Source organism: Natronorubrum halobium, assembly GCF_051351675.1.
GTDB lineage: Archaea > Halobacteriota > Halobacteria > Halobacteriales > Natrialbaceae > Natronorubrum.
Genome location: NZ_CP195595.1, coordinates 56,474 through 114,144 on the forward strand (window position 1 = coordinate 56,474; position 57,671 = coordinate 114,144).

General features: G+C 65.5%; 44 protein-coding genes and 1 pseudogene (2 of these 45 running past the window's edge). 24 read left to right on the forward strand and 21 right to left on the reverse strand.

Features of this window, described 5'->3' with window-relative positions:
• Positions 1 to 356, reverse strand: the beginning of a protein-coding gene (locus ACSFC7_RS00260) for a 5-oxoprolinase subunit B family protein (protein ID WP_436345684.1). The gene continues 547 nt to the left of window position 1, outside the view; the window shows 356 of its 903 coding nt (coding positions 1-356); its start codon is at positions 354 to 356; its stop codon lies off the left edge, out of view.
• A gap of 396 nt (positions 357 to 752) precedes the next feature.
• The gene (locus ACSFC7_RS00265) at positions 753 to 1,811 is read right to left on the reverse strand and encodes a class I SAM-dependent methyltransferase (protein WP_436345685.1); all 1,059 of its coding nucleotides are present in this window, start codon (positions 1,809 to 1,811) and stop codon (positions 753 to 755) included.
• 419 nt (positions 1,812 to 2,230) lie between these two features.
• Here ACSFC7_RS00265 and ACSFC7_RS00270 point away from each other — a divergent pair, with 419 nt between their 5' ends.
• On the forward strand, positions 2,231 to 3,028 hold the full coding sequence (locus tag ACSFC7_RS00270) for a helix-turn-helix transcriptional regulator (RefSeq protein ID WP_436345686.1): 798 nt from the start codon (positions 2,231 to 2,233) through the stop codon (positions 3,026 to 3,028).
• 325 nt (positions 3,029 to 3,353) lie between these two features.
• Here ACSFC7_RS00270 and ACSFC7_RS00275 read toward each other — a convergent pair.
• A pseudogene (locus tag ACSFC7_RS00275) lies at positions 3,354 to 3,461 on the reverse strand (IS5/IS1182 family transposase); the annotation flags it as partial.
• A gap of 190 nt (positions 3,462 to 3,651) precedes the next feature.
• Between ACSFC7_RS00275 and ACSFC7_RS00280 the strand changes: the two are divergent.
• Both ACSFC7_RS00280 and ACSFC7_RS00285 read left to right on the forward strand, forming a co-directional pair.
• Positions 3,652 to 3,897 (forward strand): acetyl-CoA carboxylase, encoded by a 246-nt coding sequence (locus tag ACSFC7_RS00280; RefSeq protein ID WP_436345688.1) that lies wholly within the window; start codon positions 3,652 to 3,654, stop codon positions 3,895 to 3,897.
• A gap of 80 nt (positions 3,898 to 3,977) precedes the next feature.
• Entirely contained in the window at positions 3,978 to 4,280 is a 303-nt protein-coding gene (locus ACSFC7_RS00285; protein ID WP_436345690.1) for a hypothetical protein, read from the forward strand.
• 51 nt (positions 4,281 to 4,331) lie between these two features.
• Here ACSFC7_RS00285 and ACSFC7_RS00290 read toward each other — a convergent pair whose 3' ends face one another.
• From ACSFC7_RS00290 to ACSFC7_RS00305, 4 genes are all read right to left on the reverse strand, one after another.
• Positions 4,332 to 5,204: an FAD binding domain-containing protein gene (locus ACSFC7_RS00290; protein WP_436345692.1), complete on the reverse strand. Its 873-nt coding sequence runs from the start codon at positions 5,202 to 5,204 to the stop codon at positions 4,332 to 4,334.
• Complete coding sequence (locus ACSFC7_RS00295) at positions 5,204 to 7,624, reverse strand: xanthine dehydrogenase family protein molybdopterin-binding subunit (protein ID WP_436345694.1); 2,421 nt, start codon at positions 7,622 to 7,624, stop codon at positions 5,204 to 5,206. The genes ACSFC7_RS00290 and ACSFC7_RS00295 overlap by 1 nt, the downstream gene beginning before the upstream one ends.
• Positions 7,621 to 8,100 (reverse strand): (2Fe-2S)-binding protein, encoded by a 480-nt coding sequence (locus tag ACSFC7_RS00300; protein WP_436345696.1) that lies wholly within the window; start codon positions 8,098 to 8,100, stop codon positions 7,621 to 7,623. The genes ACSFC7_RS00295 and ACSFC7_RS00300 overlap by 4 nt, the downstream gene beginning before the upstream one ends.
• 297 nt (positions 8,101 to 8,397) lie before the next feature.
• Positions 8,398 to 11,058: an efflux RND transporter permease subunit gene (locus ACSFC7_RS00305; protein ID WP_436345697.1), complete on the reverse strand. Its 2,661-nt coding sequence runs from the start codon at positions 11,056 to 11,058 to the stop codon at positions 8,398 to 8,400.
• A gap of 143 nt (positions 11,059 to 11,201) precedes the next feature.
• On the opposite strand from ACSFC7_RS00305, the gene ACSFC7_RS00310 reads away from it, so the two are divergent.
• Entirely contained in the window at positions 11,202 to 11,834 is a 633-nt protein-coding gene (locus ACSFC7_RS00310) for a hypothetical protein (protein WP_436345699.1), read from the forward strand.
• On the opposite strand, the gene ACSFC7_RS00315 is transcribed toward ACSFC7_RS00310, so the two are convergent.
• Positions 11,815 to 12,633, reverse strand: a complete 819-nt coding sequence (locus tag ACSFC7_RS00315) for a sensor domain-containing protein (RefSeq protein WP_436345700.1) — start codon at positions 12,631 to 12,633, stop codon at positions 11,815 to 11,817. The two genes, ACSFC7_RS00310 and ACSFC7_RS00315, sit on opposite strands and share 20 nt — an antisense overlap.
• A gap of 108 nt (positions 12,634 to 12,741) precedes the next feature.
• Positions 12,742 to 13,575, reverse strand: coding sequence for a DUF4097 family beta strand repeat-containing protein (locus ACSFC7_RS00320; RefSeq protein ID WP_436345702.1), 834 nt, complete (start codon positions 13,573 to 13,575; stop codon positions 12,742 to 12,744).
• Positions 13,576 to 13,849: 274 nt separating this feature from the next.
• On the opposite strand from ACSFC7_RS00320, the gene ACSFC7_RS00325 reads away from it, so the two are divergent.
• Complete coding sequence (locus tag ACSFC7_RS00325) at positions 13,850 to 16,786, forward strand: valine--tRNA ligase (RefSeq protein WP_436345704.1); 2,937 nt, start codon at positions 13,850 to 13,852, stop codon at positions 16,784 to 16,786.
• A gap of 289 nt (positions 16,787 to 17,075) precedes the next feature.
• Entirely contained in the window at positions 17,076 to 17,447 is a 372-nt protein-coding gene (locus tag ACSFC7_RS00330; RefSeq protein WP_436345706.1) for a DUF7344 domain-containing protein, read from the forward strand.
• A 16-nt stretch (positions 17,448 to 17,463) separates the two neighbouring features.
• On the opposite strand, the gene ACSFC7_RS00335 is transcribed toward ACSFC7_RS00330, so the two are convergent.
• A complete protein-coding gene (locus ACSFC7_RS00335; protein WP_436345708.1) occupies positions 17,464 to 18,150 on the reverse strand; it encodes a DUF1405 domain-containing protein in 687 nt (228 codons plus the stop codon).
• Between the two features lie 121 nt (positions 18,151 to 18,271).
• The gene (locus ACSFC7_RS00340; RefSeq protein WP_436345710.1) at positions 18,272 to 19,822 is read right to left on the reverse strand and encodes an outer membrane protein assembly factor BamB family protein; all 1,551 of its coding nucleotides are present in this window, start codon (positions 19,820 to 19,822) and stop codon (positions 18,272 to 18,274) included.
• A gap of 120 nt (positions 19,823 to 19,942) precedes the next feature.
• Here ACSFC7_RS00340 and ACSFC7_RS00345 point away from each other — a divergent pair, with 120 nt between their 5' ends.
• The 3 genes from ACSFC7_RS00345 to ACSFC7_RS00355 all read left to right on the forward strand — a co-directional run bounded on the left by ACSFC7_RS00345 (position 19,943) and on the right by ACSFC7_RS00355 (position 22,600).
• Positions 19,943 to 20,716, forward strand: a complete 774-nt coding sequence (locus ACSFC7_RS00345; protein WP_436345712.1) for an acetoacetate decarboxylase family protein — start codon at positions 19,943 to 19,945, stop codon at positions 20,714 to 20,716.
• Between the two features lie 98 nt (positions 20,717 to 20,814).
• Positions 20,815 to 21,726 carry a pyridoxal 5'-phosphate synthase lyase subunit PdxS gene (pdxS, locus tag ACSFC7_RS00350; RefSeq protein ID WP_436345714.1) on the forward strand — a complete coding sequence of 304 codons (912 nt, stop codon included), beginning with the start codon at positions 20,815 to 20,817 and terminating at the stop codon, positions 21,724 to 21,726.
• A gap of 94 nt (positions 21,727 to 21,820) precedes the next feature.
• Entirely contained in the window at positions 21,821 to 22,600 is a 780-nt protein-coding gene (locus tag ACSFC7_RS00355; RefSeq protein ID WP_436345716.1) for a hypothetical protein, read from the forward strand.
• A gap of 7 nt (positions 22,601 to 22,607) precedes the next feature.
• Here the strand turns inward: ACSFC7_RS00355 and ACSFC7_RS00360 are convergent, their stop codons facing one another.
• Both ACSFC7_RS00360 and ACSFC7_RS00365 read right to left on the reverse strand, forming a co-directional pair.
• A complete protein-coding gene (locus tag ACSFC7_RS00360) occupies positions 22,608 to 22,958 on the reverse strand; it encodes a hypothetical protein (protein ID WP_436345718.1) in 351 nt (116 codons plus the stop codon).
• 27 nt (positions 22,959 to 22,985) lie between these two features.
• Positions 22,986 to 23,867 (reverse strand): homoserine kinase, encoded by an 882-nt coding sequence (locus tag ACSFC7_RS00365; protein WP_436345720.1) that lies wholly within the window; start codon positions 23,865 to 23,867, stop codon positions 22,986 to 22,988.
• Positions 23,868 to 24,026: 159 nt separating this feature from the next.
• Between ACSFC7_RS00365 and ACSFC7_RS00370 the strand changes: the two genes are divergently transcribed.
• Positions 24,027 to 25,391, forward strand: a complete 1,365-nt coding sequence (locus ACSFC7_RS00370) for an FAD-dependent oxidoreductase (protein WP_436345722.1) — start codon at positions 24,027 to 24,029, stop codon at positions 25,389 to 25,391.
• Positions 25,392 to 25,503: 112 nt separating this feature from the next.
• Here ACSFC7_RS00370 and ACSFC7_RS00375 read toward each other — a convergent pair whose 3' ends face one another.
• On the reverse strand, positions 25,504 to 28,833 hold the full coding sequence (locus ACSFC7_RS00375; RefSeq protein ID WP_436345724.1) for a methyl-accepting chemotaxis protein: 3,330 nt from the start codon (positions 28,831 to 28,833) through the stop codon (positions 25,504 to 25,506).
• Positions 28,834 to 29,218: 385 nt separating this feature from the next.
• On the opposite strand from ACSFC7_RS00375, the gene ACSFC7_RS00380 reads away from it, so the two are divergent.
• The 3 genes from ACSFC7_RS00380 to ACSFC7_RS00390 all read left to right on the forward strand — a co-directional run bounded on the left by ACSFC7_RS00380 (position 29,219) and on the right by ACSFC7_RS00390 (position 33,636).
• Complete coding sequence (locus tag ACSFC7_RS00380; protein WP_436348038.1) at positions 29,219 to 30,436, forward strand: ABC transporter substrate-binding protein; 1,218 nt, start codon at positions 29,219 to 29,221, stop codon at positions 30,434 to 30,436.
• Between the two features lie 240 nt (positions 30,437 to 30,676).
• Entirely contained in the window at positions 30,677 to 32,053 is a 1,377-nt protein-coding gene (locus ACSFC7_RS00385; RefSeq protein WP_436345726.1) for an ABC transporter substrate-binding protein, read from the forward strand.
• A 233-nt stretch (positions 32,054 to 32,286) separates the two neighbouring features.
• Entirely contained in the window at positions 32,287 to 33,636 is a 1,350-nt protein-coding gene (locus tag ACSFC7_RS00390; RefSeq protein WP_436345727.1) for an ABC transporter substrate-binding protein, read from the forward strand.
• A gap of 184 nt (positions 33,637 to 33,820) precedes the next feature.
• Here the strand turns inward: ACSFC7_RS00390 and ACSFC7_RS00395 are convergent, their stop codons facing one another.
• Positions 33,821 to 35,059, reverse strand: coding sequence for a polysaccharide deacetylase family protein (locus tag ACSFC7_RS00395; RefSeq protein WP_436345729.1), 1,239 nt, complete (start codon positions 35,057 to 35,059; stop codon positions 33,821 to 33,823).
• Positions 35,060 to 35,207: 148 nt separating this feature from the next.
• A complete protein-coding gene (locus ACSFC7_RS00400) occupies positions 35,208 to 35,861 on the reverse strand; it encodes a DUF6149 family protein (protein WP_436345730.1) in 654 nt (217 codons plus the stop codon).
• A 270-nt stretch (positions 35,862 to 36,131) separates the two neighbouring features.
• Here ACSFC7_RS00400 and ACSFC7_RS00405 point away from each other — a divergent pair, with 270 nt between their 5' ends.
• The 4 genes from ACSFC7_RS00405 (at position 36,132) to ACSFC7_RS00420 (ending at position 39,400) form a co-directional block, all read left to right on the forward strand.
• A complete protein-coding gene (locus tag ACSFC7_RS00405) occupies positions 36,132 to 37,370 on the forward strand; it encodes an NAD(P)/FAD-dependent oxidoreductase (RefSeq protein WP_436345732.1) in 1,239 nt (412 codons plus the stop codon).
• A 157-nt stretch (positions 37,371 to 37,527) separates the two neighbouring features.
• On the forward strand, positions 37,528 to 37,755 hold the full coding sequence (locus tag ACSFC7_RS00410) for a hypothetical protein (protein ID WP_436345734.1): 228 nt from the start codon (positions 37,528 to 37,530) through the stop codon (positions 37,753 to 37,755).
• A 596-nt stretch (positions 37,756 to 38,351) separates the two neighbouring features.
• Entirely contained in the window at positions 38,352 to 38,762 is a 411-nt protein-coding gene (locus ACSFC7_RS00415) for a DUF7124 domain-containing protein (protein WP_436345736.1), read from the forward strand.
• 101 nt (positions 38,763 to 38,863) lie between these two features.
• On the forward strand, positions 38,864 to 39,400 hold the full coding sequence (locus ACSFC7_RS00420) for a DUF5815 family protein (protein ID WP_436345738.1): 537 nt from the start codon (positions 38,864 to 38,866) through the stop codon (positions 39,398 to 39,400).
• A 41-nt stretch (positions 39,401 to 39,441) separates the two neighbouring features.
• Here ACSFC7_RS00420 and ACSFC7_RS00425 read toward each other — a convergent pair whose 3' ends face one another.
• Both ACSFC7_RS00425 and ACSFC7_RS00430 read right to left on the reverse strand, forming a co-directional pair.
• Positions 39,442 to 41,895 carry a PAS domain S-box protein gene (locus tag ACSFC7_RS00425; protein ID WP_436345739.1) on the reverse strand — a complete coding sequence of 818 codons (2,454 nt, stop codon included), beginning with the start codon at positions 41,893 to 41,895 and terminating at the stop codon, positions 39,442 to 39,444.
• A 103-nt stretch (positions 41,896 to 41,998) separates the two neighbouring features.
• Positions 41,999 to 44,851, reverse strand: a complete 2,853-nt coding sequence (locus ACSFC7_RS00430; protein WP_436348040.1) for a PAS domain S-box protein — start codon at positions 44,849 to 44,851, stop codon at positions 41,999 to 42,001.
• Positions 44,852 to 45,038: 187 nt separating this feature from the next.
• Between ACSFC7_RS00430 and carB the strand changes: the two genes are divergently transcribed.
• Positions 45,039 to 48,314, forward strand: a complete 3,276-nt coding sequence (carB, locus tag ACSFC7_RS00435) for a carbamoyl-phosphate synthase large subunit (RefSeq protein WP_436345740.1) — start codon at positions 45,039 to 45,041, stop codon at positions 48,312 to 48,314.
• Positions 48,315 to 48,509: 195 nt separating this feature from the next.
• On the opposite strand, the gene ACSFC7_RS00440 is transcribed toward carB, so the two are convergent.
• Complete coding sequence (locus ACSFC7_RS00440; protein WP_436345742.1) at positions 48,510 to 50,168, reverse strand: hypothetical protein; 1,659 nt, start codon at positions 50,166 to 50,168, stop codon at positions 48,510 to 48,512.
• Between the two features lie 206 nt (positions 50,169 to 50,374).
• On the opposite strand from ACSFC7_RS00440, the gene ACSFC7_RS00445 reads away from it, so the two are divergent.
• Positions 50,375 to 51,160, forward strand: coding sequence for an ABC transporter ATP-binding protein (locus ACSFC7_RS00445; RefSeq protein ID WP_436345744.1), 786 nt, complete (start codon positions 50,375 to 50,377; stop codon positions 51,158 to 51,160).
• A 14-nt stretch (positions 51,161 to 51,174) separates the two neighbouring features.
• Here ACSFC7_RS00445 and ACSFC7_RS00450 read toward each other — a convergent pair whose 3' ends face one another.
• Complete coding sequence (locus ACSFC7_RS00450; RefSeq protein ID WP_436345745.1) at positions 51,175 to 52,002, reverse strand: hypothetical protein; 828 nt, start codon at positions 52,000 to 52,002, stop codon at positions 51,175 to 51,177.
• A 184-nt stretch (positions 52,003 to 52,186) separates the two neighbouring features.
• Here ACSFC7_RS00450 and folP point away from each other — a divergent pair, with 184 nt between their 5' ends.
• The 3 genes from folP to ACSFC7_RS00465 all read left to right on the forward strand — a co-directional run bounded on the left by folP (position 52,187) and on the right by ACSFC7_RS00465 (position 56,556).
• Complete coding sequence (gene folP, locus ACSFC7_RS00455) at positions 52,187 to 54,769, forward strand: dihydropteroate synthase (RefSeq protein ID WP_436345747.1); 2,583 nt, start codon at positions 52,187 to 52,189, stop codon at positions 54,767 to 54,769.
• A gap of 126 nt (positions 54,770 to 54,895) precedes the next feature.
• Complete coding sequence (locus ACSFC7_RS00460) at positions 54,896 to 55,714, forward strand: hypothetical protein (RefSeq protein WP_436345749.1); 819 nt, start codon at positions 54,896 to 54,898, stop codon at positions 55,712 to 55,714.
• 71 nt (positions 55,715 to 55,785) lie between these two features.
• Positions 55,786 to 56,556: a class I SAM-dependent methyltransferase gene (locus ACSFC7_RS00465; RefSeq protein WP_436345751.1), complete on the forward strand. Its 771-nt coding sequence runs from the start codon at positions 55,786 to 55,788 to the stop codon at positions 56,554 to 56,556.
• Between the two features lie 22 nt (positions 56,557 to 56,578).
• Here ACSFC7_RS00465 and ACSFC7_RS00470 read toward each other — a convergent pair whose 3' ends face one another.
• Positions 56,579 to 56,848, reverse strand: coding sequence for a hypothetical protein (locus ACSFC7_RS00470; RefSeq protein ID WP_436345753.1), 270 nt, complete (start codon positions 56,846 to 56,848; stop codon positions 56,579 to 56,581).
• Between the two features lie 24 nt (positions 56,849 to 56,872).
• Between ACSFC7_RS00470 and ACSFC7_RS00475 the strand changes: the two genes are divergently transcribed.
• Both ACSFC7_RS00475 and ACSFC7_RS00480 read left to right on the forward strand, forming a co-directional pair.
• On the forward strand, positions 56,873 to 57,010 hold the full coding sequence (locus tag ACSFC7_RS00475; protein ID WP_436345755.1) for a hypothetical protein: 138 nt from the start codon (positions 56,873 to 56,875) through the stop codon (positions 57,008 to 57,010).
• 25 nt (positions 57,011 to 57,035) lie between these two features.
• On the forward strand, positions 57,036 to 57,671 hold the 5' portion of the coding sequence (locus ACSFC7_RS00480; RefSeq protein WP_436345756.1) for an aldo/keto reductase. The gene runs 471 nt beyond the window's last position; the window shows 636 of its 1,107 coding nt (coding positions 1-636); its start codon is at positions 57,036 to 57,038; its stop codon lies beyond the right edge, outside the window.

The window sequence follows — 57,671 nt, forward strand, 5'->3', positions numbered from 1 at the left end:
TCCATCAGCGTGTCGTGGGTCCACGGATCGCCGTAGAAGACGGGAATGTCGAACACCCGCGCCTCCCACTGGTACTCCGAGACGTCGATCTCGTCCTCGAGCGATCGCAACTCGTCGATCAGTTCGTCCGGATGCAACGTGCTCGGATCGAACTGGATCAGATAGGAGGCGTTCGACGGTGCGACCTCGACGAGTCCCTCGAGGCTGTTCCGCCGAATCTCCTGTGTGATCGCCTGCGCTTTGAAGTTCGCATCGAAACTCATTGCTTCGGCGAGTTCGACGAACACCCAATCGTCCCCGCCGTACTCGTATCGTGGAGACGGAAGCTCCTGTCTCGTTATCGTTTGATCACTCATCTCACTGCGTGGGACAACGGTTACCACTGTATAGATACCGGCTGGAGTGGGATGACACACGTAATCCACGGGCTCTGTTGAAATCCTAGTGGGGAGATACGATACCGAGTGAAACAGCCGTTAAGGAGGGATGCGTAGTGAACTCGGGGAGCCGTCGTCTCTCATCGAGTCGGTCGTCGGTACTGGCCGCTCGAAATATAGTAGCCACTGAAAGTCAATGCACACCTGATCGTACGACGGCTGTGCGATCAGTGTGTAAATCGTTTCAGTTGTTACTATAGAGCGGGCAGAGAGCGATACTTGCGCTCGCACGAGTCCGGCAGCCGTCGGACGCTTCGTGGCGAACGGATACTCCGTCTCGCCCGCGCCGGTACCCGTTCGTCTGCTCGTGGTGGTCTACGGTTTGGCTTCGAACACGAGATTCAGGGGCGTCTCGGCCGCCCGGCGCAAGCGGCTGAATCCGCCGTCCGTGACGGCGTCCCGGATACCCGACTCGCCGGCCTGTGCGCCCAGCACGCGCTCTCCCTCCTGATCGAGTGCACACGGCGTGCAGATCAGCGTCGAGATCGAGTAGGCCGCCCGGCCCATCGGATTGAGGTTGTCCTCCACGCGGTCGTTGGCGAACAGTTCGACGATCATCCACGTGCCGTCGTCGGCGAGCGTGTCGCGGACGTGCGCCGCCGCGCCCACCGGATCGCCCATGTCGTGGAAGGCGTCGAACGTGGTGACGAAGTCGTACGCAGCGCCGTCGTACGACTTCGCCGTCGCTACCTCGAAGTCCACGCGGTCGGCGACGCCAGCTTCCTTGGCCCGCCGCCGGGCCGTGGCTATCGACGGCTCGTGGGGGTCGATGCCGACGAACGTCGACTCGGGGTACGCCTCGGCCATCAAGACGGTCGAGGCGCCGTAACCACACCCCACGTCGGCGACGCGCCCGCCCGCTCGAAGCGTCTCGTCGACGCCCTCGAGCGCGGGGATCCAGTCGTCGACGAGGTTCGCCGCGTACTGCGGCCGCCAGGAGTACGCGATGGCGTGGAAGAGGTCGTCGTCGTGCTCGTGCCAGCCCACGCCCTCGCCCGTGCGGAACGCCTCGGCGAGCTGGGGTTCGATCCTGGCCGCCGACAGTGCGACCCCGAAGTTGCCCGCCATGAACGCCGGACTGTTCTCGTCGGCCAGCAGCGCGGCCTGCTCGGGAGTGAGGCTGTAGCGGTCGGTCTCCGGGTCGTAGGTGACGTAGCCGCCGGCGGCCTGTGCGCGCAGCCACTCGCGGACGTACCGTTCCGCGGTGTCGGTTTCCCCGGCCAGTCCGGCCGACGTGAGCGGGCCCGCGTCGGCGAGGGTCTCGTACAGGCCGAGTTCGTCGCCGATAACGACCAGCGGTGCGTGGGCGGTCGCTCCGAAGTCGTTCAGGGCCGTCTGTACGTGTTGGTTCAGTCGTTCTTCGTCGAGTGCCATGATTGGGTGTCGGTGATGGTGTCGGATTGTTGCGTTCTGCTGATCTGTGCCGTCTGTACGGGCGACGGTTCTCCGCTCGTTCGCTCGGGTGCTGGTCGCGATCGTTCGACCACGCCGTTCTCACATCCCCCCACTCGACGCGTCTCGACGACTCCCTCCACGCGGGATGCTGTATCAACCGTCGACTCGTGCTATCGTGATGTTTCGGGGAGTACATCGTTCGCGGCGTCTTCGCTGGTCACGGTGTGAACGATGTGCGCTCCGGAGGTCGCCCGCGATACGAGAGCCGTCAGCGGTTGCTCAAATCAGTCCGTTCGATCTCGAGCCGATCAGCCAACCGTCAGCGGACCGATGGCCGCGGTCTCACAACAACCATTTCCTCCCTCAGGATCGTACTGTGGTACGAGAGACCAATAGGCATGACTACAGCACTCGACGACATCGCGTTTCTCGCGAACTCCGAGAACCGCGTGGCGGTCTTGCGGACGCTCGCGGAGGCGCCGGCGAGTCACGACGAGATTCGCGATCGGATCGGTGCGTCGCGGGTCACGACCGCGCGCATTCTCCGGGAGTTCGAAGACCGCGAGTGGATCACGCGCTCGGGACAGGAGTGTACGATCACACCGGCTGGTGAATGGGTGTGTGACGAGTTTACGCGCTTGCTGGACGAGATAGCGGCCGAACGGCGCCTGCGTAAACCCCTGCAGTGGCTGCCGTCCGACCTGTTGACGTTCGACGTCCGGCGCCTGCGCGACGCCGAAGTCGTCGTTCTCGAGGAGAGCGACGCGACTGCCATCATCCGACGGATACTCGAGTACCGTCGGTCTAGCGACCGAATTCGGGGTGTTACACGCATGGTTGCCCCGGTGTTCATCGAAAACGATTGGGAATCGACCGTCCACGGGGACACGCGCCTCGAACAGGTGATCACACCCGGCGTCCTCGACACCATCCGAAACCATTCGACCGCCGCGAAGCAGTTACGCGAAATGCTCGATGAAACGGACGTGCACGTTTCCGTCTATGCGGACATCCCGATTTCAGTGGGCATTTACGACGCCGCGGTGGGAATCGACCTCACGGACGAGGAGGGAGTCGTCAAAGCGGGCCTGGTAACCGAAGACGAGACCGTCCGCGAGTGGGCAGTCGATCTCTTCGAACGCTGCCGTGACGAAGCGAGACCAGTGGATCCTGACGAGATCACGGCGGACCACTAAGTTGGCGCGAATCGTGTTCACCCCGAGAGAACCAACGGCAGCGAGACGGGGCTGTACCGTCGTCGGTCACGAAGTCGAATTCGACGTCCAATCCCCCAGCGGAACCCACGGGAGCAGTTCTCGCAGATCGCTGGCGGCCGTCACGCGGTCGTGGAGGTCGATGAACCCGCTCGCAACGTCTTCTCCGAGCGGAGTCAGCGCGTCTCGGTTTCGTCCCTCGCTACCCAGCCGCGGCTCTCGAGATCACCGAGAGGGCGACTGATCGCGGCTGAAGAGGCCTCGGTCACACGTTATGGGGAACCACCGTTACCAATCTCCGCTGTCTCTACCGAGTAGCGTGACTGGTAGAGGTGTGAGTAAGACCGGTACGGGTGAGTTCTCGGAACTGTTTCCACCAGCGCCGTGACTGGACAAACGAGCCGTACTCGCGTTTGAACTCGAGGCTACAGCTGGTCAAACGACTGGCCGAACCTGTAACTCTCGAAGGATTTCGACGGAGCCGATCCGAGCGAATCCGTTCGCGTAAACTCCCGGATAGGGGCGAGTTTACGCCGATATGTGGGGAGAGCGCTCAGTCAAAGCCTATATGCTCGGAGGCCGTACTCGAGGGTAAGATTTCAGAGATGACGACAGAACACATCGAATCACCGATGCCCGGCGTCTTCTACACGCGACCGGACCCGGACGAAGCGACGTTCGTCGACGAAGGCGACGAGGTCGCCGAGGGAGACGTCGTCGGGTTGGTCGGCGTCATGAAGAACTTTCACGACATTACGGCTCCGGCGGACGGAACGATCACCGAAATCCGCGCGGAGAACGAACAGGAGGTCGACGCCGGCGACGAACTCCTGGTTCTCGAAACCAACTAACGGTCAGTTCGATCTCGCTCGGTCACCGGCTTGTCGTAGCTTCACGCTAGTTTTATAGACTGTGTGGCTTATCTAGAAGAGTGAGTAGCCGAATCAAACGGTACGTATTCCGCAAGCCGGACGGGAGGTATCAGGCGCTGCTGTTCTTCGCCTTCTCGCTCGTTTTCTCCGGTCTGTACGTCTCCTTTGGACTCCCGCTACGCGGCGGGTCCGTGAGTACACTCGTCGTCGCGGTTGCATTCGGCCTTGTCAGATTCGCGGAATCCCTCCCGACGGATCGCCGACTGCTTTCCGGTGTTTTGCGGGTACTCGCCCTCTGTCTCCTCGTCACACTCGTAACCCTCACGGTACTCGCTCCGGAGATGATACTGGGCGAGCGATAGCACCGAAGCAGCTCTTTCCCTTCGTTCTCGAGCGAAAGCGACGACGGTCGTTTACTGACCGACGTCCAGTACCTCGTACAGCGCACGCTCCGCGTCGATCGTTAGCAGGTGCTCGCGGTACTCGGCGCTGGCTTGCACGTCCGAGACGAACGCGTCGGCGTCCAGCGCGGTGCCTGCCTCGGCCGCCGCCGCGGTGATCGTCTCCTCGCTCACCGCACTCCCCTCGAGTTCGTCCTCGACGGCCGGCAGTCTCGAGGGCGTCGTCGTCGCACCGGTGACGGCGACTCGAGCCTCCTCGATCGTTTCGTCGTCGGTCCGGAGCCAGACGCCGACGCCGACCATCGCGTAGCCCGAGAGCGGATCTCGGCGTTTGTGGTAGCCGCTCGCGGCGTCGTCGTCGGTCGGAATCCGGACGGCGGTGACGATCTCGTCGTCGTCGACCGCCGTCTCGAACGGCCCCTCGAAGAGGTCGGTCGCGCCGATCGTTCGCTCGCCGCCCGGACCGCGGACCTCGAGCGAGCCGTCGAGCGCGAGCAGGGCTGCCGGCGGATCCGACCGTGCATCGCCGTGAGCGAGATTGCCGCCGATCGTGCCGCCGTTTCGCACCTGCGGATCGCCCAATTCGGACGCGGCGTCGGCGAGCGCGGTCGCGTGCTCGCGGACGGTCTCGGAGTCGGCGATCTGGCTGTGGGTAGCGAGCGCCCCGACCGAGACGCCGTTCCCGTCGTCCGCGGTTTCGATCCCGTCGAGCCCGCTCAACTGTCCGATATCGACGAGGGCCGGGGGCGACTCGTCTCCCGTCTTCATCCGCGGCAACAGCCCGTGAGCCCCGGCGACCAGTTCGGCACCGTCGTGGTCGCCGAGCAGTTCGAGCGCGGTATCCACGCTGTCGGCGCGGTAGTAGTCGAAGTCGTTCGTGTACATCAGCGATCACCCTCCGCGGCCCGCCAGACCGACTCCGGCGTGATCGGCATGTCGAGGTGATCGACGCCGAACGGCTCGAGCGCGTCGACGACGGCCGACACCACGGTCGGCGTCGCCGCGATGGTTGCCGACTCGCCGACGCCTTTCACCCCGATGGGGTTATGGGGACTCGGCGTCACCGTGTTGTCCGTCTCGAACTCCGGCAACTGCGTCGCGTGCGGGACGACGTACTCGTCCATTCTGCGTGTCTGGAGGTGGCCGTCGTCGTCGTAGGCCGCGCCCTCGTAGAGCGCGGCCCCGATTCCCTGTGCGATTCCGCCGTGGACCTGCCCCTCGACGATCATCGGATTGATGATCTCGCCGCAGTCGTCCACCGCGACGTAGCGTTCGATCTCGATCTCGCCCGTCTCGGGGTCGACCTCGACGACCGCGACGTGGGTGCCGAAGGGGTAGGTGAAGTTCTCCGGGTCGTAGAAGCTCGTCTCCTCGAGGCCCGGATCCATCCCCTCGGGCAGATCGTGGCCGAGGTAGGCCTCGTGTGCGATCGCCTGGATGTGCAGCGAGCGATCCGGCGCGCCGGCGACGTGGAACTCGCCCTCGTCAAACTCGATGTCGTCGACGCTGGTCTCGAGTTGGTGGGCCGCGATTCGGCGAGCCTTCTCCCGGACCTCGCGGGCACCGCGAGCGATGGAACCGCCGCCGACCGAGGCGCTGCGGCTGCCGTAGGTGCCCATCCCCTGAGGAATCCGATCGGTATCCCCTTCGACGACCGTGACGTCGTTGACGGAGACGCCGAGTTCCTCGGCCGCGACCTGGGCGTAGGTCGTTCGGTGGCCCTGTCCCTGGTCGGCCGTCCCCGCCAGAACGGTCACCGATCCCGTCGAGTCGAAGCGGACGATCGAACTCTCCCAGCCGCCGGCCTGTGCGCCGAGGTCGCCCGCGAGACCCGAGGGCGAGAGCCCGGCCGATTCGACGAAGTTGCCGATCCCGATGCCGAGGTATCGGCCCTCGTCACGAAGTTCGCGCTGCCGTTCGCGCAGTTCCTCGTAGTCGACGTGCTCGAGCGCCAGATCCATCGCGCGCTCGTACTCGCCGCTGTCGTAGACCAGCGCCGCCGCCGATTCGTAGGGGAACTCGTCGGGCGGGACGAGATTTCGCCGTCGCAGTTCGGCCGGATCCATCTCGAGTTCCCGCGCGCCGACGTCGACGAGCCGTTCGATCACGTAGATTCCCTCGGCCCGACCCGCGCCGCGGTAGGCGTCGACGGGCGTCGTGTTCGTGAACGCGCCCACGACGCGGCAGTGGATCGCGGGAATCGTGTACTGGCCCGAGAGAACGGTAGCGTACAAATACGACGGCGTCGCGGTGCCGAACTGCGAGAGCTGTGCGCCGAGTCCGGCGTGCGTCTCGACGCGAACCCCGCGGATCGTCCCGTCGTCGTCGAGGGCGATCTCGCCGGTCGTCACGTGATCGCGGCCGTGGCAGTCGGTCAGGTAGCTCTCCGAGCGCGTCGCCTGCCACTTCACCGGTCGACCGAGTTGCATCGAACACCAGGCCGTCACGGCCTCGTCCGGGTAGTGGTAGATCTTGCTGCCGAAGCCGCCGCCGACCTCGGGCGCGATCACCTGAATCTTGTTCTCCGGCAGTCCGAGCGTCCCCGCCGAGAGCAGCATTCGGTGGAGGTGGGGATTTTGGCTCGTCATCCAGAGGCGCAGCTTCCCGGTCGCGTCCTCCCAGTCGGCGAGGGCCGCTCGCGGCTCCATCGCGTTCGGAATGATGCGCGGCTGTCGGAGGTCGACGCTCGCGACCCGGTCGGCGTCAGCGAACGCCTCATCGGTTGCGTCCGCGTCCCCGAGTTCGAAGTCGAAGGCGACGTTGTCCGCCGCTTCGTCGTGTACCGGCGGCACATCGCGCTCGACGGCGTCGACCGGATCGGTGACGTGCTCGAGCGGTTCGTACTCCACCGAAACGTGCTCGAGGGCGTCGTGGGCCGCGTGTGGGGTCTCCGCGACGACGGCGGCGAGGGCGGTTCCCTCGTGGCGGACCTTGTCCGTGGCGAGCATCCGATACTGCGGTTGGACGAGACCGGGAAGGTCCCACGCGGTCGGAATCGTGTTCGGAACGCCGCTTTCGACGACGTCCTCGCCGGTGAACACCGCGAGTACGCCGTCCATCGCCTCCGCGTCGCCGGTGTCGACGCTCTCGATGCGCGCGTGAGCGTGGTCGGAGCGTCGAATCGCCAGATGCGTCGTTCCGCGCAGGGAGATGTCGTCGGTGTACTCCCCGGAGCCCGTCAGAAGCGGCACGTCCTCGCCGCGCTCGATCGCGGCACCGAAGGCCCCACTGCTGCCGTCAGTGCTAGAATCCTCGTCCGCTTCAGTCCCGTCGGCCGTTCCCGTCGCTCCATCCGTGTCGCTCATTGCTGCTCACCCAACTGGTCGGCGGTGGCCTCGATCGCGTCCACGATGTTCTGATAGCCGGTACACCGACACAGGTTCCCCTCGATGGCCGCTCGAATCTCCTCGCGCGACGGATCCTCGTTCTCCTGCAGGAACGTATCGGCGGTCACGAGCATCCCCGGCGTGCAGTAGCCACACTGCAGTCCGTGGTGTTCCTGAAACTGCTCTTGCAGCGCCGACAGGTCGCCGTCGTCAGCGAGTCCCTCGACCGTCTCGATCTCCGCGCCGTCGGCCTGGACGGCAAACCGCGTACAGGACTTGATCGTCTCGCCGTCCACCCTGACGGTACAGGCGCCGCATCGTCCCGTCTCACAGCCGACGTTCGCCCCGGTGTAGCCGAGTTCCTCTCGAAGTGCCGAGACGAGCAGCGTCCGTGGCTCGACCGTCAGATCGTGGTGTGTGCCGTTGACTGTTACAGAAATGTTGTGTTCTGACATTATTACTCCCGGAGCGTCCGAACGGCCCCGTACTGAGTATTGTTTCCAACCCTCGTGTTAGAAACTCACATGCTATGCACACCGTATCGAGGTAAATAGGTTTGTGACCGAAATCACCGCTTCTGACCGTCAGCGACCCGAACATATCACTTTCCCGTCCCGTATTGCCGCGCGAGTAGCGCCACTCGAGCGCGCGGTCGACGGTGCGGACGACACCCGAACGGTCGGTCACCGTCGACGGGCCGCCACTAAAGTGGCCGAGCCGTCAACTGGAGCGGAGACGATCCGCCGATCCCGTTAGCCCGCTCGAGCGAGCAACCGCTCCCGGAGCACGAGCAGACACGGCAGGACGGTGAGACAGGCGACGAACGCGAAGATGATGCTCATCCCCGTCACCAGCCCGAACCGCTGGAGCGGCGGGGACAGCGCCAGCGCGAGCACGCCGAACCCGGCCGCCGTCGTGGCCGCGCTGCCGAGTAGCGCGCCGCCGGTGCCGGTGATGGTCGCCGCGAGGGCCTCCTCGAGCGATTCCCGGTCTTCCTTCTCCGCGATGAACCGTTCACCGACGTGAATGCTGTAGTCGACCCCGAGACCGATCGCGAGGCTCGTGATGACGGCCGTCTCGCTGTTGAACGGCAGGTCGAGCAGCGCCATCGCGCCCAGCAGCCACGCGAGGGCCGCGACGACGGGGGCGAGCGTGACCGCGCCCAGCGAGGGCGCCCGGTGGCGAACCCAGTAGAGGACCGTCAGGAACGCGAGGATGACGACCAGCGTGATCGCGAACGCCTGCACGAGCGTCTCGAGCAGCGCGTCCTGGACGACGGCCGTCGTCACGGGACCGCCGGTCGCGACCGCGGTGACGGGACCACCACCCTCGATCGCGGCCGCGACGTCTCGAGTGTCGTCGGCGACGGTCTGCGCCGAGGCGTCCCCCTGGACGCTGACGAGCAGCCGCGCCGACTCGTACGTCTCGCCGTCGTCACTCCGGTAGAGGACCTCGGACGCGCGGTCTGCGTCGGCGTCGAACAGCACGTCGTAGAAGCCGGCGACGTCCTCGTCGGGCAGGCCGTCGCCGTTCGCGTCGCGCTCCTCGAGCGCGGCGGCGACGCGCTCGTTCTCGCCGGCGAGTTCACGGACGACCGCAGGCGGTCCGTCTATCGCCGCCTCGCCGCCCGGTCGGACGATGATGGTACTGTCTCCGTCGATCCCGCTGCTCGCGCCGTCCATCGCCGCGAGCGCGTCGGGATCGGTCACGTCCCCGCGTATCAGGATCTGCGTCCGACTGCCCTCGCCGCGCTCGGCGAAGTTCTCGCCGAGGTAAGCGGCGTCGTCGCTGATCGTGTAGGTATCGGGCGCGAACGGACCGGGGAGGGACTTCGCCCACTCGGGAGCGTCCTCGGGAAGGAAATCGGCCTGATTGAACTCCGTATCGATGCCGGTCGCCCCGTAGGCACCACCGACGGCGAGGAGCACGGCGACGAAAACGACCGCGACCGGTGCGCGGCGAGCCAGCGCGACGAATCGGGAGAGGACGCGATTGACGACGCTGGTTCCCGTCCCGAACGGCGGTTTCGCTCGATTACGGCCGAACCGGTTCTCGAGGACGTCGTCGACTTCGACCTTGAGCGCCGGCACGAGGACGGCGAAGGCGACGAACGTCGCGAGAATGCCGCCGGCGCTCAAGATTGCGAAGTCCCGAATCGCCGGGAGCGGACTGACCACGTTCGAGAGGAAGCCGACCCCCGTCGAGACCGTCGCGGCCCCGAGCGCGAGGACGACGCCCGACAGGCCGAGCGTCATTCCGGCACGCGTTCCGACGACGCCGCCGTCCGGCTCTCGCCGGGATTTCGCTTCGGTCCCCCTCCCGCCGTCGCTCGCCGTCTGCGTGCCCGTCTCCTCGAGTTCGCCCGCCCTCGCCTCCCGGTAGCGCATGACGACGTGGAGCGCGTAGTCGATGCTCAGCCCGATCAGGAGGAAGGGAACGGCGATGAGCAACTGGCTCGAGGGGATCTCGAGCCAGCCCTGGATGCCCGCGAGCCAGGCCATCACGACGGCGATGCCGAACACGCCGACGAGCACGTCGACGACGTCCCGGTACGTGATCGCGAGGACGCCGAGGACGAGCACGAGCGCGACGGGTGTGATGATCGCGAAGCTGTCGCCGACGGCGTTCGACGAGGCCTCGTCCGTGACCCCCTGTCCGAAGAGGAACGCGTCGTCGAAGCCCTCGTCGACGCGGTCGGCGATCTCGACCTGCGCGTCGTAGGCGTCCCGTGGCTCCTCGTCCGGCCCGCTGTCGTCGACCTGGAAGAGGAACGTGATGTGGGACTCGGCGTCCGTGTCCCCCGGTTCGTAGCTGGTGGGGAGGAACTCGTAGGGGTCCGCGTCCCCGCCGCCCTGCCCGGTCCCTCCGTCGCCCGCCTGCTGCCCGCCGGCGTCGCTGTCGGGATCGAGCACGTCGGCGAGGAGCTCCTCGACCTCCTCGTCCGAGCGCGACTCGAGCGCCTCGATCCCCTCCTCGAGCGTCGGCTCGCTCGTGTCAGGCGGGCCGTTTGCCTCCTCGGCCCGGTCCTCGAAGACCGCACCGGTCGCGACGATATTCTCGAGCCCGACGAACCCCTGGTCGTCAAGCGTCGCGTTTAGCTCCTCGTCCTCGCGCACCTCCTGCTGGAGGGAGAGTCCCTCGAGCAGGGAGTCGCGGGTGAGCACGTCGCCGCCTTCGTCACGGACGACGAGTTGCGCGACGACCCCCTCGTCGGTGCCGTAGGTCGCGTCGATCTCCTCGAGCGCCTCGGTTTCCTCGGAATCGGTCTCGAACTGACCGATTTCACCGTCTTCGCTCTCACCGATCACTGCGCCGACGGCGACGACGGCGGTGAGCAGCAAGACCAGCACGACGACGAGTCGGCCGTGCGAGACGATGAGATCCGCGTACCGGCGACCGATTCCGCCGCTCATCGGCTCTCGGTCCCTCCACGCCACGGGATTCGGTGACGGCGTGGAGCAACGGTCCGCGGAGTCGCGTTCATCGCCGGCTACTCGAACCGGGAGAGCCGTAGGGGTTCGGATCGAAACCGGTGTCGTATAATCCGATACCGATTATGAACACGGATACCGACCGCGAACGCGGCGTGCTCAGCCCCGCCGACCGAGCCTATCTGCTGGGCGAACGGGAGATGAGTCACGACCAGTCGAAACGAAACGCCGAGGCGCGCATCCGACGCCGGATTCGCGCGGCCGCGCTCGATTTCGTTCTCCTCCTCCACACGCTCCCCGAGAAGGATCGAAAACAAATCTTCGAGCGAACGACGACCGACGAGCGGTTTCTCGACGGGCTCCGGGCGACGTTCGCGTTCGTCTACCTCGGCACCGAGCGGTACGGCGTCGGCTTCGAGGAGATCCTCGAGCCGGCCGTCAGGAGCTCCGAGGAGTACCTCGCGGCGGCCGACCGGGACGAGACCGTCTCGGTCGAGGTGACGTTCGACGTCGAGACCACGGTGGAGTCGTCGCTCGAGGGGATCACCGCGCGACTGGACGCCGGCGACCCGGTGACGCCGCGGGAACTGTTTTCGATCGTCATGCGGGGGAGCGACGACGCCACCCGGCACGAGCGGATTTTCGTGGTCGGCGGCGACGACGACGGCGGGCCCTCGCTCGAACGATTGGCGGCGTATCTCGACGGCGACCTCGAGCGCGTCTCGGACGGGGTCGCGGTCATTCGCCTCGGCGAGTAGGGCCGTTCTCGGCTTCCGTCGGGGACCCGAGCCGCCGAACGACGACCGCGAGGGGGTCGTAGCCGTCCTCGAGCATCGCTCTCGCGAACCGACCCCAGAGCCGAGCGAGCACGTTGAGGGCGTGGAATATGGTGAACAACAGTACGACGCCGAGTCCGGCGACGGCGAGCGCTTGCGGGAGCGTCGTCACGTTCCAGTAGCCGACGGTGAACACGGCCTCGACGCTCACGAGCAGGTAGTCCCAGCCGAGGTGGAGCGTCTGGTGCACTTCGGGGGCGCGATCCGACATCACGCCGACGTACAGCCCCGGTTGGTCGTAGTAGAACGGAACCGTGAGCATGGCTATCGCGGTCGAAAATCCGGTGACGACGAGAACGAACGAGACGACGCCCAGCACGATCTTTATCGGGAGATACAGCAGTGACGTCCACGTCTCACGACGGGTCAGGAGCGAGCGGGTCTGCTCCCAGTGGTCGTCTCCGTCGGGGCTCGTCCGCGGTTCGATATCGACGGCCAACAGCGCGGCCGTCAGCCAGCGCTCGAAGCCGGCGAGAGCGAGCGAGACGAGGAATACGGCCGCGAGCAGCGGAATCCCGACGAGGACGACCGAGAGCCCGATGCCGAGGGAGAATCCCGTCACGACGAAGACGAAGTAGGCGATACCGAGCGGAAAGGCGAGCAACAGGTAGGCCAGATTCAGGTACGTCCGGCGCCGGAACGGCACCGCGACGAACCGTCTGAGCCCCGACGTGAGTCGGCCGAGACGACCGTCGGCGAGCGGGGTCGCGGTACGTGCCATTTCGATCTGGACTGCTCCCCGCGGAAGAATAAACGTTCGGCCCCGTGACGAGACGGAAGCGAGTCACTGTCCGAACAGATGAACGATCGGACGGACGATCGGTCCCGGTCAGGATAGCGACGTGACGTCGACTTCTCCCGTCGTCGTCTCGAGTCGCAGCGTCGGTCCACCGTCACCCAGCGTCCCGGTCACGAGGTCGTCCTCGCGCGTCTCGTCGGTCAACTCGAGGCCGTCGACGTCGACCCGCCCCGTGCTGGTGCTGACGCGGAGGTCGGCGTCGAGGTCCGGGTCGACGGCGGCGGAGACGCTCCCCGTCGTCGTACTGATCGTGGTGTCGCCGTCGATCGCCGGGACGTCGGTCTCGACGCTGCCGGTCGTCGTGTGGACGTCCTCGAGCCCCTCCACGTCGCGGATCTCGATGCTGCCGGTGCTCGCTCGCGCACCGACCGTCCCGTCGAGGTTCGAGACCTCGATCTCCCCCGTACTCGCTTCGACCGTCAGATCACCCGTCACGTTCGTCACCCTGACGCGGCCGACGCTCGCCTCGATTCGGTCGACCGCGAGCGCCTCGGGAACGTCGACGTCGAGGTTCATCGTGGGCTGACTCTCGAACCAGCCGACGCTGCCCGTCCACTCCGATCGGATCTCGAGGGTGTCGTCGTCGGTTCCGGTTCGGAGTTCGAGCTCCTCGAGGTCGGTTCGGATCGAACTCGCCTGTTTCTCGACGTCGAGTGCGACGTCGTCGCGGTCGGCACCGACGACCGAAATTTCGCCCACGTTCCCGTAGACGGCGAGTCGCTCCGCGTCCTCGACCGATATCGTTTCGTGCGCCTCGGTTCGGCGGCCGACCAGCGGCGTCATCCCGCTACAGCCCGCGATCGCCGTCAGCAGGCCTGCTCCCGTAGCCCCGAGCAGCGTTCGTCGCGACGGCTGCGCGCTCATAGTTCCACCGTGGACCCGTTCCCACGTTAACCCGACCGGTCGACTGTCGGCGCCCCAACTGGCCCCCCACGTTTTTATACTAGCGCTCGACGGGCGGTCCGGATCGACTCGAGGAGTCGCACTCACGACGAAACACCTAACATCGTTCCCGGCAGTACAGCCACGTATGTCCGACACCGTCGCGGGTACGGCCGATGCGGTCGGTGTCCCACGCCACACCGTTTTCGTAGGGGCACCGTAGCCCCGCAGCACCCACCCCGTTTCGACGGATGTATTGTCGGCGACCAGCATTCACCGAGCAACGACCGGTATCTCCAATGAACGAACACAGTTTCGACGACACGACGACGCACGGACGACGCCCGAGACGGGCGGTGAGAGCATGAGCACGGACGCGTCGGAGCGAGAAGCGGACGACGCCCGAGACGGCGAACCGAGCCTCGAGGGCGGCTACGATCCCGAAGCGGTCGAGTCGCGCTGGCAAAACCGCTGGATCGACGAGGACGTCTACGCGTACGAGGGCGATCCGGGCCAGGACCCGAACACGACCTACGCGATCGACACGCCGCCGCCGACGGTCTCGGGCAGCCTGCACATGGGCCACCTCTACGGCTCCACGCTACAGGACTTCGCGGCCCGCTTCCAGCGGATGCACGACGGCGACGTGCTCTTTCCCTTCGGCTACGACGACAACGGGATCGCCAGCGAGCGCCTGACCGAGTCCGAACTGGACATCCGGCATCAGGACTACGAACGACGCGAGTTCCAGGAACGCTGTCGGGAGGTCTGTGCGGAGTACGAGGCCGAGTTCACGGAGAAGATGCAGTCTCTCGGGACCTCGATCGACTGGAACAACACCTACAAGACGATCGAACCGCGCGTCCAGCGCATCTCGCAGCTCTCGTTCCTCGATCTCTACGAGAAGGAACGGGAGTACCGCAAGAAGGCGCCCGCGATCTGGTGTCCCGAGTGTGAGACGGCCATCTCGCAGGTCGAGACCGAAGACGATGAACGCCACTCGCACTTCAACGACATCGCGTTCGAACTCGTGGGTGAGGATAGCGAGGCGCAAGGCGCCTCGAACAGTCGAGCGGCGGAGCCGCGAGACGCACCCCGGGAGGAGTTCGTCATCTCGACGACCCGACCCGAACTGATCCCGGCCTGCGTCTCCGTCTTCGTCCACCCCGACGACGAGGAGAACCAGGATCTCGTCGGCGAGACCGCTCGAATCCCGCTCTTCGGCCACGAGGTGCCGATCATCGCGGACGAGCGCGTCGACATGGAGAAGGGCAGCGGCGTCGTCATGTGCTGTACGTTCGGCGACCAGAACGACATCGAGTGGTACCAGGCCCACGACCTCCCGCTGCGCGTCGCGATCGACGAGTCCGCGACGATGACCGACCTCGCCGGCCCCTACGAAGGCCTGTCCACCGAGGAGGCCCGCGAGGCCATCGTCGAGGATCTGGACGAGGAGGGCTACCTCCGAGACCGCCGGGAGATCACCCACGCCGTCGGCGTCCACGAACGCTGCGACACGCCCGTCGAGTTCCGCGTCTCCAAGCAGTGGTACGTCGAGATTCTGGATCACAAGGAGGAGTACCTCGAGGCCGGCCGGGAGATGGACTGGTACCCCGAGAAGATGTTCACTCGGTACCAGCACTGGATCGAGGGGCTCGAGTGGGACTGGCTCATCTCCCGCCAGCGCGACTCGGGGATCCCGTTCCCGGTCTGGTACTGCGAGGCGTGCGACCACGAGATCATGGCCGAGCGGGAGGACCTGCCCGTCGACCCCCTGAGCGACGAGCCGCCGGTCGATAGCTGTCCCCAGTGCGGGGCCGACGCCTTCGTCCCGGAGGACGACGTCTTCGACACCTGGGCGACCTCCTCGCTGACTCCCCTGATCAACGTGGGCTGGGACTGGGACGCGGAGAACGAGGAGTTCTCCATGGACAATCCCGAACTGTACCCCTTCGATCTGCGCCCGCAGGGCCACGACATCATCTCGTTCTGGCTGTTCCACACGATCGTCAAGTGCTACGAGCACACCGGCGAGGTGCCCTTCGACGCGACGATGATCAACGGGCACGTCCTGGACGAGAACCGCGAGAAGATGTCCAAATCGCGGGGCAACGTCGTCGAACCCGACGCGGTGCTCTCCGAGTACCCGGTCGACGCCGTCCGGTTCTGGGCCGCCAGCGCCGCCGTCGGCGACGACTTCCCGTACCAGGAGAAGGACCTGACCGCCGGCGAAAAGCTCCTGCGAAAGCTCTGGAACGCCTCGAAGCTCGTCGACGCGCTCGCACCGCGGGCCCCCGAGGAACCCGAAGACCTCGAGTCGATCGACCGCTGGCTGCTGGCGGAACTGGACGACGCCACCGCCGCGCTGACCGACCACCTCGAGAACTACGAGTTCGCGAAGGCCCGCGACCGGCTGCGGACGTTCTTCTGGAACACGTTCTGTGACGACTACCTCGAGATCGCCAAGACGCGCGAGGACAATCCGTCGACGCAGTACGCGCTGCGGACCGCGCATCGAACCTTCCTCGAGCTGTGGGCTCCCTTCCTGCCCCACGTGACGGAGGAGATCTGGCAGGCCGTCTACGCCGACAGCGAGGCGCGACGCGTTCGAGAATCGCAAAGCGATTCTCGCAGCCCATCAGAAGTGCAGAGCACTTCTGAGGACGCCTCGGAAGATCGAGCGGTGGAACCGCGAGATACTGGCGGATTGAACAGCATCCACACGCGCGACTGGCCCGAACCGGCCGGCTACGAGGCCGACCTCGAGGCCGGCGAGACGGCGATGGAGGTCATCTCAGCGCTGCGACGCTACAAGAGCGAGAACCAGTTGCCGCTGAATGCGGACCTCGAGTCGGTGTCGGTCTACGGCCCGATCGAGGGCTTCGAGGACGCGATTCAGAACGTGATGCACGTCCAGGAGCTGACCGTCCTCGAGGACGAACCCGAGGTGACGACCGAGGTCGCCTCGATCGACCTCGATTACTCGACGCTCGGACCGAAGTTCGGCTCGAAGGTCGGCGAGATCGACGCCGGCATCGACAGCGGCGAGTACGAGATCGACGACGATGCGGACGTGTTGCGAGTCGCCGGCGAGGAACTCGAGGACGACCTCTTCGAGGTCGAACTCGAGCGCACCTACTCGGGTGCCGGCGAGATGATCGAGACCGAGTCGGCGGTCGTCGTCCTCGAGTAACGCGGTTCTCGGTCGATTTTCGTTCCGATCACTCCCGTAATCCGAGACTGCTGCCGCTGTTTCCGCGTCGTGACTCGCACGTCGGACACTCCGTTTTTCGTGCAGGTCAGAAATTTAGATTATCGCGAGAAACGTAGCTATCACGGTATAGTACCCAAACATTCTGTAAATTAGTACGGTAGTAACAGAACGGTTATGACACGGCTCGGCCATTCGTCGAGTGTGCTCTGCTGAAGTTGCCGTTCGACGACGGGTCGTGAGCAGCCGTGTAAGCCGAGTACAGAGCACTATGAAGACAGATACCTCGAACGTCGAATCTTCGAACAGCACTGCATCCCTCTCCGCGAACGCAGTCTTCGAAATCCTCCTCGAAGAACACCGACGTGATGCGTTGTCGTACCTCTCTCAGAAAGTTGGGGCCGTGTCAGTCGACGAAATCGTCGAGGGGATCGCCCGCCGCGATGCCGAACTGACGCCGGAACGACTCGAGACGATCTCGACTCGATTCCACCACGCCCACCTGCCGAAACTGATCGACGCGGCCGTCGTTCGATACGATCCCGTGGCCGAAACGATCGAACGCCGGGCCGCAGCGAGCGTCCTCGATCCGTACCTCGAACTGGCGTCGCTCGAGGACGGACGACAGCCCCGATCGGCCTAGTGCCGCTTGGACGAGTTCAGGTCGCACGAACCGATCGATACTTTTTGGCGCAGGTCGCGAGCGCGAGAAACAGCGCGAGTAACGTGAACGTCACTTCACCGGCAGCGACGACCCCGAGTGCGTCGGCGCCGAGAAACATCGGTTCGGTCCGATCGACGGGAATCGAGGTGTGGTGGAGGTCCCCCGCGATCGGGATGAAGTAGTCGACGATCAGGTTGCTCGCGTACCAGACGAGTGCGACGGCGACCCCCCAGACGGGAAAGTCGGTGATCCGGTGGAGGACGAACGCCTGGACGACCATCGCGAGGTGACTCCAGAAGAGGAACTGGAACATCAGCGGGTGGAGGTAGCCGTACGCGTCGGCGAACGCGAGCAGCGTGTACGGCGTCCAGAGGCCGAGGATGATGTTCCCGAAAAACGCCAGCGACGTCAACCACGGCTGTTCGTAGCCGAGTTTCCACGCGGCGATCGCGAGCGCGACGAACAGCGTCGCCATCGGGCTGTCGGGCACCCACGGCCACATCACGGCCGGCGTCTCGGCGAACTGCCCGGAGTAGTACCAGAAGCCGAAGGCCGTCCCCGCGAGGTTGACAGCCACGACGAGCCAGGCGAACCGGAGACCGAGGTCTTCGATCGTCTTCGGTACGGGCGCGAGGTACGTCGGCAATGAATCTCGGTCGGGCAGCCGGGTCGTCGCGGACATCGTTTCAACTGCCGTGACGGTCGACACTCGCAAAACAGTAGCGGTTGGCGACTATCAGTTACGCACGGAAAGACGAGTAAGTCGCGTCAGCCTCGTCCGAGTTCGCTACACCGACCGTCCGTTACTCGGCCGGGTCGTCCGCGTCGGCCCGTCGGCGCAGCCACTCGAGGCCGAGGGCACCGCCGACGAGTCCCGCACCGGTGGTGAAGCCCGGAACGCCGTCGCCAGCATCATCGTCCTCGCCGTCGGCCGTCCCGTTTTCCGCCCCGTCCGCGTTACCGGTGTCCCCGCCGTCGCTGCCCTCAGCACCGTCATCGTCCTCGGGGGATCCGTCGTCGTCGCTCTCGTCACCGTCCGTGCCGTCGCTCTCGTTCGCGTCTCCGCCATCGGAGCCCTCGTTACCGTCGTCGGAATCCTCGTTCCCCTGCTGATCGTCCGCAGTTTCGTCCTCCCCGTCCGTACCCTCGTCGGTGTCCGTACGTTCGCGGAGCGCCACGAGTTCGCCGTCGTGATCGACGTAGATGGTCTCGTCGCTGATCGCACGAATGTGTCCGACCGGTGCGTCGTCTTTCGAGAGCGTCCACTTCTCGCTCCCGTCGCGTTTGTCGAGCGCGACGAGTTTCTGATCGTAATCCCGGTCTCCGTAATTGTGGGCGTCCACCCAAAAGTAGACGTAGACGGTCTCGCCGCTGATAACGGCCTGCCCGTAGGTGTACGTAACGTCGAGCTCCCAGTCGTACTCGTCGCCGTGGATCGAAGTACTGCCGTAGCCGTAATCGTGTGCTGAAAGCACGGATTCATTGCCGAGCGTCCCTACGGAATACGGCCCGACCAGACCCAACCCACTGCCGGTTTGTGCATCGTGGAAGGGGAGTTCCTCCCCCGGAAGCTCGGCGAGAACCGCCGTCTCAGTCGCGTAGATGGCATGTCCTCCTGTCCAGTGCCATGTCTGCCAGATGGTCTCTCCGGTCGCGGGATCGAACGCGAGAACGCCGTCCTCCGTTTCGGCGTAGACGACGCCGTTCATCGCGGCGGTTCCGGGGGTGAATTCGGACTCCCGTTCGTCACCATTTCTTGACTCGACGACAGCCGTGTCTTTCTGCCATCGGACCGATCCGTCGTCGGCCTCGAGGGCATACAGGATGCCGTCGACGACGACGAAGACGCCGTCGTACGCCACCGTGTGGCTACTCATCGTCTCCCCGGGGTCGAGGTCGCTCTCCCAGCGGACGCTACCGTCTTCTCGATCGAGCGCCACGATATCGCCGCCGTTGAGGTATACCATCTCGCCGGCTACCGCGGGGTCACCCGCGTCGACGTCGGCGTTCTCCCAGAGGCGCGTTCCGTCCGCCGCGTCGAGGGCGACGACACCGTCCGCGGTCGTCGTGTACACGGTGTCGTCGGCGACCGCGACGGAGCCGTCGTGGTCGACGGTCCAGGCGGCCTCGAGGTCGCCGTCGAACTCGTAGCCGTCTTCGATGAATCGCGCGTGACCGGCATCGCCGGCGAACGACGGCCAGTCTTCGTCTTCCATCTCCGGATTCGGAGAGACGTCCGGATCCGGCAGCTCTGTGGCGTCGTCACCGTCGGATCCTGCACCGATCGAAGCGAGTCCACCGGCCGAAAGCGCTACACCTGTCGCCAGTACCGAACGGCGATGCCATTCTTCCATGCCGCGATCTATACAGGATACTGTCGTTACTATCCGGTATCTAAGGTCGAATTGTAACGCTCGCAACCGTTTCAGTCGACACCCCCCGCACTTTAGCGCGTCGCGTACGTCGATCGTCGCATGCACCGCAAACCCGACGACCGAACTCGAGTCACCCTCTCGACCGGTCACGAGGTCGACCTCCCGCTCGAACTCGAGTTCGCGATGGGCGGCGTCACGGTCCCGGCCCGACGAGGACGCCTCGAAACGATCCTGCCGAATGGGCTCTCCTCGCTCGCGATCGCACCCGGAATCGGCTGCGTAACGCTCGTCGGCATCCAGTATCACCGCGTCGGCGGGAGCGGTGGCGGCGAGCCCGGATCCGATGATGTTGACACCGGCCTCGAGCCCTACGACGAGTTCGCCGTCATCGTTCCCGCCGTCCGTACTAGCCGAACGACGCTCCCGTTCGCCCAGTTGGTCGACGGGGAAGTCGGCGGCTACGTCCACTGGTTGCCCGTGACGACCGAGCCGTCGGTTGCACTCGGGCGCGAGATCTGGGGGTATCCGAAAGAACGGGCCGATATTACGGTTACCGACGGACCGCAGGGGCTCCGAACCGTGGTCAGCGGTGCTAACGGGGAGACGGTCCGGCTCGAGGTCCCGCGTCCACGCGCTCGAATCGGCGGCAGCGACCGGACGCTGTGGAGTTACACGACGATGAACGGCGATCTGATGCGGACGCGGGCCCGAATTCGCGGGGAGATCGCAGTTGGAACCGGTATCGGGACGGTCCTCGAGATCGATCCCGACCTGCAGGCGACGCTGGGCTGCTGGAACCGGCCGATCGCGTGCCTGTACGGCGCTCGCCTCCGAGCGTGGCTTCACGAAGGAGAGACGGTGTCTCCGTCATAGTCGGCGAACGAAACGCAGCGGCCGAGGGTAATATTGCCGCTGAAGCGAACTCGACCGGAACGGACACTCGTAAGTACGGTGGATTCTAACGGCGCATCATGACTGAAACCGAGACGGATCTCGAGGAGCTACGACGCGGGACCGACCTCGTCAAGCGAGGGTTCGCCCGAATGCAGAAAGGCGGCGTCATCATGGACGTCGTCAACAAGGAGCAGGCTCGCATCGCCGAAGACGCCGGTGCGGTCGCCGTCATGTCACTCGAGGCCGTCCCCGCAGACATCCGCAAGCGCGGCGGCGTCGCTCGGATGGCGGACCCCGCGGACGTCGAGGAAATCGTCAACGAGGTCTCGATTCCCGTGATGGGCAAGTCCCGTATCGGCCACACGAAGGAAGCCCAGATTCTCGAGGCCGTCGGCGTCGACATGATCGACGAAAGCGAGGTGCTGACGCCCGCCGACGACGCCTACCACATCGACAAGCGCGACTTCACCGCCCCGTTCGTCTGCGGGGCCCGCAACCTCGGTGAGGCCCTGCGGCGGATCGACGAGGGCGCAGCGATGATCCGCACCAAGGGTGAAGCGGGCACCGGCGACGTCAACCAGGCCGTCCACCACCAGCGCACGATCAAGGGCGCGATCCGCGAACTCGAGGGCATGAAACACGAGGAACGGGAGGCCTACGCCCGTGAGATCGAGGCTCCCGCGGAACTGGTCCACGAGACGGCCGAGATGGGTCGTCTTCCGGTCGTCAACTTCGCGGCAGGCGGCATCGCGACGCCCGCCGACGCCGCGCTCATGATGCACCACGAGTGCGACGGCATCTTCGTCGGCAGCGGCATCTTCGGCGCCGAGAATCCCCCCGAGATGGCCGAAGCGATCGTCGAGGCGACGAACAACTGGGACGACGCCGAGACGCTCGCCGAAATCTCGAAGCACCTCGGCAAGGGGATGAAAGGCGACGCGAACGCGGATCTCGCCGAGGAAGAGAAACTGCAGGATCGCGGCGTCTAACTGGCGACGAGAACCGCTTCGGTATTCCGGTGCTCTAGGACGGCAACCGCTCGGCAAGCACCTCCGTTTTCTCCGTACGCCGCCTACGTTCCGCATGAGTCAGGCAACGTCTTCGTCCACGTTCGAGCAACTGTCCGAGAACCTCAAAACGGGAGCCGTCCGGCTACTCGAGGAAACCGCCACCGACGAGTCGGACGAGACGCTGTCGGCGACGGCAGCCGAACTCTGGGACGTCGTCGAGGAAGTCGAGGACATCCTCGGAACGATAGATCTCGAGAAGCTGCCGGACGTCGTCGAGGTGTCGGCGCTGCCGGACCTCCTCGAACTGGACGAACTCCCGGAGGCGATTCACGAGCGGGATCCGGACGCGGCGCTGGATCTCAGCGCGATCCGGCACGTCATCCATCTGCGAGAGCTCTGGAACACCGTCGACCTCGTCGATTTCCAGACGGAGCTACGACAACTGAGGGCAGAACTCGAGGACGTCGTCGGCCCGGATCTGCTCGACTCCTCCGGGGGCTCCGAGGCGGCAACCGAGGTCACGTCGTTCGTCGACGGGGTGAAACCGGACGCGGCGGATGCGGCGATCCAGCAGCAGGCGAAGAAGGCGGCGAAGGCGGCTCGTAACGGGGTCGTCGAGGGACACTCGACGTTCGAGACCCTGTACGAGTCGACGGGGCGCGGCTCCGGCTACGCCGGCCGAACGCCGGTCTCGAAGAATCCGACTGCAGTCTCGTCGGTGCCGTACGGCCCGCTTCCGGCGTCCGTCTCGACGAGAGTGTCGACCGTGCCGCGGGGCGTCCGCGGAGCGAAGGTCGATGCGCTCCCGCGGATCTACGGCCGTCGCTGGAAGACGGCCGGCAGGTCGCGGTGAGTCGACGCTACCACCACGTTCGCGGCGGTGGCACGAGTCCCGTCCGAACGAGTGCGAGAAACACGAGATACGTTATCGCTCCGCCGAGAAAGAGCGACAGCACCGTCTCCGGTGCGACGAGTGAACCGACGGCGACGACGAGCAGCGCGACGGCGACTGACAGTGCCTGTACCACGGACTGTTCCCAGTAGTATCGAACAGTCGCGACGTCTCGAGCGGCGACGAGTTCGAACGCAATCGTGCCCAGTCCGCCGACGGCGACTGCTAACGGCGACGGTGAGGCGTCGACGAGAACGAACGCGATACCGACGGCGACGAGAACGAGCAGCGTGAGTGCGGCGTCGGTTCGTGCACCCATCGTTGTGGCTCGAGTCGACAGGATCAGTCAGTCCCGGTAGAGCCGCGCCCCCTCGCCGACGTGGGTCTGGTAGGCGCGGCAATCGATACCGATCTCCTCGAACGCGTCGACCATCGCACTGGCGATCTCGCGCTGGTTTCGCTGGTGGCAGACCGCGAGGATCCCCGGACCGGCTCCGCTGACGGTGACGCCGGTCGCGCCGGCCCCGAGGGCGGCCTCGCGGACGTCGTCGTAGCCGTCGATCAGGGCGGTGCGTCGGGGCGTAACGATGGCGTCGGTCATCCCGCGACCGACGAGTTCGGGGTTGTTTCGGGTCATGCCGACGGTGAGCGTGGCGGCGTTGCCGACGGTGTCGACGACGTCCTCGAGGGCGGCGGAATCCGGGACGACCCCGCGTGCGTCGCGCGTCGACACCGACTGTTCGGGGAGGCAGGCGACGACGGGAATCTGCGCGTCGACCTGCGTGACGTCGTCGTCGGTGACGATGGTGAACCCGCCCAGAATCGACGGAGCTACGTTGTCGGCGTGGGCCTCGCCGGAGACGAGCGCCTCGCCTTCGGCGGCGATCGGCACGAGCTCTTTTCGCGAGAGTCCGCGTTCGTAGAGCGCGTTGAGCGCGACTGCCGCTGCGGCCGCGCTCGCGGCGGACGAACCGAGCCCCGACGAGGGTCGGACCCCCTTGTCGATCTTGATGTGGGCCGGTGCGTCGAGCGCGTCGGCGACCGCGCCGACGGTGTTCTGTTTCGGATCCTCCGGAATGTACTGGCTGCCGGCGCCGGTGATGGAGATTCGGGTTTCCGACGCGCGTTCGACCCGAACCACGTCGGCGGGCGTCCCGAGGGCGACACCGAAGACGTCGAAGCCACTCCCGAGGTTCGCACTCGTCGCTGGTGCCCGCACGGTGAGCATGCCGATTGCTTCCGAGACTGCAGGCAAAAAGGTAGCGGACCGCGACGGCCCGACGGTCGACCGATCCGATGAGGGGACGACGTTCCAGTCGAGCCTCGAGCGTGCAGGCGGACCGCTCCGACCGCAACGACAAAGGGTCGGTGCCACCCTGCACTCGATATGATCGGCGTCGTCGGCGGGAACCTGACGGGACTCGCTGCTGCCTCCCGACTCCTCCAGTGCGGCCACGAGGTCCGCGTGTTCGAACCGAGCGGCGAACTCGCCAGCACCGTCACAACGACGACCACCACGCTCGAGACGGCCGCCGGCGACCGCCTCGAGCGCGTCCCCGTCTCGTTCGTCCGTCCGAGAGACGAGGCGGCGCTCGAACTCCTCGCGGAACTCGGCCTCGCGGAGCGTCTCGAGTGGACCCCGATTCGGACGGCGATCTATTTCGACGGAACGGTCCACCCCGTCGATACGCCCTGGGAGTTTCTGGCCTACCCGCCGCTCTCGCTGTCGGATACGGCGAAACTCGCGTCAGTGCAGAGCGGGATCGATGCTCGCGACTTCCCGCGTCGGCGACCACGGATCGATGCCGACGACTCGTCGGCGTTCGCCGACGTACCGGCCGAACGCTTCGTGCGCGAACGTGCGTCCGACGCCGTCTACGATGCGTTCTACGGCCCGCTGCTCGAGGCCCGGTTCGGGTCCGCCGCACCCGAGGTCAGCGCATCGTGGGTGCTCGAGCACTGTCGCGGCGACCGGGAGCGGACTCGACTCGGCCGGGAGAAGCGAGGGTATCTCGCGGGAAGCACGGCCGTTCTGGTCGACGCACTCGCCGACAGTATCGGACGCGAGCGGATCCTAACGAACGCGCGCGTTACATCACTCGAGTGTGCGAACGGTCGCGTCGAATCGCTCACGGTCGACGGAGACGGCGGGACCGAGGGCCACGCCGTCGACGCCGTGGTGCTGGCGACCGATCCGGACCGACTCGAGCCACTTACCGGCGTCCGTCCGTCGACGACAGTCCGAACGCGCACCTGCCTTCGCGTCTCGACGACGGCCGAGACGCCGCTGACCGACGTCTATCGGGTGACGATGGCCGACGACGCACCCTTCGGGGAACTGGTCACCCACACGGCGCTCCGTTCGCCAGACCACTACGGCGGCCACCAGTACTCCCTGCTGGACGGCGGCGAAGCGGCCGCGGCCGGCCGCTCGGACGCCGCGATCGAACGCGAGTGGCTCGAGGCGCTGACGGAGCGCTTCGCCGGCTTCGACCGGAACGATCTCGTCGACGTCGAACTTACGCAGTTCCAGCAGCCGGTACCCGAGCGTGGAACCGCGAGTCTACTCGACCCCACTCCCACCGAACTCTCGGCGACCGTGGCTGTCGGCGTCTACGACGCCGGACTGACGCGGCAGCCACAGTTTCCGGAACGGCACGTCGGCGGCGCGCTCGAGGCGGGCCTGCGCTGTGGAACGGACGTTGCCGACGCTACCCAACAGCGTTCGACGCAGTCTCCACGCAGTAACTGAGTCTGAAAACGGCGAAGAACTGCATTTCGAGACCCGTCCGACGGATCGCCGTCAGCGAAACCCACCGAGGGCGATCGGGTACTGAGATTCGGTTCGGCTCGAGCGCGGACCGTTATTCGTCGTCCGTGTTACCGAACGTGAACACGTCGTCGTTTTCGGGTTCGTCGTCCGCGGTATCCTGATCGCCGCCCTCGGTATCGTCCGGTTCGGATTCCGCGTCAGCGTCTGTCTCCTCGACCGGCTCGAGCGGCTCTGCGGTGTCGCCCTCGAGCGACGCTTCCGCGCCGTCACCGAGTGGCTCTGCAACGTCGTCTCCGAGCGGATCGGCGGCGTCTCCGTCCGGCTCTGCGGCGTCTCCGTCCAGCTCTGCAGCGTCTCCGCCCGGCTCTGCAGCGTCTCCGCCCGGCTCTGCGGCGTCGTCCGCGAGTGGATCTACGTCGCCACCGGTCGCGGGTTCGGTCTCCGGCTCGGGGGCCGGCTCTCCAGCCACGACGTCGGCGTCAGCCTGTTCGTCGATTCCGAGGATCTCTTCGGCACCGAGTTCGGTGGCGTCACCGTCGGCCTGCTCAGCGTCGGCCGCCGACGTATCCTGCTCGGCGTCGGGTGCTGGTGCAGGTTCAGCGTCGGTCACCGGTGCATCCTGCTCGGCGTCGGGTGCTGGTGCGGGTTCGGCGTCGGGTGCTGGTGCGGGTTCGACGTCGGGTGCTGGTGCGGGTTCGACGTCGGAGTCCGGTTCCTGTGCCGACTCGGCATTGGACTCCGGTTCCGGCGCCGGCTTCGCATCGAACGCCGGCTCCGATGCCGGCTCGGCGTCGGTCGCGGCGGGCTCCGACTCGAGCGCGTCGAACGGCGACGCGGTCGTCGAATCGTCGCTGATCCCCGACTGGGACGTCGTTCCGGCCGGGTCGGCCTGGAACGTCTCGGTCGACCGTTCCGGATCGGAATCTGCCGTCTCGGTGGTTGAGTCACTCGGGTCGGCCTGGCTCGACTCGAGCGTGATTCCCTGTCCTTGGCTCCGTTCGGTCGTCCGGTCGTCCGACTCCGCCTCGGATTCGTCGTCGCCGGCATCGAACGCCGGCGGGTCCGGATCGTCGTCTTCGTCGAAGCCGAGTTCGAGATCCGAGCGGTCGGCGTCGGTCTCGAACCGGTCGAGCGCCTCGGAGAGCTCCGCCGCCTGTCCGGAGAGGTTCGACGCGGACTTCGTCACTTCGGTCAGGGCAGTGGTCTGCTCTTCGGCCGCTGCGGCGACGTTCTCGGCTTCGGAGGTCGTCTCCTCGGAGACCGTCGCCGCGTCGTCGACCATCGCGACGACTTCCTGCGTCGACGCGGCCTGTTCTTCGGTCGCCGCGGAAATCTCCTGGACGCCGACGTTGGTCTCCTGAGCGAGTTCCGCGATCTCTTCGAGCGCCTCGACGGCTTCCTCGACCTGTTCGCCGGCGTCTTCGATGTTCGCGCTGGTGCCCTCGACTTCGTCGGCGGACCGTTCGGTCCGTTCGCGGATCGCCTCGAGGCGGTCCTCCGCCTCGTCGGCCGCCTCTGCGACGTCTTCCGAGAGCGCCTTGACTTCCTTCGCAACGACGGAGAACCCTTCGTCGTCGCTGCCACTCGCGGAGCGAGAGGCTTCGATGTTGGCGTTCAGTGCCAGCATGTTCGTCTGGCGAGCGATCTCGGAAATCGTCGCGATCAGTTCGTCGATCTGCTGGACCTCCTGCTCGAGGCGGCGGATCTCGTCGACGGCGCCGCCCGCCTCGGTCTCGATCTCGTTCATCGCGGAGATCGCTTCCTGGGCGGCTTCCTGTCCGTCCTGGCCCGTGTTGACCGTCCGTTCGGCGATGTCGGCGACCTCGTTCGAGGAGGCGGCGATCTCCTCGGTCGTCGTCGAGAGCGCGCTCATCTCCTGATTGACCGACTGCAGCGACTGATTCTGTCGCTCCGCACCGTCCGAAATCTCCTGGATCGACTCGGTGACCTGCTGCGAGGCGGATCGAACCTCCTCGCTCGAGGCGGTCACCTGTTCGGAGGAGGTCGCGACGCCCGTCGCGAACCGGTTGAGTTCGGCGACGGTCCGCTCGATCTCCTCGAGCATGACGTTGAAGTCCGCCGCGATCTCGGCCATCGCCTCGTTCTCGCTGTCGGCGTCCATCCGAGCGGTCAGGTTACCGTCGGCAGCCGCCACCATAACGTCGCTGTACTCGTCGGCCTTCTCCTCGAGGTGGCCGTTGATCTTTTCGACCCGCTTGCGTTCGCGTTCGGCTTCCTCGCGGGCGGCTTCGGCCTCTTCGATCTGTTCACGGAGGGCGACGCGCATCGAGTCGAAGCCGTCGTAGAGGCGGCCGATGTTGTCGACGCGTTCGGTCTCCAAGTCGACGTCGAGATCGCCCTCCTCCATCTTGCTCGCCTTGCCGGTGAGGCGGTCGATCGAGACGGCCGTGTTCCGACCGAGGACGGCACCGATCAGGCCGATCATGAGCACGCCTGCGAGTGTCGCGTAAATCCCCCAGTCGTTGACCGTGTTGACGAACCCGTAGGCCTGGCTCTCGGGTTCGTGGGCCACGACGACCCAGTCGGTACCGAGAACGCGTGCCGAACTGACGACGTAGTCCTCGTCGTCGCTGAAGTCGTAGGCGGCAGCGTCGAAGCTCATCGCGGAGCCGGGGACCTGATGCGTGCCGGCGCCTTCGGTTCGTGCCGGTTCGACGATGGCGTCGGCGTTGTCGTCACCGTACGCGAGGCCGAGCGTCTCGTGGTCCTCGCCGTAGCCCTCGTTGTCGACCATCACGTCGTTGTTCCCGTCGAGGATCATCGTCGTGACCTCGGAGTCGTCGGCGAGGCGGTTCGCGTACGCCTCGAGTTCCGCCGTGTAGACGATCGCTCTGTCGTCCTCGTTGGGGACCGACAGGACGTAGGTCATCACGGTAACCTGCTCGTCACCGAGTTCACGGTCGACGGTGTAGGGCTCCGAGACCCACGGAACGCCCTCCGTTCCGGCGGCTTCCTCGTAGGCCTCGGCGGGAACGCCTTCGATCTCGTCGACCGTCGTCGGCTCCGCTCCGCCAGCGTCGAGGTTCGTACTCGCGAGTACGGTTCCCTCGTCGGTGTCGACGTAACTTATCGCGTGTGTGTCCGCATCGAGGTGTTCCTCCCAGTCGAGGAACCGATCTTCGATCGCAGCCGGTTCGTCACTGGCAACGACGTCGGACCAGGCGATTACCCCGATCGTATGCTCGTTTTGCTCGTTCCACATCTGGAGGTTCTGTGCTTCCTGACTGGCGAACGAGGTGTGATCGTCCTGGACACGATCTTCTACCTGATTCGTAATTCCAGCAGTCGCACCGAACCCGACCAACCCAACCCCCAAACCGAGTATCAATAGCACGATCCCGAACTTGACCGCGTATCGACGGCGGATAGCTGATGGTACCAATCGTCGAAAGACGTCCATAGATATAGTACGGGTGAGAGTGTTCCTACATAAATTGTCAGCCACAGTTATCGGAGCTGATAACTGAGGTTGCGCGAGAGGTGTACACTGTCCCCGGAAATAGCTGATCAGCTGGTCGAAATCCAGCTAGTTACGGATAAAATTTACGGTTAAGTAGAGTGTACCAGCCCATTTAACGAATATCCGAGAGAAAGCGGATTTTCGCTCACGTCGTTTAAACGCACCCGAAAGACTCTCCACAACTGTTAATAAATAGAGGGCGAAACGACAGGTCAGTATGACGGAAGATGGTTGCAAGGGAACACGTGATTTATCGACCGCGTCTTCTACTTTGGAGCGCCGTACACTCCTGAAGACGGCGGCGGGCGGGGCAGCGGGGGTCTCGTTGGCCGGGTGTCTGGGTGCGTACGAAACCGTCGCGGGTTCGAGCGACGAGGAGGAACCGATCACGATCGGGATACTGACCCCGGATCCGAACAGCGACTTCATCGGTCGGTCGATCGAGCACGGCGTCGAACTCGCCGTCGACCAACTCAACGACGCAGACGGCATTCTCGGTCGGGAGATCGAGACCGTGGTCGGCGACACGAACGGCAGCCCGCTCGAGGCCCGACGCCAGTACGACCGACTCGTCCTCGAGGAAGGCGCGGACGTGACGATCGGCATGTTCGCGTCCGAGGCGCTCGAGGGAATTATCGACAAGATCGCCGAACAGGAGACGGTTCACATCACGGCGGGCTCCGCGACGTCGGCCGTGAGTCGACTCGTCCACGAACGGTACGCCGACTACAAGTACCACTTCCGTGCCGGGCCGGTCAACGACGTCACGCTGGGTCAGGTGCAACTCGACTTTCTGGACGAAATGGGGCCCGAGATCGGCTGGGACTCGGTCGCGCTGCTGGCCGAAGACTACGCCTGGAACGACGGGGTCTGGGAGACCTACGAGGAGAATCTCCCGACCGACACGACCGACGTGACGATGTGGGACCGATACTCGCCGTCGACCAACGACTTCTCCGAGATCTACGACGAGGTCGCTGAGTCGGGGGCGGACGCCGCGTACATTTCGACCGCACACACCGGAACGGACGCGATACTGGACTGGGCGACGGCGGAGCGCGAGTTCGCGTTCGGTGGCATCCACGTTCCGATGCAGCTACCGGAGTACTACGGGATGGTCGGCGGCGCGTGTCGGTACGGCGTCGGCTACGCCAGTGCGACCGCGACGAGCGAGATGACCGAGTACACCCGGCCGTTCGTCAACGACTACGAGGAGTTCCACGACGGGAGCACGCCGGTCTACACCGGCTACATCGCCTACGACGCGGTCAACCTGTTCGCCGAGGCGGTCGAACGGGCGGAGTCGCTCGACAGCGACCGACTTGTCGACGAACTCGAGGAGACGGAACACACCGGGACGACCGGGACGATCGAGTTCTACGATCGGAACCACCCGCACGCTCACGACGTCGTCTACGGCGAGGACAACGTCCACCCGGTCTTCTTCCAGTGGCGAGAGGACGACACCGGGCGGGGAGTCCAGGAGACCATCTGGCCTCACGAGCAGGCGACGACCGAGTACGTCGACCCCGGCTGGCTCTGAAACCGGTTCGCCCGATATCGTCGCTCCGAAATACCGTTCTCGGCTGACCCGTGATCACCGGCACCGTTCTCGTCCGGCCTCGACCATCGAAGATACAGGCCGTAAACGGAGTTAAACTAAACAAACGTTCGTCTACATCGGCAATGATTTCCGTATTTCCACAGATATAGTGTAACTGATGGATTCCGTGATGTTTTCCCCACAAACATTAAGGAATCGAGGACCTTACAGTGACATGGTATGAATGAACGCGGGCGTCGTGACGGGGGCGAGTTCGGTGCGAACGTGCGATCCGAGACGCTAGACCGCCGTACGGTGCTCAAAGTAACCGCCGCCGGTACGACGGGAGTCTCCCTCGCGGGCTGTCTCAGCTCCGACGAACTGATCACTGGCAGCAGTAGCGACGAGGAGACGATCACGGTCGGGCTGTTGGCTCCCGGGCCCGAAAGCGACTTCGTCGGCCGGTCGATGGCCCAGGCGGCAGCGGTCGCCGTCGACGAAATCAACGACAACGGCGGAATCAACGGTCAGGACGTCGAACTGGCCGTCGGCGATACGAACGGGAGTCCGCTCGAGGCCCGGCGCCAGTACCAGCGGCTCGTTCTCGAGGAAAAGGTCGACGTAACGGTCGGGATGTTCGCGAGCGAGGCGCTCGTGAATATCATGGACGATATCGCCGAACAGGAGACGCTCCATCTCACTGCCGGCGCAGCGACCCAGATCGCGAGTCGGCGGGTGCACGACGAGTACGACCGCTACAAGTATCACTTCAGGGTCGGGCCGACGAACGACGTCGACCTCGGCCGGGCACAGATCAACTTCATGAACGATATCGCGACGGATATCGGCTGGGAGTCGATCGCGGTGCTCGTAGAGGACTATTCGTGGGCCGACGAACCGTGGGACATCTATCAGGAGCAACTCGCCGATACCCCCGTCGACGTCGTGATGGACGAGCGGTATCCACCGGCGACGAACGATTTCTCGGAGCTGTACGACGACGTCGTCGAAGCGGGTGCCGACGCCGTGTTCATCTCGACCGCACACACGGGAACCGATGCACTCCTCGACTGGTCGTACCCGAACCGGCCCGAGCCACGACCCCAGCCGCGGCCGTTCGCGTTCGGTGGCATCCACGTCCCGATGCAGGTTCCGACGTACTACGAGAACACGAACGGGGCGTGTCGGTACGGCGTCGGCTACTCGGCCGCGACGGAGGAGAGCGAGATAACCGAGGTAACCCCGCGGTTCGTCGAGCGCTATCACGACGCGTTCGACTCGTATCCGCAGGATATGGGCTACTACGCGTACGACGCAGTCGCGTTGTTTGCCGAGGCGGCCGAGCGAACCGAGACTACCGACGTCGACGAACTGATTCCGGAGCTCGAGGAGATCCAGTACACCGTTGCGACCGGGACCGTCAAATTCTACGATACGGATCACGTTCACGCGCACGATCGGGTGTACGACGAAGACGACGATACGACGGTCGGGATCTACTTCCAGTGGCAGGAAAACGAGGACGGAGAGGGCGTCAGAGAAGTGATCTGGCCCGAGGAGTACGCGACGAGCGAATACGTTACACCCCCGTGGGCGGTAGCCAGCGAGGACCGTTGACGGACGCTGCATCCCTCACGTCGATCCCCGTGCGGAGCATTCGGATCGAGGCTCACTCGAGTCACCGCCGGCCCGAAACTGCGGTCGTTCTCGCCGCATCGGCGATCCGACCGAAACGGTCGATAGCCGTCCGTAACCGTCGGATACCCGCTCCACGTTCCCTCACGTGCGAAAATCAGTTCTGATACTTGCCTGCCAAATATTATCATGAGGAAGTGTGAACGGGCCTCAATATGACCGAGCACGAGGGGCACCAGACGGGGATACGTACGCGGTCGAGCGTCCGACGACTGGATCGGCGAACGCTTCTCAAAACGACGACGGGTGCCGTAGCCGGGGTCTCCCTCTCGGGCTGTCTCAGCTCCTACGAAACGATGGTCGGACGTAGCGACGAGGACGAGTCGGTGACGATTGGGGTGTTGGCCCCGGATCCGGACAGTGACTATATCGGACGGTCGATCGTCCAGGCCGCCGAAGTCGCCGTCGAGGAACTCAACGACAACGGCGGTATCGACGGCCAAGAAGTCGACGCGGTCGTCGGCGATACGAACGGGAGTCCGCTCGAGGCCCGGCGCCAGTACCAGCGGCTCGTTCTCGAGGAAGGGGCCGACGTGACGGTCGGCGTCTTCGCGAGCGAGGCGCTCATGAACATCATGGACGACATCGCCGAGCAGGAGACGATTCACCTCACCTCCGGCGCGGCGACGACGGCGGCGAGCGGACTCGTCAACGACGAGTACGACCGGTACAAGTACCACTTCCGCGTCGGACCGAACAACGACTCCGACCTCGGACAGATGCAGATCGACTTCATCGACGAGATGGGGCCCGAACTCGGGTGGGAGTCGGTTGCGCTGCTCGCCGAGGACTACCAGTGGACCGAAAAGCCGTGGGAGGTCTATCAGGAGCAACTCGCGAGTACGGGTGTCGAAACCGCGATGGAAGAGCGGTACTCCCCGGCGACGGGCGACTTCTCGGATCTCTACGACGAGGCCGAAGCGGAAGGAGCCGACGCGGTCTTCATCACGACGGCCCACACCGGAAACGAAGCGCTCCTGGACTGGTCGTACCCGAATCGACCCGAGCCCCAACCCCAGCCGCGACCGTTCGCGTTCGGCGGCATCCACGTCCCGATGCAGTTACCGGCGTACTACGACATGGTCGGTGGCGCCTGTCGGTACGGGTTCGGACAGAGCAGTGCGACGGCGACCAGTTCGATCACCGATCGCACGCAGGACTTCGTGACGGCGTATCAGGACGCGTACGGCGGTTCGAACCCCGTCTACACGGGGTATCACACCTACGACGCGGTCATGCTGTTCGCCGAGGTGGTCGAGGAGGCGGGGACGCTGGACGCCGACGAACTGGTCTCGCAAATCGAGAGCGTCTCGTTTACCGGCGCGGCCGGCACGGCCGAGTTTCACGACCCAAGCCACGAGTTCGCACACGACCTCGTCTATCGGAAGGAAGACACCCTCTACTTCCAGTGGCAGGAAAACGAGGACGGCGAGGGCGTTCAGGAAGTCATCTGGCCCGAGGAGCAGGCGACCGCCGACTACGTGACGCCGCCGTGGCTCGAATGAACGCGGTGATCGGCGTCGGCTGGTGACGCGGGAGACACTCTCGGTGTTCGGTCCGACGCGGAACTGATACGTGTACCGACGAACTGCCGCGTGACTGACCGAGCCGACGACCCGTGTGGTGCCGACGAGGCGACTATTCATCGGAGCCGAACTCGAACGAATTCGAACGAACTCGACTCCCGAGCTAGAAGAGGTAATTCTCCTCGAGATCCTGCGGCAGGATGACGTCGAGTTTCCCCTTCGACTCGTACTCGTGAATCGTCTCGACCAGCGTCTCGAACGCCTCGAGGTCCTCGCCCTCGAGACGGTGGTAGAACATCTTCGTGATCCCGCTCATCTCGGCCGTGCGCTCGAGTTCCGTCTCGATTCGCTCGATGCCGGGTTCGCCGATTCGGGAGGTTAGTTTCGTATTCGTGGTGTAGCCCTGTACCGGTTGGCCGCCGGCGAAGCCGATCGAGTGGTACTCGTCGACGAGTTCGATCGTCGTCTCGTCGTACTGGCCGAACGGGTAGGCGAAGTACTCGGCGCCCTCCGCGAAGCCCCGGTCGACGAGCCACTGTTTTCCCTCGCGAATCTCGGCTTCTTGTTCCGCGGCGCTGAGTTCGGGGAATCGCGGGTGGCTGACGGCGTGATTCGCGATACACCAGCCGGCGTCGTCGAGTTCGTGGAGCTGATCGGTCGTCAGTCGCGGATCGCCGCCGACGTTACCGCCGTCGACGTAATCCGCGTTGACGAACGTCACCGCTGGGTAGCCGTACTCCTCGAGGATCGGCAGCGCTTCGGTGTAGTCGGTGACGTGGGCGTCGTCGAACTGGATCATCACCTTCCCGTTCTCCGGACGCGGCGTGAAGTGGAAGTCGTCGAACCAGACCGTCCGCTCCTGACCCTCCCCCACTGCGACCTGGAGGTGCACTTCGTCGACGTTCGCGGCGTCGAACGCGTCGTCGACGGACGTGACGCCGAAGTTGTACCGCATGATCGGCAGGTCACCGGTGACGGCGCGCCGATACACGATCGTGTTACGGTTGCTGTCGACCAATCGGAGCCACGGGACCACCATGCCGTCCGTCGCGAGCGCGACGCCGGGAACGACGTCCGTCAGTTCGCGCGACTCCGAGAACGTCTTCGCGAGCCGAGCGGACCCCGCCGTGACCTCGAGTCGAGCGCTCTGCGAACCGACGAGCGCCCGATTAGTGTCGGCCGTCAGCGTGCCGCCGGTAACGTCCCAGGCATCGAGGTCTTCGAAGTCGTCGTCGGTCCCCGCGGCGTCGGGGTAGTCGTTCGATCCGTTTCCGTTACCGGTCGACGACGGCGACTCGTCGTTCCCGTTCTCCGACTCCGAACCGAGAAATCTGGCGTCGGTACAGCCGGCGAGACCGACCGATGCTGACGCTGCGACAGCGAGATACGTTCGTCGCTTCATTGACAAAGAACACGTCAGCGGACACTATTGTTACGGACGCACTACTGTCTCCGTGGCTGGATAAATCAGCACATAAACTGTCCGAGAGTGAGAGGACGACCGGCCGACCGAGTGCCGGAACCACGACCCGCGGCCGTTCCGAGACGGATCAGTTCTCGACGTCGTCGTCACCGACTCCGACGGCCTTCGAGACGTCGGTGTCGTGGGGTTCGGCCTGCCCGTCCTCAGAAATCGAAGATTCCTGATGTGCTCGTGAATCGGCAGACGCCGATTCACGACCCCCGACGACGAGGTCCCCGTCGTCGGTTTCGACGTAGACGTCGTCGGCGAACCCGCTCTCGGCGTGGGGGTGTTCGGGATCGTCGAGTCGTTCGGGCGTCGAGGGCGCCTCGGGGAGCCCCTCCGGCGGCGCGAACTGGCCGAGCGGGTCGTCGATCGTGATATCCCAACGCTCGAAGAACTCCCGGTAGCGCCCGTAGTGGGTCTCGAGTTCGTCCGTGGGAATCTCCATCATCTCGGTCCAGCCGTGGTTGTAGAAGTCGAAGTTGGCCTGAACGTGGGTGATCTCGCGGGCTTCGGCCTCCGAGTACTCCTCCTGGAGCGCCTTCAGGTAGCTATCCATCGTCGCGTCGAAGAGCGCGTCGAGTCGCTCTTTCCGGTCGTCCGCGTGCTCGGGGTCGGCTTTGCCGAGGAAGATCTTGGTGTGCATTCGAACCAGCCCCGACGTCGCGACCGAGCGGACGACCGGCGTCTCGAGGGCCTTGCGAGAGGCGAAGTGGCGGGCGTTTTGCCGAAGTTTCATGTCGTCGTCTACGGAGTGGGGCCTCAATAACGGTTTGGCTACCGATGTATACCGGTCGGTCGATCGGTCGACGATCTCTGCCCGGTTCTGATCTGTCAGAGATAACAGCAAACCTTGCAATCTCGAGAATCGGAACGGAAATAGCGCAGTTCAGCTACCGATCGTTGTGATCTGTGGAATGTAATGTACAATCGTTGCGGTCGGTCCGCCTGCTGGGCGAAATAGACGAGATAGCAACCCACTTTAACCCGCATTACGAACGTTCCGAATATGACCCAGTACGTGATCATCGGTGACGGGATCTCTGGCAGTTCGGCTGCCGAGACCCTCCGGGAAGAAGACCCGGACGCGAAGATTACCGTCATCACCGATGAGGGGGAGCCACTGTACAACCGGATTCTCATCAAGGAACACGCCAAAGGGAAGCTCCCCGAAGCCCCCATCTCGATTCACGAGGAAGAGTGGTACGAGGAACGCGAGATCGATCTGTCGCTCGATACGCACGTGACGAGCGTCGACACCGACGCGAACGTCGTTCACACCCACGACAGTGGGGACATCCCGTACGACAAGCTGCTGGTCGCGACCGGCGGGACGCCGACCCAGCTGCCGGTCGACAACAGCGATGCCGACGGGATCCACCACTTCTGGACGTTCCAGGACGCACGACGGATCCGCGAGAGCGCCGAAGCGGCCGAGAAGGCCGTCGTCGTCGGTGCCGGTCTCCTCGGAATCGACTTCGCAGCCGTCTGCGGATCCCAGGGTGTCGAGGGCAAGTACCTGATGCGTGGCGATCGGTGGTGGCGCTACGCGCTCTCGGCGGACGGCGCCGAGATCATGCACGAAGGGATGCGAAGCGTCGGCGTCGAACCCGTCTTCGACAGCGGCGTCGACCATTTCGAAACCGACGACGACGGATACGTCTCCGCCGCCGTCGACCCGAACGGTGACCGCTACGAGTGTGACTTCGCCGGCGTCGCCATCGGGCTGACGTTCAACACCGAGTTCCTCCGTGGAGCCGGCCTCGAGCAGAACAACGGAATCCTCGTCGACGAGTACATGCAGACGAACCTCGACGACGTCTACGCGGCCGGCGACATCACGCGCTTCTACGATGTCCTGCTGGGCGAGCAGGCCCAGAACGGGTCGTGGGGATCGGCCAAGGAGCAGGGCCGCGTCGCCGCGGTGAACATGGCGGCCGACGCCGAGGAAGAGGAGTTCCAGTGGGTCTCCTCGTACTCGATCACCCACTTCGAATTCCCGTTCCTCTCCTTCGGCCATCCAACACTCGGTGACGAGCACGCCGAGCGCAAGTACAGCGACACCGAGTGGCGCCGCGTCGCGTTCAAGGACGGCAAGATCGTCGGCGGCGTCCTCATCGGCGACCTCTCGCCACAGAGCAAGTTCAAACAGCTCATGCGAAACCAGCGCGTCGTCGCCGACCAGGCCGAGGTACTCCTCGAGAAGCAGGTCGACCTCGACAACCTCGCGCCGGAACAAGAGCAGTAGCGACGACCGATAGCGGTCGATCGACGCCGTCGACTTTTCCTGATCCAGTCCGCCCAGTCGTACGTCGGTATCGTCCGCGGGGCTTCGATCGTCGTCCTGACAGCCCGCGCGTCGGTTCGTCCGCAACGGTTAAGTAGCAGCAAGTGATTTGGTAACAATGAACATGGAATCCAGCGACCTCCTCCAGCGATCGCTACACCTCGAGCGAGTCGAGTCAGTTACGGCGGACGCGACCGTCCGTCACGTTGATCAACTCGACACGGAGACACTGGACTCGTTTTACGAGGCGCTGACGGACGGTCGATCGATTCCGGAGGCCGACGTCGACCTCGAACTGGGTGAAGTCATCGTCTTTACCGAGAACTACCGCGTCACCCGCGCCTGATACGGACGTACCGATCGGGACGAATCCGCGACATCCGCCTCGTCAGATAGTCAGTCTAGCGAACGTGCCGTGCATTACAGATGCTTATTGAACGCTCTGTGTAGCTCAGAGATCGGGAAAACGAGTGTTCTGCAATTGCTGGCAGTGGTGAGTGCCACGTCCTCCCCAACCGATTCGCTCGCGCAGACTCACGGCTCGCGCCGTCTGCTCACGGCGGCAAAGCCGCCGTTCGCATGGTTCGCGGGACCGTTGGTCCCGCGCTATTCGCCTTGCCGCGGCGCGTAGCGCCGCGCTCCGCTCGCTCATCCCTCACACGGCTATGAACCGCGGCTCACTGTCCGTTCGCCGCGGCTCAGCGCGCGCCACCGCACGTGGTCCGGTCGGTAACGCCTTGTCCTGTGCATATCGTTACAGGTACGAAAACCGATACTCGATACCCGTCTCGACGGCGTTCGATTGAGCAGTTTCGGACTACCGTTCGAAGCCCTTCGATGACTTCTGTCCGATCGATGACTAGCGTCGTGTCGTCGTCCACCGTCCCCCAGTTAGTCGGAAGTATCGAAGCCGTTTTCCCCCGTGCGCGTCTTCGATACCGTATGAACGGCGGTAGCGACATGACCCTGGCGTTCGAACTCGAGGCGCTGAAAGAACTCGCGTCGCCCGAGAGCGTCTTCGAAGACGCCAGGGGCTGGACCGAGTACATCGGCGTCGTCTCCGAGAAGCCCACCTACGTGGTGACGAACTTCACGCGCAAGAACCGTATCCGACAGGACTTCTTCTCCGGCCCGCGCGGGAAAGCCGAGAGTCTGGAAGGTGTCAAAGACCAGTTCGACACCGACCGCTACGTCCTGATCGGCTCGGGCGAGGAAGACGAACAGCTCGCCGACGAGGTCGGCTGGGAGTTCCTCGCCGTCGAGGACGCCGCAGAGGCGGCCGACTGGATCGTCGCCTCGAGCGTCGACGACGAGGAGGACGACGCCGAGCCGGTCCGCGACGACTGGCCCTGAATTCGGCGCCCATCTGCGACCGATCGACTGTCGGTCGGAACGACCGGTTTTCGCCTTCTCGAGTCGTCGCGCTTATGCCCGACCCGGCCGAAACACGCCCAATGGCAGAGCCCCGCGTACCGGGTTCCGGCGGCGATCGAACCCTCGAACTTCCCTGCGGGAAGACCCTCGATCCGCACGAGATCGACCTCGGAATGCGCGAGTATACCTGCAGTTGCGGCGACACTCACGCGGTCGTCACCGACGTCCATCCGCCCTCTCGCTTTTTCCCCGAGTCGCTCGTCGCGATTCTGCAGGAGACGATCGAACCCGCCGACGAGTTCGAGGAGTTCGGCACGCCCCACCTGCTGGGCGTCGTCATGGAGGAGTTCCCCGAGAAGGTCGTCACCGACGACGCGAGCGACGACGGTGCCGTCGGCTACGCGATGCTGTGGGTGACCGACTTCGACTCCCGCCGACTCCACGAGATTATCGTCGAACTCGTCGTGGAACTCATGGATCACGCGATCAGTCACGCCGAAGACGGCGACGCCGTCACCGACTTCGAGTCGCAGATGCTCGAGTTCGACGTGAGCGAGTTCGTCGAGCAGTACCGGCGACAGCGCGATTTCGAGAGCGAACACGACCACGCGCTGTAAGGGCGATGAGTCGGCGAGTACATGGAATGAGCCAGCAACTGTCAGCGACAGCCGTCGACGCCGCGGAACTCGAACCGTGCGCCGCCGGTGTCGCTATCGGTAACGTCGACCGTCCAACCGTGAGCCTCGGCGATCCGGCCGACGATTGCGAGTCCGAACCCGGTGCCCTCGGCCGACGTCGAGTAGCCGCTTTCGAACACTCGGTCACGCTCCTCGGCCGGTATGCCGGGTCCGTCGTCCTCGACGAAAAAGCCCGTCCCGTCGGGCAGATCGCCGACGGTGAGGGTGACGGCACCGTCGACGGGGTCACCCCCGTTAGGTGCGTGTCGACCTCGTTGATCGGCGCTCGTCGAGCCGTGCTCGGAAGCATCAGCGACCGAGGACGGTACGTCGCGTCTTCCGTCGTCCCGCTGAGCCTGCGAAGCAGGGCTCGTAAAGCCGTGTTCGACGCTGTCATCGGTCTGTGGTCGACTGCTCGTGGAGCCGTGTTCCGCGCTGTCGTCAGCGCGGGAAGTGCGCCGACTGCTCGTCGAACCGTGTTCGACAGCGTCCCGACGAGCTTGCGAGTCGGGGCTCGCTGAGCCGTGCTCGACGGCGTTCCGAATCAGATTCTCCAGCAGCCGTTTGAACCGTCGTTTATCGACCCGGACGGCGGAATCCGTCTCCGTCTCGAGTACGGCGGCGTCCGTGTCGACGTGTCGCCAGCACCGTCTGGTAAACGCCGCGAGATCGATCGATTCGAGCTCCGTGATCGGTTTCTCCTCGCGTGCGAGCGTTAGAATGTCGTCGATCAGTCCCTGCATCCGCTCGTGTGCCTCGGCGACGGTCTCGAGGCGGTCGTCGTCGCGGGACTCCCGCGCCAACTCGAGTTGGCCCCGGGCGACGTTCAACGGGTTTCGAAGGTCGTGAGAGACGACGTTGGCGAACGACTCCAGCCGTTCGTTCTGTTGCTTTAGCGTCCGTTCGCGCTCCACGCGCTCGGTAATATCGCGGAGGACGCCGACGGTTCCTCGGAACTCGTCGTCGTCCATCGGGAGGAGCGCGAGGTGGTTTTCGTTCGGCACCCAGTCGCCGCTTTTCGTCAGGACGGACAGCTCGTACGACGCTCGGTCGCGATCGTTACGCAACAGACGCTGAATTCGCGCTTCACCGCCGGCGATATCGTCGTCGTCGAGGACGACCGAGACGTGTTCGCCGATCAGTTCGTCGGGTTTGTAGCCCGAAACCGTCCGATCGGAGTCGATCGGCGGGACGACTTTGGTGAACCGACCGTCGGCATCCAACGCGTACACTTCGTCGGGAATCGTCTCGAGGATCGTCTCGTACTGCTCGAGTTCCCGTTCGCGTTCCTTCCGAGCGGTGATGTTCCGGACGACCCCGGCGGCACCGCGGTACTCGCCGTCTTCGAGCGGGAGCAACGAGACGTTGTCCTCACACTGGATTCGAGCCCCGTCTTTCGTTTTGACGGTGATCTCGTAGGTCTGCTGGGTCGTTTCCGACGCGCTGGATAAGAGTTCCCGAATGACGTCCGTCCCGCGCTCGACGGACGGTTCGTCGAGCAGAAACGAGATGGGGTGCCCGACGAGTTCGGCTTTCGCGTAGCCGGTTATTTCGGCGTACGCATCGTTGACGAACGCGTAGCGGCCGTCCGAATCGACCGTGTAGACGGGATCGCCGAGCGCTTCGATGATCGTTTCGTATCGTTCCAGGTCGCGATCGCGATTTTTGCGGTCCGTGACGTCTCGCAGCGTACAGATGAGTTCGTCGTGATCCGTCGTCGAGAGCGTGTGATCGACGACGATCAGGCTGCCGTCCGCCCGGACCCCGGTGGTCTCGTCGTGCCAGTAGCCCTCCGCTCTCACGGTCGGGAGCACCTCCTCGCGTACGGTCGCGGCATCCTCGTCGGTGTACAGAATCTCCCAGTGCTCCCCGATCAGCGCTGCTGGATCGTAGCCGAAGCAATCGGCGTACGACTGGTTCACGGAGACGAACGTGCCGTCCGGATCGAGCAGACTGATCCCTTCCTGTGCGGTTTCGATCGCGCGACGCTGGCGTTCGTGGTGGCGCCGGGTACGAGCCGTCTCGACTGCGTTGACGATTCGGTTGGCGAGCACCGGAAACTGGCTGGTCTCGCTCGCTTTCTGAACGTAGTCCGTGACACCCGCCCTGATCGCGTCGCTGGCGAGCGCCTCGGATCCCGAGTCGGTACACAGGATGAACGGCATGCGTTCGTCTCGCCCGCGAACGCGTTCCAACAACGCGAGTCCGTCCATGTCCGCCACGTCGTACTCCGAGACGAGGCAGTCGATCTCGTGGGCCTCGAGATACGCGAGTCCCTCCCGTGCGGTCGTCGCGGTGGTCGTCTCGAACCGATCGTCTTCCCGCTCGAGGCCCTCGGCAATCTGCGCTGCAAACGCCGGGTCGTCGTCCACGTGCAAAACACGGATCCGATCCGGCCGGGCGTCCGCACGTGGTGATTCGCCGGTCGGTTTCATGGCCCCTCTTTTGCCAGTACGGAGAAATAGATTGGGTCCGTTATCACCGACGAACCTGTTAGCGATAACGATATCGCGGGCTGAATCAACCGGGACGATACCGCTACGGGCCGATCGAGACGGCCAGCCGAAATCCACCCGTCGCACTCTCTTCGAGCGCGATCGACCAGCCGTGGGCCTCGGCGACCTCGGAGACGATCGCCAGTCCGAACCCGGTCCCGTCCGTTGCCGTACTGTACCCCCACTCGAGAATCGCCTCGCGTCCGTCGGACGGGAGTCCCGGTCCGTTGTCCTCGATCGCGAATCCGTCCGCAGTCGCGGTGACCGTGACCGTCACGTCTTCGCCGACGTGTTCGCGGGCGTTACGCAGGGCGTTCTCGAAGAGGGCACGGAGTCGGGTCTCGTCGCCGTCGACCGTCGGCAACGGGTTCTCACGGACCACCTCGAGCGCGGGATCGACCGTGCGGTGTGCCCGGTCGAGGACGGCGTCGAGGTCGACCGACGCCGTCTCGGTCAGTCGCTGGCCGCTCCGGGCCAGCGTGAGCACGTTCTCGACGAGTTCGTCCATCCGGTCGAGCGCCCACTCGATCTCCGCGAGGTGCCGCTCGCCGTCTTCGTCGACGTGCCCCTCGAGGTTCTCGAGGTGGCCCGACGCGAGCGTGAGCGGGTTCCGGAGGTCGTGAGAGACCGTGCTGGCGAACGCCTCGAGGCGATCGTTCTGGCGCTCGAGTTCGCGGCTTCGATCGGCGAGTTCGCACTCGCGGGCGGCGCGATCGAGGGCGGCCTCGGCGTTGGCGGCGAGGATCCTGGCGAGCGTCAGCGCCTCCGGATCCAGGTCGTTGGCCTCGAGCGAACTCACGATAAAAATGCCGTGCTCCCCGAGGGGAACGTGGGCTTCGCTGCGGACCGGCGTCTCGGAGTTGCGAACGTTCGGTGCGCGACGGACGTCGCCGTGGACGATCGCTTCGCCCGCCTCGTAGGCGTCCCAGGCGATACCGCCGCCGGATTCGATGAATCCGACGTTTCCGAACAGTTCGATGGCGCGCTCGCTCATCGCTGCGGGGACGAGTCCGTCGCGTTTCTCGTCGACAGACGCCGCCCCGGCGTCGGAACCCGGTCCACCGTCTGCGCGCGCGTTCGACGGGTCTGACGCCGATCGCGTCGTGAGGTCGTCGTCGTAGAGAAACACCGAATTGAGGTCGAGATCGAGCGCGTTGCTGGCGATGTCGGTCACGATGTGCGCGATCTCGTCGCGTCCCGTCGCGGCCATCAGCCGCCGTGTTCCGTCGTGCAACAGTCGAATGCGGCGCTCGTGTTCCGTTCTGGCCGTGACGTCGCGTATCGCGCCGACGCTTCCTCGCAACCGTCCGTCGTCGTCGAGCACCGGCGCGATGTTGTCCTCGATATGGATGGTCGTTCCGTCGGCCGATTCGACGGTCTTTTCGATGGTCCCGCTCCGCCGGTCGTCGCTCGACTGAATCGCCTCGAGGAGTTCCCATCGTTCCTCGAGTTCGTCCTCGGAGATGAACTCGGTGACGTGCTCGCCGACGATCTCGTCGCGGGGTTCGCCGAAGTAGTCGGCCATCGCCTCGTTGACGATCTCGACGCGTCCCGACGCGTCGAGGACGTACATCGAGTCGCTGACGGTCTCGACGAGGGTCCGGTATCGCTCGAGTGTCCGCTCCCGGCGTTTCCGTTCGGTGGTGTCCGTGTAGATCGCGTACTCGTGGAGTTCGCCGGCGATCTCGGTTGCAAAGCCGCGAAAGAGGAAGTCGCTGGGACCGTCGGCTGTGCATCGCTCGACCTCGGCCGTGACGACGGTCTCGAGTCCGACCGACTCGTAGACGTCGATCTCCTCGCTCCCGGCCGGGGTGAGCAGTTCGTCGATGCCGCGTTCGTCGAGCGTCTCGCGATCGTATCCGAATAGCTCCTCGAACGCCGGATTGACGGCGACGACGCGGACGGTATCGGCGCGGTTCAGCAGCAACACGGCGTCGGGAACGCTCTCGAACAGCGCGGCGAACCGGTCGCGCTCGTCTCGGAATTCCCGCTCCGACTGAATCCGCGTGACCGTCGAGGCGACGGTCGCGGCGACGAGTTTGACGATGCTGACTGCGCGGCCGTCGAACGCGTCCGGCGTCGTCGAAATCGTCTGGAGGACGGTGTCGTCGTTGACGGGAACGCTCACGACCGAGCGAACGTCGGCCGCGGACGGCTCGTCACCGCCGGCGTACGACGTCGGATCGATCACGCCGGTCCTGTCGGTCCGAAGAGCCTGCTCGGCCAGTCCCTCACAGACGGATTCGTGAAAGGCTGGCGTTACAGCGTTCGTACCGGTGACTGCGGCGGGTGCGACGTCTGCGCTGATCCGACTCGTGTCGGGATCGTCGCGTTCGACGAACACCGCACTCGCGTCGCTCTCGAGGAGCCGACTGACGGCGTCGACGGCGAGTCGATACGTCTCCTCGACCGTCGAACACGACTCGAGTGCGCGGACGGCGTCGCGGGTGTCCTCGAGATCGAGTCCAACCCCGCGGCTGTCGTCCGTCGCCAGGACCGATCGAAGCTGGTCGCGGAGCCGGTCGATCGAGTCGCGCCGCCCTTTCGGCACGTATCCCGACAGCCCGGCCGTGATGGCCTCGCTCGCGAGCGTCTCGTCGCCGTCGGCAGTGTAGAGCACGAACGGGACGGTCGCGAGGCCCTCCGCTCGAAGGGCGTCGTACAGCGAGAGTGCGTCCGTCTCCTCGAGGCGGTACTCCGTGACGACACACGCGTACGCGCTCGTCTCGTCGGCGAGCGCCTCGCGGAGGGCCGCCGGAGTCGTCACCTGCTCGACCGTACGGGCCTCCGACGACGACTCGAGCGTCCCGACGGTCTGCTCCCGATCCGTGCGGTCCGGATCGAGGTAGAGAAGGGGATCTACTGCCGCTTCGCTGCAACTCCCGAACTCAGACATTTCGTCGTCTTCCACCACTAACGGCGTCCTGATAAGACGTTCGGCCGTTTCCGACGCGCTCTCCCGGCAACTCCGGTTTGCGTGCCGATAGATCGGCGTTACAGTTCGAAATTCGAAAATCGATTTCGAGATTCGTACTGTATCGTGGGGCTTATTACGATGTGCGAACTCCGATCCGACAAGCAAAATGAGTACGGACCATCAGGGCGAGGGCGACACAGGGGACGGACGCACGATCCTGTTGATCGGCAGCGGGCCGATCCAGATCGGACAGGCAGCCGAGTTCGACTACTCCGGTGCACAGGCCTGTCGGGCGCTTCAGGAGGAAGGCGCTCGCGTCGTGCTCGTCAACTCGAACCCCGCGACGATCATGACCGATCCGGAGATGGCCGACGAGGTCTACATCGAGCCGATCACGACCGACGCCATCGCCGAGATTATCCGCAAGGAACGGCCCGACGGCGTCATCGCCGGCCTCGGCGGCCAGACCGGGCTCAACGTCACCGCCGAACTGGCCGAGGAAGGCGTCCTCGAGGAGTACGACGTCGAGATCATGGGGACCCCGCTGGACACGATCTACGCCACGGAGGACCGCGACCTCTTCCGCCAGCGCATGGAGAAGATCGGTCAGCCGGTCCCCAAGTCGACGACGATCTCGCTCGAGGAGGGCGAGTCGGTCACCGAACTCAGCGACGAGGACGTCCGCGAGCGCGTCGAGGCCGCCGTCGAGGAAGTCGGCGGACTCCCGGTCATCGCGCGTACGACGTACACGCTCGGCGGCTCCGGCTCTGGCGTCGTCGAGGAGATGGACGAACTCCTCGCCCGCGTCCGCAAGGGACTGCGCCTCTCGCGGAACAGCGAGGTCCTCATCACGGAATCGATCGCCGGCTGGGTCGAGTACGAGTACGAGGTCATGCGCGACGCCGACGACTCCTGTATCATCATCTGTAACATGGAGAACATCGACCCGATGGGCATCCACACCGGGGAGTCGACGGTCGTCACCCCATCCCAGCTGGTTCCCGACGAGGGTCACCAGGAGATGCGCACCGCGGCCCTCGACGTCATCCGCGAACTCGGTATCCAGGGCGGCTGTAACATCCAGTTCGCCTGGCGCGACGACGGCACCCCCGGCGGCCAGTACCGCGTCGTCGAGGTCAACCCCCGCGTCTCCCGCTCCTCCGCGCTCGCCTCGAAGGCGACGGGCTACCCGATCGCTCGCGTCACCGCGAAGGTCGCCCTCGGCAAGCGCCTCCACGAGATTACCAACGAGATCACGGGCCAGACGACCGCAGCGTTCGAGCCCGCGATCGACTACGTCGTCACGAAAGTTCCGCGCTGGCCCAAGGACAAGTTCGACGACGTCGACTTCGAACTCACCACGGCGATGAAGTCGACCGGCGAGGCGATGGCCATCGGCCGCACCTTCGAGGAGAGCCTGTTGAAGGCGCTTCGTTCCTCCGAGTACGAGCCCGACGTCGACTGGGCCGACGTTTCGGACGAGAAACTCGAGGAACGCTACCTCGAGCGCCCCTCCCCGGACCGCCCGTACGCCATGTTCGAGGCCTACGAGCGCGGCTACGCCGTCGACGAAGTCGTCGAACTGTCCGGCATCTTCGAGTGGTACGCCGAGCGCTTCAAGCGCATCGCCGACTCGACGCTGGCCGCACAGGAGGGTGACTTCACCGAAGCCGCGATCGCCGGCCACACCAACGCGACCATCGCGTCGGCTGCCGGCGCGGACGTCGATACCGTCGAGCAGCAGGTGCCGGGTCGCACCTACAAGCAGGTCGACACCTGCGCCGGCGAGTTCGAGGCCGAGACGCCGTACTACTACTCCTCACGCAAGAACGAGTTCGAGTCCGGCCCGCTGGTGGGCGAGGCCGCCTCGGGCGAACTCGAGGTCGACCTCGACCTCGAGAGCGTGATCGTCGTCGGCGGCGGCCCGATCCGCATCGGGCAGGGCGTCGAGTTCGACTACTGTTCGGTCCACGCGGTGCAGGCGCTGCGCGACATGGGTATCGACGCCCACGTCGTCAACAACAACCCCGAGACGGTCTCGACGGACTACGACACCTCCGACGGGCTGTTCTTCGAGCCCATTACCGCCGAGGAGGTCGCCGACGTCGCCGAGGCGACCGGCGCCGACGGCGTGATGGTCCAGTTCGGCGGCCAGACCTCGGTCAACATCGGCGAACCGCTGCAGGACGAGATCGACCGCCGCGGCCTCGACTGCTCGGTCATGGGAACCAGCGTCGAAGCGATGGACCTCGCGGAGGACCGCGACCGCTTCAACGCCCTGATGGACGAGATGGGGATCGCCCAGCCCGAGGGCGGGACCGCCTTCTCCAAGACGGAGGCGCTCGAACTCGCCCACGACATCGGCTACCCCGTCCTCGTGCGCCCCTCCTACGTGCTGGGCGGCCGCGCGATGGAGGTCGTCTACGACGACGAGGAACTCGAGAAGTACATCGAAGAAGCCGTCCGCGTGAGCCCGGAGAAACCGATCCTCGTCGACGACTTCCTCGAGGACGCGGTCGAGCTCGACGTCGACGCCGTTTCCGACGGCGAGGACGTCCTGATCGGCGGCATCATGGAACACGTCGAGGCCGCCGGGGTCCACTCCGGTGACTCGGCCTGTATGATCCCGCCGCGCTCGCTCGACGACGACACGCTGGCCCGCGTCCGCGAAGTCACCGAAGATATCGCGGATGCGCTCGACACCGTGGGGCTGCTGAACGTCCAGCTCGCCGTTCGCGGTGTCTCCGGGCGTAGCCCGGATGGCTCGTCGGACTCGGACGAGTCCGACGCTGGTGAAGTCTACGTCCTCGAGGCGAACCCGCGCTCCTCCCGTACCGTTCCGTTTATCTCGAAGGCCACCGGCGTTCCGATCGCCAAAATCGCCGCGAAGGTCATGGCCGGCACCTCGCTCGCGGACCTCGAGATCGACGAGCAGATCCCCGAACAGACGTCGATCAAGGAGGTCGTCCTGCCGTTCGACCGCCTGCCGGGCTCGGATCCGCGTCTCGGCCCGGAGATGAAATCTACGGGCGAAGTCATGGGCAGCGCCGACACCTTCGGCAAGGCCTACGACAAGGCACAGGACGCGACCGGCAAGCCGATCCCCGAGTCGGGAACCGCCATCGTCGACCTCTCGGCGGACAAGTTCCCGGATCCGGAAACGGAAGCGGGCGAGGCGCTGGTCGACGGCTTCACCGACCACTTCGACCTCTGCGAGGAGGTCGATCTTCCGCAAGCCGTCCGCGAAGGCAAAGTCGATCTCATCGTCTCGCGGGACCGCGACTTACTCGAGGTCGCCGTCGAGGAGGAGATCACCTACTTCTCGACGCCCGCCAGCGCGTCGGCCGCGCTCGAGGCGCTCGAGGCCAAGGCCGAACCGATCGACGTCCAGTCGATCACCGACCGCCCCAAGCGGTCCGGCGAGTGGGGTAAAGCGGAGTAATATCGGGCGAGTCACGCCGGCACTTCGTGACCCGCGTTCGACGGACCGATCCGTCGAGTGCACCCGTCGTTTCTGATGCGTACCGAGTTTCTCTGTTACCGAACGGTTCCGTGGTCTGCATCGAAAATCAGCGGTCGGAGCCGACAGCCGGTGATCATCGCGATAGACGGCGGTCGGATTGCCCGGTATCGGCGCTCACTCGAGCGTGTACCAGTCGAACTCCTCGATCGCGAACAGATACGAGACGGGGGGTGCGAGGAGCCCGACGACGAGCACGGTCCACGCGGAGATTGTGATGCCGCGGGCGGAGACCGCCAGTTCGGGCCCGGGCGTCCACGCCGTCACCGCCGTGAGCAGGTCGGCGATCAGCACGGGCGCGTCGACGTAGAGGACGGCGGCGGCGATCGCCGAGAGGACGATCACGGCCGAGTAGACGATGAAGGCGGTCTTGCTCGGCATCACCGCCTCGCGGTTGTTCGTCACCTTGACGCTGCCGTATCGGGGGAAGGCAGCGCCGACCCCGGTCGCGAGCGCCGGCGTCGCGACCGCGCCGACGGTGGTGGCGACGACCAGCGCAGCGGTGTGCTCGAGCGAGAGCGGACTGACCACGCCGAGGGTGAGCGAGACGAGGAAGGCGACCGGGCCGGCGACGAGCGCGCCGGCGACGACCAGTCCCGTAATCGCCTGCCGGCCGGCGAGCGGTGAGGCGACCACGGTGGGCAGCGCCCGGCCGAGGTCACCCAGCGGGTTGAGCGTGAACAGCGCGCCGGCGGCCCAGACGACGTACACCGAGAGGATCACGGCGACGTGTGTCGGCACCGTGCCGGTGCGGGCGATCTCCTGGACGAACGCGATCGAGCCCAGCAGCGGGTAGCCGACGTACACCAGTCGAATCGGGGCCCGTTTCGTCCGCCGAATCGCGGTCGTCGCCACCGTCCGAACCGGTCGCGAGAGGCCGTACGAGAGGAGCCCCGAGAGTCGATCCGTCGAGTCCGTCGCCGACGCGTCGGCCTCCTCGAATCGCGCCGGGTCGGCGAACCAGTGTCGTCGCGCGGAGGCGATGCCGACGGCGAACGCGGCGGTACTGAGGATCGCCGCACCGGCGAGCGCCGCGAGGGCACTGCCGCTCGAGGCGTCGACGTTGGGAACGGCCATCAGCAGGAGGTGGCCGGTCCAGCCCAGCGGACTGTCCTGGAGGGCGACGAACAGCTGGTCGATAACCAGATTGAACCGACCCGTGGCGATCGCCCCGAAGTAGAGCACCCAGAACGCGATGAAGATCACCATTCGGTACCGGGCGATGGGTTCGTAGACGGTGACCAGGTGTCGGATCCAGACGCCGATCACGAAGCCGACGGGGACGGCGGTGAGGAGGGCGAGCGCGACGACGAGCGGCACGAGCAAGACCGGGAGAATCGTCCCGGCCCCGGAGGCGAACGCAGCCGAGAGAACGATCGCCGGGGGGAACAACCAGGCACCGAACAGGAGGATCTCCGCGCCGACGACGCCGATCGCGACGTTCCGGAGCGGCGTCGAGGTGAGCAGAAAGGCGGATTTGTCGACGGTCGCGGCCGCGGTGAACGCCCGGATCCCCGCCATGAAGACCAGAAACAGCCAGCTGACGGCGACACCGCCCGTGACGAGTTCCGTCACCACGGTAGCCTCCGACTGCGTGACGCCGTCCGCGAACTGTTCGCCGAGCAGCGGCAGGAGGTAGCCGCCGGCGACGACGATCGACCCGAACATGACCACCGCGAGCAGTCCCATCATGAACAGCTTCGATCGCTCGTTCGACACCGCCCGGACCGTGCGCCGGAACTCCATCCTGGCGACGAGGAGGGGAACGCGCGACATCAGCGACGACCACCGTCGAATCGCGGAGCGAGCGGTATCTCGCGGACGCGCGTCAGTGCAGGGGCCATAGTCGATATCGCGTGGCGGGAGCAGTAAATCGTTCGGATTCCTTGACATCCGAGCGACGGCTCCCGGCGCGCTCGCTCGAGTCCCGAGCACGTCGGATATGTCACACATTTACATCAACTGCGACGAAACGAGACGGTATGAGCCCCGCCGACGCCCCCGCGATCGAAACCGAGGCCCTCACGAAACGGTACAGCGAGACGACCGCCGTCGCCGGGCTGACGATGACCGTCGATCCGGGGACTGTGTACGGCTTTCTCGGGCCCAACGGCGCGGGAAAGACGACGACGATGCGGATGCTGACGACGCTCACGAAACCGACCTCGGGGACGGCCCGGGTCGCCGGCCACTTGATCACCGACCGCGAGGCCGTCACGCCCTACATCGGCTACCTGCCCGAGGAGCCGCCGATCTACGACGAGTTGACGGGTCGCGAGCAACTCGAGTACGCTGCCGGTCTCCGGGACCTGCCCGAGGCCGACGCCACCGAACGCATCGAGTCGATGCTCGAGCGGTTCGACCTCCTCGAGGACGCCGACAGGCGGATCGAGGGCTACTCGAAGGGGATGCGCCAGAAGGTCGGCGTCATTCAGGCGGTCCTGCACGAACCCGCCGTCGCCTTCCTCGACGAGCCGACGAGCGGGCTGGACCCCCGCGCCGCCCGGACCATGCGGGAGACTATCGCCGACCTCGCGGATCGGGAGATGACCATCTTCCTCTCGACGCACATCCTCCCCGTCGTCGACGAACTGGCGGACGAGATCGGCGTGCTTCACGACGGCGAACTGGTCGCACAGGGCGACCCGGAGACCCTGAAATCCCGCGCCGAGACCGGCGAGGTGCGCAGTCTCGAGGAGGCGTTCCTCGAGGTCACGCAGGAGGCGTCGGCTCCCGAGGACGATACCGTCGAGCCGTCGATGGAGTGACGGTCGTATCCGTCTCACTCCTCGAGCGTGACGACTCCCTCGGTCGAGTTGACGTGGACCCGTCGATTCTCGCCGACGGTCAGGCTCACGCGAGCGAGCTCGAGACCGCCGGACGGCCGTTCGAGTTCGATAACGGAGGTCCGGGTGGTCAGATCGGAAGTCAGTACGTACGGGTCGGTGTAGTAGCCGTGGAGTTGCGCGATACCGTCGTCATCCTCGACGCGGGCCCAGCGGTGGCCGATCGAGCCGGAGCCGAAGCCGGACTCGACGAGCACCAGCACGGATTCGTCGAAATCGACGGCCCGTAGCCGATCGCGCGTCTCGTCGTCCGCGTCTTCGTCGTCGAACACCGATTCGTACTCGTTTTCGTCACCTACCAGGCGAACTCGATACGCCTCGTCGCTCGGTTCTGCGTCGACGCCGAACATAGTATCCCGTATCGTGACGGCGGGTGTGGAGAGTGGCTCGAACTCGAGCGACGGCTCGGTCGCCATCTGGTCGCCGAGGTACTCCTCGTTCCAGTCGTTGTCCTCCGGATCGAACGGATCGTCCGGATCGTGCGGGTCCTCGGGTGAGTCCGGCCGCTCGATATCGTGGGACGGCTCGGTGATCCGTGGATTCTCTTCGACGGTCTCCTCGTCTTCGTTTTCGTCGCCACGGTCCGTACCGTCGTCGGTACTCTCAGTTCCGTCGTCTTCGCCGTCGTCGGCACCCCCAATTCCGTCGTCTGTGTCGACGTCAGTCCCTGGACCTTCGTCGTCGGCCGTCTGTTCGTCGAGACAGCCACCGAGGGACGCAGTGACGGAGAGTCCAGCGCCGACGAGAATCGTTCGACGATTCATATCAACACAGCCTCACGTATCGGATAAATACTTTCTCCGCAGTTAGCGGGATTTTTCACCTCCTATCGAAGGAGGCCGGACGGCCGAGCGACCGGACACGGTGACGGAGCGACGGAAACGGAACCCGCGAGAGAAGACGATGCCAGTCCGACATTCCTAAGCGCGCGGACTCTGTGGTTCGGGTATGGAGTATCACGAGGCGGCGAACTTTTTATTCGATCTGCGGCGGTTCCGCCCGAAACCGGGGACGGAGTCGACGGCGCGGCTGCTCGCCCACCTCGAGAACCCCCACGAGGACGTCGATTTCGTCCAGATTGCCGGCTCCAACGGCAAGGGGAGTACGGCGCGGATGGTCGAGCGGAGCCTTCGAGAGGCCGGGCTCTCGGTCGGGCTCTACACCTCGCCCCACCTCGAGGATCTGCGCGAGCGAATCCGCGTCGACGGTCGCAAGATTCCCCGGTCGGCGGTCCGCGGGTACGTCGAGGCCGTCCGCGAGTACATCACCGAGCGCGGGGCCGACGGCGACTCGCCGACGTTCTTCGAGACGATGACCGCGATGGCCGTCTGGCACTTCGGCCGCGAGGACGTCGACGTGGCCGTCCTCGAGGTCGGCATCGGCGGCAAGTACGACGCCACGAGCGTCGTCGATCCGGTCGCGAGCGCGGTGACGAGCGTCACGCTCGAGCACACGGGTATCCTGGGCGATACGGAAGAAGAGATCGCCCGTGACAAGGCCCACGTCGCCCCGGCCGACGCGCCGCTGGTGACCGGCGTCTCCGGGGACGCACTCGAGGCGATCCGCGAGGTGGCGGGCGACGTGGTGACCGTCGGTACGGCGCCCGCGGCACAGGATAGCGAGGGCGGCCCCGACGTCAGCGTCGAGTACGGGGGGCGGGCGAACCACACCGAAACCGCCGTCGCCATCGAGCACGGCGACTGGCACCTCGAGGCGCGGATCCCCCTTCCGGGCGCGCATCAGGCCGAAAACGCCGGGATCGCCGCCGTCCTCGCGCGGCAGGTGACCGACATCTCGGACGACGACCTCGCACGAGGGCTGCGAAGCGCCCACTGGCCGGGCCGCTTCGAGGTGATCGACACGGAGCCACTGGTGGTTCTGGACGGCGCGCACAACCCCGGTGCCTGCGAGCAACTCGCGGAGACCCTCTCGACGTACGCGTACGACGACCTCCACCTCGTCTTCGGGGCGATGCACGACAAGGACCACCGCGAGATGGCCGCGACGCTGCCGACGCCCGATTCGGTACTCGTCGCGGAACCGTCACTCGATCGGGCCGAGGATCGGGACGTCCTCGCGACGGTGTTCGCGGACGCCGGCGTCGACGACGTTCGGACGAGCGAGAGCGTTCAGGACGCCCTCGAGACCGCACTCGCCGACGCCGGAAGCGACGACTGCGTGCTCGTGACCGGGTCGCTGTTCGCCGTCGCGGAGGCCCGCTCGCGCTGGACCGCCGCGGGCGTGCCGAAACGGATTCGGAACCTCGCGGACGCCCGCGACGCGCTCGCGAGAGCGAACGTTCCCGAGGCCGACGGCCACCGATCGCGGGCCGACGCGGTCCACCGCGTGGTCAAACTGACGGTCGAGTCCCGTCAGGCGACCGCGTTGGAAACGGAACTGGTGCGCCTCGGCGGCGAGTGCGCCCTCTCCGGCCTCCAGCAGAACACCGAAGCGGTCGAGGCCGTCCTGATGGGAACCGTCACGCAGTTCGAGCGTCTCGTCGCGACTCTCGAATCGGACGCGGGCGGCCACTCGAGCGGGCTGGCGGACGTCGCTCGAGAGATCCGGGAGACCCTCGAACTCGACGCGAGAGCCGCGGACTCGAGCGGGATAGGGCCGAGCGACGGGGCTTCGACCGATGCGGACTCGGGGGGTTCAGACTCGATGGACTCGGACTCACGGGTGCCGGATCCGACTGGGAAACACGGCGACGACCGGTTTCCCTGGCACGACCGCACCGCCGTGATGGGGATCCTGAACGTCACGCCGGACAGCTTCCACGACGGCGGCGAGTACGACGCGCTCGAGGACGCCCTCGCCCGGGCCGAGGCGATGATCGAGGCCGGCGTCGACGTGATCGACGTCGGCGGCGAGTCGACCCGTCCCGGCGCCGATCCCGTCTCCGTCGAGGAGGAGATCGACCGCGTCGTCCCCGTGATCGAACGGATCGCGGATCTCGACGTCCACATCTCCGTCGACACCCGCAAGGCCGCCGTCGCGGCGCCCGCACTCGAGGCCGGTGCGGACGTCATCAACGACGTCTCGGGGCTCGAGGATCCCGAGATGCGCTTCGTCGTGGCCGACCACGACGCGGGGCTCGTCGTGATGCACAGTATCGACGCGCCGGTCGTCCCGAATCGGAATATCGAGTACGACGACGTCGTCGAGGACGTGATCGACCAGCTCTCCGAACGCATCCTGCTGGCCGAGAAGGCCGGGATCGATCGCGACGATATCGTCGTCGATCCCGGAATCGGGTTCGCCAAGTCCGCCCGCGAGAGCTTCGAGATCCTCGGTCGCCTCGACGAGTTCCGCGCGCTCGGCTGTCCGGTCCTGTTCGGCCACTCCCACAAGTCGATGTTCGATCACGTCGGCTCCGCGGCCGGCGACCGCGGTCCGGCGACTGTCGCGGCGAGCGCGATCGCGGCCGACCGCGGCGCGGATATCGTCCGCGTCCACGACGTGCCGGAGAACGTCGCCGCGGTCCGGACGGCGCTCGCGGCGCGCGATCCGGAGCGGTTCGAGTGGTAACGGCCCGGCGATTTGCCGGACGCAGTTCCGCCCGGCCTTCAATGAGTGTTCAGGTGCCGGTCCAAACTTCAACCGTCCGGACGGAGTACTCCCTCCGAGCGCAGCGTGCGCGAACGATTACAATGCATGTCTGAGGAACACGACTCCGACCTGGCGGCGGAGATTCCGACGGAGAAACTCGAGGAGTACGACGTAGAGAACCCGGTCGAGACGGTCACTTCGGTCGTCGACAACCCGCAGCGCGTGTTGCTGCCGTTGCTCGGCGGCGGGGTGTTGCTCCTGTCTGCCCTCCGGTCGCTCAAACGGGGGCAGTTCCGAGCGATTCCCGCGGGAGCCGTCGGCGCGGGGCTGCTCAGCTACGGCCTTCGAAACCGTCGCTCGACCGAGGCAACCACGTTCGAGCCGGACACGGCGGAAATCGAGGGCGGTACCGAGGGGAAGGAGACGTCCGATCAGGCCAGCGCCGCGGCCGAACGCAACGACTCCGGGCGGACGTCTCAGATCGATACCAGCGGCGATATCCACGAATCGGCACAGCTCGGCGACGAGGGAGAGACGGGATCGCGGATCGAGTTCACCGACGATGCGGAGCAGGACGAGCCGCGAACGAAGCCCGAACACGTCGGTGACGAGGAGGATCCCCGTCGCAATACCGACGACGACAACGACGAGCCGGTCGAGATCGACGTCTCCGATACGGCGATGGCCGAAGAGGCCAGCGAGGCGACGGGGCCCGACCCCGAACAGGCCCAGCCGTCTCAGACCGACGCGACCGAACCCGAGGAGACGCCCGAGGAGGACGCCTCGGACATGAAAGTCGAACCGGACGAGGACGCGGATTCGACGGACGACGAGACGAACGCCGACGCGGACGAGGGGATCGAAGAGGACGCCGCGGACATGAAGGTCGACCCGGACGAGGACGACGAAGACGACGATCGGTAATCCGCGTTCGATCTCGAACTCGCATCCGAATCCGGCGGAACCCGACCGTTCCGACTGTTCTCGAGACCGCTATGTCGAACCTACTGGGACTGCTCAGACGCGGCCTCAATCGACCGGACAAGATCCCTCGCTATCTGTGGGGGCTGCTCGTCCCGTCCGACCGCTGGGGGCCGGAGTGGCGCAGACGCGACGACCTCGTGCTGTTCGAACCCGGCGGCTTCGCCGCGAGCGCGCGAACCAGAGCCGAGTTCGCCTCGAACCTCTTTCACGAGGTGACCGGACTCTGGACCATCTGTGACGATCACCTCGAGGAGACGCCGACCCGTTCGCTCGAGGTCGGCTGTGGCTACGGCCGATTGACGCCGTGGATCGCGATGCGATCCGAGCGCCACGTGGCCGTCGAACCGGATCGACGGGCGCTCGAGCGTGCGGTCGTCCAGTACGGACGCACCGATGGAGACCCCACTGGTGGCACCGTCACTGCCGGAGACGTGAACGTCGCGTTCGCTCGCGGCCGTGCGGAGTCGCTGCCGGTCCCCGACGACGCGTTCGATCTGGTGGTGACGTGGACCGTTCTGCAACACGTCCCGCCGGAACGGATCGGCGAGGCCGTCTCGGAGCTCCGGCGCGTGCTCGCACCCGGCGGACTCGTCGTCTGCTGTGAGCGCGTCCGCCCGCCCGCCGACGATCACATCTGGCCGCGCTCGCTCGAGACGTACGCGGAACTGTTCGAACCGCTCGAGTGCGTCGACGACCGTCGCCGGTCGGTCGAACCCACCTGGAGCGACGCGATGTCGACCGACCGACCGGCGGAGCGCGTGCTGGCGTTTCGAGAGGGGTAACGGTGCGGTCCGAGCGCTGTACTCACGGCCTTCGGTCCCGGGCAGCGTCCTCCCCTGCCGACTGCCAGCCGGAGAGGATGTATGCGGGGAGTGCGATGGTACCGACGACGAGCAGCGCACCCGCGAGGACGGTTCCGATAGTGATCCGACGTGGACCCAGGGTCAGCGACGCCGCGAGGTCGAACTCGTGGACGGTCAGGGCGGCGAGAACGGCGACGCTCCCGAGCGAGACGATCGCTACCGCGAGCAATAGTGCCGGGTGCGCGAGCCGTCGAGACCGCTGGTCGTCCATACCGAATATCGGGAGCCACCGGTCATGAGTCGTTCGCCTCGCGGACCCGAACCCGACGCGGTGATGCCGTCCGCCGGAACTGATACCAAACGCGTTCCGGCGGCCGAGACCGATACCGAACACGTTCCCGTCCCCGTCTGCGGCGCGTTCCGCACGCAATAAGTTCCCTCGCTTCCAAGGGGCGAACATGCAATACCAAGAACTCGGCGACTCCGGCGTCGAGGTCAGCGAAGTCGGCTTCGGCGCGTGGGTCGTCGGCACCGACTGGTGGGGCGACCGCTCCGAAGACGACGCCCTCGAGATGGTCCAGTACGCCGTCGAGCAGGGAGTCACGTACATCGATACGGGCGACGTCTACGGCCACGGCCGCAGCGAGGAACTCATCGGCCAAGCGATTTCGGACGTCCGCGACGAGGTGACCCTCGCCACCAAGGTCGGCTACGACTTCTACAACAATCCCCAAGCCGGTCACGGCGAGTTGCCCAAGGAGATGGACCCCGACTACCTCCGGGACGCCGTCGAACAGAGCCTCGAGCGACTCGACGTCGAGCGGATCGACGTGCTCCAACTGCACAACGCCGACGTCGAGGAGATCACCCCCGACGTGCTCGAACTGCTCGACGAACTCGAGGAGGACGGCCTGATTCGGGCGCGCGGCCTCGCGCTCGGCCCCTCGATCGGCTGGCTCGCCGAGGGCGACCTCGCGATCGAGGAGGAGTTCGACTCCCTGCAACTCGTCTGGAACGTCCTCGAGCAGGAGGTCGGCGACCACTTCCTCGAGACGATCGAGCGAACGGGGTCGTCGACGAGTCTCATCCCCCGC

Excerpts from the sequence above, each read along its gene's own strand:
- ACSFC7_RS00265 (WP_436345685.1), bottom strand. The coding sequence starts at position 1,811 with ATGGCACTCGACGAAGAACGACTGAACCAACACGTACAGACGGCCCTG.
- ACSFC7_RS00270 (WP_436345686.1), top strand. The coding sequence starts at position 2,231 with ATGACTACAGCACTCGACGACATCGCGTTTCTCGCGAACTCCGAGAAC.
- ACSFC7_RS00280 (WP_436345688.1), top strand. The coding sequence starts at position 3,652 with ATGACGACAGAACACATCGAATCACCGATGCCCGGCGTCTTCTACACG.
- ACSFC7_RS00290 (WP_436345692.1), bottom strand. The coding sequence starts at position 5,204 with ATGTACACGAACGACTTCGACTACTACCGCGCCGACAGCGTGGATACC.
- ACSFC7_RS00295 (WP_436345694.1), bottom strand. The coding sequence starts at position 7,624 with ATGAGCGACACGGATGGAGCGACGGGAACGGCCGACGGGACTGAAGCG.
- ACSFC7_RS00300 (WP_436345696.1), bottom strand. The coding sequence starts at position 8,100 with ATGTCAGAACACAACATTTCTGTAACAGTCAACGGCACACACCACGAT.
- ACSFC7_RS00305 (WP_436345697.1), bottom strand. The coding sequence starts at position 11,058 with ATGAGCGGCGGAATCGGTCGCCGGTACGCGGATCTCATCGTCTCGCAC.
- ACSFC7_RS00310 (WP_436345699.1), top strand. The coding sequence starts at position 11,202 with ATGAACACGGATACCGACCGCGAACGCGGCGTGCTCAGCCCCGCCGAC.
- ACSFC7_RS00315 (WP_436345700.1), bottom strand. The coding sequence starts at position 12,633 with ATGGCACGTACCGCGACCCCGCTCGCCGACGGTCGTCTCGGCCGACTC.
- ACSFC7_RS00320 (WP_436345702.1), bottom strand. The coding sequence starts at position 13,575 with ATGAGCGCGCAGCCGTCGCGACGAACGCTGCTCGGGGCTACGGGAGCA.
- ACSFC7_RS00330 (WP_436345706.1), top strand. The coding sequence starts at position 17,076 with ATGAAGACAGATACCTCGAACGTCGAATCTTCGAACAGCACTGCATCC.
- ACSFC7_RS00335 (WP_436345708.1), bottom strand. The coding sequence starts at position 18,150 with ATGTCCGCGACGACCCGGCTGCCCGACCGAGATTCATTGCCGACGTAC.
- ACSFC7_RS00340 (WP_436345710.1), bottom strand. The coding sequence starts at position 19,822 with ATGGAAGAATGGCATCGCCGTTCGGTACTGGCGACAGGTGTAGCGCTT.
- ACSFC7_RS00345 (WP_436345712.1), top strand. The coding sequence starts at position 19,943 with ATGCACCGCAAACCCGACGACCGAACTCGAGTCACCCTCTCGACCGGT.
- pdxS (WP_436345714.1), top strand. The coding sequence starts at position 20,815 with ATGACTGAAACCGAGACGGATCTCGAGGAGCTACGACGCGGGACCGAC.
- ACSFC7_RS00355 (WP_436345716.1), top strand. The coding sequence starts at position 21,821 with ATGAGTCAGGCAACGTCTTCGTCCACGTTCGAGCAACTGTCCGAGAAC.
- ACSFC7_RS00360 (WP_436345718.1), bottom strand. The coding sequence starts at position 22,958 with ATGGGTGCACGAACCGACGCCGCACTCACGCTGCTCGTTCTCGTCGCC.
- ACSFC7_RS00365 (WP_436345720.1), bottom strand. The coding sequence starts at position 23,867 with ATGCTCACCGTGCGGGCACCAGCGACGAGTGCGAACCTCGGGAGTGGC.
- ACSFC7_RS00370 (WP_436345722.1), top strand. The coding sequence starts at position 24,027 with ATGATCGGCGTCGTCGGCGGGAACCTGACGGGACTCGCTGCTGCCTCC.
- ACSFC7_RS00375 (WP_436345724.1), bottom strand. The coding sequence starts at position 28,833 with ATGGACGTCTTTCGACGATTGGTACCATCAGCTATCCGCCGTCGATAC.
- ACSFC7_RS00385 (WP_436345726.1), top strand. The coding sequence starts at position 30,677 with ATGAATGAACGCGGGCGTCGTGACGGGGGCGAGTTCGGTGCGAACGTG.
- ACSFC7_RS00390 (WP_436345727.1), top strand. The coding sequence starts at position 32,287 with ATGACCGAGCACGAGGGGCACCAGACGGGGATACGTACGCGGTCGAGC.
- ACSFC7_RS00395 (WP_436345729.1), bottom strand. The coding sequence starts at position 35,059 with ATGAAGCGACGAACGTATCTCGCTGTCGCAGCGTCAGCATCGGTCGGT.
- ACSFC7_RS00400 (WP_436345730.1), bottom strand. The coding sequence starts at position 35,861 with ATGAAACTTCGGCAAAACGCCCGCCACTTCGCCTCTCGCAAGGCCCTC.
- ACSFC7_RS00405 (WP_436345732.1), top strand. The coding sequence starts at position 36,132 with ATGACCCAGTACGTGATCATCGGTGACGGGATCTCTGGCAGTTCGGCT.
- ACSFC7_RS00410 (WP_436345734.1), top strand. The coding sequence starts at position 37,528 with ATGAACATGGAATCCAGCGACCTCCTCCAGCGATCGCTACACCTCGAG.
- ACSFC7_RS00415 (WP_436345736.1), top strand. The coding sequence starts at position 38,352 with ATGAACGGCGGTAGCGACATGACCCTGGCGTTCGAACTCGAGGCGCTG.
- ACSFC7_RS00420 (WP_436345738.1), top strand. The coding sequence starts at position 38,864 with ATGGCAGAGCCCCGCGTACCGGGTTCCGGCGGCGATCGAACCCTCGAA.
- ACSFC7_RS00425 (WP_436345739.1), bottom strand. The coding sequence starts at position 41,895 with ATGAAACCGACCGGCGAATCACCACGTGCGGACGCCCGGCCGGATCGG.
- ACSFC7_RS00430 (WP_436348040.1), bottom strand. The coding sequence starts at position 44,851 with ATGTCTGAGTTCGGGAGTTGCAGCGAAGCGGCAGTAGATCCCCTTCTC.
- carB (WP_436345740.1), top strand. The coding sequence starts at position 45,039 with ATGAGTACGGACCATCAGGGCGAGGGCGACACAGGGGACGGACGCACG.
- ACSFC7_RS00440 (WP_436345742.1), bottom strand. The coding sequence starts at position 50,168 with ATGTCGCGCGTTCCCCTCCTCGTCGCCAGGATGGAGTTCCGGCGCACG.
- ACSFC7_RS00445 (WP_436345744.1), top strand. The coding sequence starts at position 50,375 with ATGAGCCCCGCCGACGCCCCCGCGATCGAAACCGAGGCCCTCACGAAA.
- ACSFC7_RS00450 (WP_436345745.1), bottom strand. The coding sequence starts at position 52,002 with ATGAATCGTCGAACGATTCTCGTCGGCGCTGGACTCTCCGTCACTGCG.
- folP (WP_436345747.1), top strand. The coding sequence starts at position 52,187 with ATGGAGTATCACGAGGCGGCGAACTTTTTATTCGATCTGCGGCGGTTC.
- ACSFC7_RS00460 (WP_436345749.1), top strand. The coding sequence starts at position 54,896 with ATGTCTGAGGAACACGACTCCGACCTGGCGGCGGAGATTCCGACGGAG.
- ACSFC7_RS00465 (WP_436345751.1), top strand. The coding sequence starts at position 55,786 with ATGTCGAACCTACTGGGACTGCTCAGACGCGGCCTCAATCGACCGGAC.
- ACSFC7_RS00470 (WP_436345753.1), bottom strand. The coding sequence starts at position 56,848 with ATGGACGACCAGCGGTCTCGACGGCTCGCGCACCCGGCACTATTGCTC.
- ACSFC7_RS00475 (WP_436345755.1), top strand. The coding sequence starts at position 56,873 with ATGAGTCGTTCGCCTCGCGGACCCGAACCCGACGCGGTGATGCCGTCC.